Origin of the sequence: Oceanospirillum beijerinckii DSM 7166 (genome assembly GCF_000422425.1) — a bacterium.
Lineage (GTDB): Bacteria > Pseudomonadota > Gammaproteobacteria > Pseudomonadales > Halomonadaceae > Oceanospirillum > Oceanospirillum beijerinckii.
Window position 1 is genome coordinate 1 of the sequence record NZ_AULT01000034.1, and the last position, 57671, is coordinate 57671.

44 protein-coding genes and 8 tRNA genes (1 of these 52 running past the window's edge) are annotated in these 57671 nt (G+C 49.0%); 35 read left to right on the forward strand and 17 right to left on the reverse strand.

The window, feature by feature from the left end:
* Positions 1-529 precede the first annotated feature (529 nt).
* The gene (gene fdxA / locus H579_RS0111125) at positions 530-856 is read right to left on the reverse strand and encodes a ferredoxin FdxA (RefSeq protein ID WP_028300746.1); all 327 of its coding nucleotides are present in this window, start codon (positions 854-856) and stop codon (positions 530-532) included.
* A 101-nt stretch (positions 857-957) separates the two neighbouring features.
* Positions 958-3498, reverse strand: coding sequence for a DNA mismatch repair protein MutS (gene mutS / locus H579_RS0111130; protein ID WP_028300747.1), 2541 nt, complete (start codon positions 3496-3498; stop codon positions 958-960).
* 263 nt (positions 3499-3761) lie between these two features.
* Between mutS and H579_RS0111135 the strand changes: the two genes are divergently transcribed.
* The 3 genes from H579_RS0111135 to H579_RS0111145 are packed head-to-tail and all read left to right on the forward strand — an operon-like array spanning position 3762 to position 5766.
* Positions 3762-5045: a tyrosine-type recombinase/integrase gene (locus H579_RS0111135; RefSeq protein ID WP_028300748.1), complete on the forward strand. Its 1284-nt coding sequence runs from the start codon at positions 3762-3764 to the stop codon at positions 5043-5045.
* Between the two features lie 48 nt (positions 5046-5093).
* Positions 5094-5468 (forward strand): type II toxin-antitoxin system RelE/ParE family toxin, encoded by a 375-nt coding sequence (locus H579_RS0111140; protein ID WP_028300749.1) that lies wholly within the window; start codon positions 5094-5096, stop codon positions 5466-5468.
* Positions 5461-5766: a helix-turn-helix domain-containing protein gene (locus H579_RS0111145; RefSeq protein ID WP_028300750.1), complete on the forward strand. Its 306-nt coding sequence runs from the start codon at positions 5461-5463 to the stop codon at positions 5764-5766. The genes H579_RS0111140 and H579_RS0111145 overlap by 8 nt, the downstream gene beginning before the upstream one ends.
* Positions 5767-5865: 99 nt before the next feature.
* Here the strand turns inward: H579_RS0111145 and H579_RS0111150 are convergent, their stop codons facing one another.
* Positions 5866-6585 (reverse strand): haloacid dehalogenase type II, encoded by a 720-nt coding sequence (locus tag H579_RS0111150; RefSeq protein WP_036566110.1) that lies wholly within the window; start codon positions 6583-6585, stop codon positions 5866-5868.
* 114 nt (positions 6586-6699) lie between these two features.
* Between H579_RS0111150 and H579_RS29310 the strand changes: the two genes are divergently transcribed.
* Positions 6700-6876: a hypothetical protein gene (locus tag H579_RS29310; RefSeq protein WP_169449707.1), complete on the forward strand. Its 177-nt coding sequence runs from the start codon at positions 6700-6702 to the stop codon at positions 6874-6876.
* Between the two features lie 88 nt (positions 6877-6964).
* The gene (locus H579_RS0111165) at positions 6965-7666 is read left to right on the forward strand and encodes an FCD domain-containing protein (RefSeq protein WP_028300752.1); all 702 of its coding nucleotides are present in this window, start codon (positions 6965-6967) and stop codon (positions 7664-7666) included.
* An 83-nt stretch (positions 7667-7749) separates the two neighbouring features.
* Here H579_RS0111165 and H579_RS0111170 read toward each other — a convergent pair whose 3' ends face one another.
* From H579_RS0111170 to H579_RS0111185, 4 genes are all read right to left on the reverse strand, one after another.
* Positions 7750-8478 carry a sulfite exporter TauE/SafE family protein gene (locus tag H579_RS0111170; RefSeq protein ID WP_028300753.1) on the reverse strand — a complete coding sequence of 243 codons (729 nt, stop codon included), beginning with the start codon at positions 8476-8478 and terminating at the stop codon, positions 7750-7752.
* 498 nt (positions 8479-8976) lie between these two features.
* Entirely contained in the window at positions 8977-9720 is a 744-nt protein-coding gene (locus tag H579_RS0111175) for a DUF3726 domain-containing protein (protein WP_028300754.1), read from the reverse strand.
* Positions 9721-9746: 26 nt separating this feature from the next.
* A complete protein-coding gene (locus H579_RS0111180; protein ID WP_028300755.1) occupies positions 9747-11468 on the reverse strand; it encodes a hypothetical protein in 1722 nt (573 codons plus the stop codon).
* Positions 11469-11815: 347 nt separating this feature from the next.
* A complete protein-coding gene (locus tag H579_RS0111185) occupies positions 11816-12718 on the reverse strand; it encodes a LysR family transcriptional regulator (protein WP_028300756.1) in 903 nt (300 codons plus the stop codon).
* A 329-nt stretch (positions 12719-13047) separates the two neighbouring features.
* Here H579_RS0111185 and H579_RS0111190 point away from each other — a divergent pair, with 329 nt between their 5' ends.
* The 4 genes from H579_RS0111190 (at position 13048) to H579_RS0111205 (ending at position 17819) form a co-directional block, all read left to right on the forward strand.
* Positions 13048-14514: an aldehyde dehydrogenase family protein gene (locus tag H579_RS0111190; RefSeq protein WP_036566112.1), complete on the forward strand. Its 1467-nt coding sequence runs from the start codon at positions 13048-13050 to the stop codon at positions 14512-14514.
* Positions 14515-14529: 15 nt separating this feature from the next.
* Positions 14530-15549: a dipeptidase gene (locus tag H579_RS0111195; RefSeq protein WP_425411344.1), complete on the forward strand. Its 1020-nt coding sequence runs from the start codon at positions 14530-14532 to the stop codon at positions 15547-15549.
* Between the two features lie 220 nt (positions 15550-15769).
* Positions 15770-17344, forward strand: a complete 1575-nt coding sequence (locus H579_RS0111200; RefSeq protein WP_028300759.1) for a BCCT family transporter — start codon at positions 15770-15772, stop codon at positions 17342-17344.
* A gap of 97 nt (positions 17345-17441) precedes the next feature.
* Positions 17442-17819 (forward strand): RidA family protein, encoded by a 378-nt coding sequence (locus tag H579_RS0111205; protein ID WP_028300760.1) that lies wholly within the window; start codon positions 17442-17444, stop codon positions 17817-17819.
* A 205-nt stretch (positions 17820-18024) separates the two neighbouring features.
* Here the strand turns inward: H579_RS0111205 and H579_RS25330 are convergent, their stop codons facing one another.
* Positions 18025-19983, reverse strand: coding sequence for a DNA topoisomerase III (locus H579_RS25330; RefSeq protein WP_036566114.1), 1959 nt, complete (start codon positions 19981-19983; stop codon positions 18025-18027).
* Between the two features lie 365 nt (positions 19984-20348).
* Between H579_RS25330 and recA the strand changes: the two genes are divergently transcribed.
* From recA to H579_RS0111265, 11 genes are all read left to right on the forward strand, one after another.
* Positions 20349-21437, forward strand: a complete 1089-nt coding sequence (gene recA, locus H579_RS0111215; RefSeq protein WP_028300761.1) for a recombinase RecA — start codon at positions 20349-20351, stop codon at positions 21435-21437.
* A 196-nt stretch (positions 21438-21633) separates the two neighbouring features.
* A complete protein-coding gene (locus H579_RS0111220) occupies positions 21634-22167 on the forward strand; it encodes a regulatory protein RecX (protein ID WP_028300762.1) in 534 nt (177 codons plus the stop codon).
* Positions 22168-22446: 279 nt separating this feature from the next.
* The gene (gene alaS / locus H579_RS0111225) at positions 22447-25071 is read left to right on the forward strand and encodes an alanine--tRNA ligase (protein WP_028300763.1); all 2625 of its coding nucleotides are present in this window, start codon (positions 22447-22449) and stop codon (positions 25069-25071) included.
* 122 nt (positions 25072-25193) lie between these two features.
* Entirely contained in the window at positions 25194-26423 is a 1230-nt protein-coding gene (locus H579_RS0111230) for an aspartate kinase (protein ID WP_028300764.1), read from the forward strand.
* 255 nt (positions 26424-26678) lie between these two features.
* Entirely contained in the window at positions 26679-26870 is a 192-nt protein-coding gene (gene csrA / locus H579_RS0111235; protein ID WP_028300765.1) for a carbon storage regulator CsrA, read from the forward strand.
* A gap of 78 nt (positions 26871-26948) precedes the next feature.
* Positions 26949-27041, forward strand: a tRNA-Ser gene (locus tag H579_RS0111240).
* 9 nt (positions 27042-27050) lie between these two features.
* A tRNA-Arg gene (locus tag H579_RS0111245) sits at positions 27051-27127 on the forward strand.
* A 128-nt stretch (positions 27128-27255) separates the two neighbouring features.
* Positions 27256-27332, forward strand: a tRNA-Arg gene (locus H579_RS0111250).
* A 50-nt stretch (positions 27333-27382) separates the two neighbouring features.
* Positions 27383-27475, forward strand: a tRNA-Ser gene (locus tag H579_RS0111255).
* A 9-nt stretch (positions 27476-27484) separates the two neighbouring features.
* Positions 27485-27561, forward strand: a tRNA-Arg gene (locus tag H579_RS0111260).
* Positions 27562-27629: 68 nt separating this feature from the next.
* Positions 27630-27706 (forward strand) — tRNA-Arg (locus tag H579_RS0111265).
* A gap of 411 nt (positions 27707-28117) precedes the next feature.
* Here the strand turns inward: H579_RS0111265 and H579_RS25335 are convergent.
* Complete coding sequence (locus tag H579_RS25335) at positions 28118-29233, reverse strand: tRNA dihydrouridine synthase (protein WP_084624079.1); 1116 nt, start codon at positions 29231-29233, stop codon at positions 28118-28120.
* Positions 29234-29599: 366 nt separating this feature from the next.
* Between H579_RS25335 and H579_RS0111275 the strand changes: the two genes are divergently transcribed.
* Genes H579_RS0111275 through H579_RS0111285 form a run of 3 tightly spaced genes read left to right on the forward strand, consistent with a single transcriptional unit; the run spans position 29600 to position 33012 of the window.
* Positions 29600-29851 carry an OadG family protein gene (locus H579_RS0111275; protein ID WP_028300766.1) on the forward strand — a complete coding sequence of 84 codons (252 nt, stop codon included), beginning with the start codon at positions 29600-29602 and terminating at the stop codon, positions 29849-29851.
* A gap of 57 nt (positions 29852-29908) precedes the next feature.
* Positions 29909-31681 (forward strand): sodium-extruding oxaloacetate decarboxylase subunit alpha, encoded by a 1773-nt coding sequence (gene oadA, locus H579_RS0111280; protein WP_028300767.1) that lies wholly within the window; start codon positions 29909-29911, stop codon positions 31679-31681.
* A 29-nt stretch (positions 31682-31710) separates the two neighbouring features.
* Positions 31711-33012 carry a sodium ion-translocating decarboxylase subunit beta gene (locus H579_RS0111285; protein WP_028300768.1) on the forward strand — a complete coding sequence of 434 codons (1302 nt, stop codon included), beginning with the start codon at positions 31711-31713 and terminating at the stop codon, positions 33010-33012.
* Between the two features lie 146 nt (positions 33013-33158).
* Here the strand turns inward: H579_RS0111285 and H579_RS0111290 are convergent, their stop codons facing one another.
* The 5 genes from H579_RS0111290 to H579_RS0111310 form a co-directional block, all read right to left on the reverse strand.
* Positions 33159-33758 (reverse strand): hypothetical protein, encoded by a 600-nt coding sequence (locus H579_RS0111290; protein WP_028300769.1) that lies wholly within the window; start codon positions 33756-33758, stop codon positions 33159-33161.
* A gap of 427 nt (positions 33759-34185) precedes the next feature.
* Positions 34186-35409: a hypothetical protein gene (locus H579_RS0111295; protein WP_245583253.1), complete on the reverse strand. Its 1224-nt coding sequence runs from the start codon at positions 35407-35409 to the stop codon at positions 34186-34188.
* A gap of 15 nt (positions 35410-35424) precedes the next feature.
* Complete coding sequence (locus H579_RS0111300) at positions 35425-36228, reverse strand: outer membrane lipoprotein-sorting protein (RefSeq protein ID WP_028300771.1); 804 nt, start codon at positions 36226-36228, stop codon at positions 35425-35427.
* Positions 36203-38566: an efflux RND transporter permease subunit gene (locus H579_RS0111305; RefSeq protein ID WP_028300772.1), complete on the reverse strand. Its 2364-nt coding sequence runs from the start codon at positions 38564-38566 to the stop codon at positions 36203-36205. The genes H579_RS0111300 and H579_RS0111305 overlap by 26 nt, the downstream gene beginning before the upstream one ends.
* A 195-nt stretch (positions 38567-38761) precedes the next feature.
* Positions 38762-39514, reverse strand: a complete 753-nt coding sequence (locus H579_RS0111310; RefSeq protein WP_028300773.1) for a TetR/AcrR family transcriptional regulator — start codon at positions 39512-39514, stop codon at positions 38762-38764.
* A gap of 152 nt (positions 39515-39666) precedes the next feature.
* Here H579_RS0111310 and H579_RS0111315 point away from each other — a divergent pair, with 152 nt between their 5' ends.
* The 4 genes from H579_RS0111315 (at position 39667) to H579_RS0111330 (ending at position 42359) form a co-directional block, all read left to right on the forward strand.
* Positions 39667-40473: a carbon-nitrogen hydrolase family protein gene (locus H579_RS0111315; protein ID WP_028300774.1), complete on the forward strand. Its 807-nt coding sequence runs from the start codon at positions 39667-39669 to the stop codon at positions 40471-40473.
* A gap of 142 nt (positions 40474-40615) precedes the next feature.
* Positions 40616-42100, forward strand: a complete 1485-nt coding sequence (gene gltX, locus H579_RS0111320; RefSeq protein ID WP_028300775.1) for a glutamate--tRNA ligase — start codon at positions 40616-40618, stop codon at positions 42098-42100.
* Between the two features lie 95 nt (positions 42101-42195).
* Positions 42196-42271: transfer RNA gene (locus tag H579_RS0111325), tRNA-Ala, on the forward strand.
* Positions 42272-42283: 12 nt separating this feature from the next.
* Positions 42284-42359: transfer RNA gene (locus H579_RS0111330), tRNA-Glu, on the forward strand.
* A gap of 424 nt (positions 42360-42783) precedes the next feature.
* Here H579_RS0111330 and H579_RS0111340 read toward each other — a convergent pair.
* From H579_RS0111340 to gltA, 3 genes are all read right to left on the reverse strand, one after another.
* Positions 42784-44694 carry an HD domain-containing phosphohydrolase gene (locus tag H579_RS0111340; RefSeq protein ID WP_028300776.1) on the reverse strand — a complete coding sequence of 637 codons (1911 nt, stop codon included), beginning with the start codon at positions 44692-44694 and terminating at the stop codon, positions 42784-42786.
* 123 nt (positions 44695-44817) lie between these two features.
* Entirely contained in the window at positions 44818-45726 is a 909-nt protein-coding gene (locus tag H579_RS0111345) for an NAD(P)-dependent oxidoreductase (protein ID WP_157834607.1), read from the reverse strand.
* 34 nt (positions 45727-45760) lie between these two features.
* The gene (gene gltA, locus H579_RS0111350; RefSeq protein WP_028300778.1) at positions 45761-47047 is read right to left on the reverse strand and encodes a citrate synthase; all 1287 of its coding nucleotides are present in this window, start codon (positions 47045-47047) and stop codon (positions 45761-45763) included.
* A gap of 441 nt (positions 47048-47488) precedes the next feature.
* Here gltA and sdhC point away from each other — a divergent pair, with 441 nt between their 5' ends.
* The 8 genes from sdhC to sucC all read left to right on the forward strand — a co-directional run.
* The gene (sdhC, locus tag H579_RS0111355) at positions 47489-47866 is read left to right on the forward strand and encodes a succinate dehydrogenase, cytochrome b556 subunit (RefSeq protein ID WP_028300779.1); all 378 of its coding nucleotides are present in this window, start codon (positions 47489-47491) and stop codon (positions 47864-47866) included.
* Positions 47860-48207 carry a succinate dehydrogenase, hydrophobic membrane anchor protein gene (gene sdhD / locus H579_RS0111360; protein ID WP_028300780.1) on the forward strand — a complete coding sequence of 116 codons (348 nt, stop codon included), beginning with the start codon at positions 47860-47862 and terminating at the stop codon, positions 48205-48207. The genes sdhC and sdhD overlap by 7 nt, the downstream gene beginning before the upstream one ends.
* A 4-nt stretch (positions 48208-48211) precedes the next feature.
* A complete protein-coding gene (sdhA, locus tag H579_RS0111365; RefSeq protein ID WP_028300781.1) occupies positions 48212-49987 on the forward strand; it encodes a succinate dehydrogenase flavoprotein subunit in 1776 nt (591 codons plus the stop codon).
* A gap of 18 nt (positions 49988-50005) precedes the next feature.
* The gene (locus H579_RS0111370) at positions 50006-50710 is read left to right on the forward strand and encodes a succinate dehydrogenase iron-sulfur subunit (protein ID WP_028300782.1); all 705 of its coding nucleotides are present in this window, start codon (positions 50006-50008) and stop codon (positions 50708-50710) included.
* 236 nt (positions 50711-50946) lie between these two features.
* Entirely contained in the window at positions 50947-53790 is a 2844-nt protein-coding gene (locus tag H579_RS0111375; RefSeq protein ID WP_028300783.1) for a 2-oxoglutarate dehydrogenase E1 component, read from the forward strand.
* A gap of 94 nt (positions 53791-53884) precedes the next feature.
* Entirely contained in the window at positions 53885-55093 is a 1209-nt protein-coding gene (odhB, locus tag H579_RS0111380) for a 2-oxoglutarate dehydrogenase complex dihydrolipoyllysine-residue succinyltransferase (protein ID WP_028300784.1), read from the forward strand.
* Between the two features lie 43 nt (positions 55094-55136).
* Positions 55137-56576: a dihydrolipoyl dehydrogenase gene (gene lpdA / locus H579_RS0111385; protein WP_028300785.1), complete on the forward strand. Its 1440-nt coding sequence runs from the start codon at positions 55137-55139 to the stop codon at positions 56574-56576.
* A gap of 94 nt (positions 56577-56670) precedes the next feature.
* Positions 56671-57671, forward strand: partial view of an ADP-forming succinate--CoA ligase subunit beta gene (gene sucC / locus H579_RS0111390; protein ID WP_028300786.1) — the 5' portion only. The gene runs 163 nt beyond the window's last position; only the first 1001 of its 1164 coding nucleotides appear in the window; its start codon is at positions 56671-56673; its stop codon lies off the right edge, out of view.

Here is a 57671-nt window from a genome sequence, read left to right on the forward strand (position 1 = left end):
CCTTTTAACCAAGCTATCAGAGCTTTGTAATCTGTCGATACATTCTTGAAAACTTTGGTTTTAAACTTGCTTTTGTCGACATCACGCAGCCAGCAGCAGTCAAGTTTAGCTTTACTAATATCAATACCTATATAATGCATCTCTCATTTACCTTGTATATGCAGCATCACTGAAAACAGGTGCTTGGATACCATTCAATGTATGAGAACAATGAGAGTCTGGGCGTTTATCTACATTACAGCGTCAAACACTAAGGTCGGAACCAACATCACCGGACTCTACAGGTCATCAAGGTAGCTAACCCTGATTTCCGGAGAGATACAAGGTCGGAAAAGCTGCAAGGCGCCTTCCGACAATTATCCGGTATCGAAGTTCGTGTCGGATGGAGCTTCGCTTATCTAACCTACTACTCTAATACCAAGAAACTTATAGGGAATGGTATCGTTTATTGTCTTAACTATTTGCTATTAAAGGTTTTTTTAATCTTTTGTTAGAGTGTGTCGTATTATCAGCTTGGTATATAAACGTTCTAGCGACCTTCCAGATTCGGCAATTTATTCTCTACACCATCCCACTCTTTAGCATCCGGTAAAGGATCAATACGTTCACTGATGTTTGGCCATTTTTGAGAGAGTTCTTCGTTCAGCTCAAAAAAGTGTTCCATCTCACTGGGCAGTTCATCTTCCGAGAAAATCGCTTCTGCTGGGCATACCGGCTCACATAAACCGCAATCAATACATTCATCGGGGTTGATCACCAGGAAATTAGGGCCTTCGTAGAAACAATCTACAGGGCAAACTTCCACACAATCGGTGTATTTGCACTGAATGCAGTTATCGGTCACGACAAAAGCCATAATGCGCTCTCCTGATCTCTGTTTTTAGCTTAGGGTTAGGCCTGATTTTTGCCTCCGGTCTGGAACTAGCCCTGAGCTTAATTCCAGATCAGATCTTGAGATTAGCCTTTAGACAGCTGTTTTAGCTGATAAATCAGATCCAGTGCCTGGCGCGGTGTCAGATCATCAGGATTGATACTGGCCAGCTTTTCGATTGCAGGATCAGGCTTGGCGGCAAACAGATCGTTTTGCAGAGGAGCAACCACAGGAGCCGCATTCAAATTAGGCTGGCTTTCCTGCTGTTCCAGTAAAACCAGTTTCTCTTTAGCGTTATTCACTACATTGAGTGGAATACCTGCCAGCTTAGCCACCTGCAGACCATAACTCTGGCTGGCGGGGCCTTCCTGAACCTTATGCATAAAGATAATGTTGTCGTTATGCTCGGTAGCATTCAGGTGCAGGTTGATCACGCCATCCATCTGCTCGGGCAGGCTGGTCAGTTCAAAATAGTGGGTTGCAAACAGGGTATAAGCTTTGAGCTGTTGCGCCAGATGCGCTGCACAGGCCCAGGCCAATGACAGACCATCAAAGGTACTGGTTCCGCGACCAATCTCATCCATCAACACCAATGAGCAAGGGGTTGCATTGTGCAGAATATTGGCGGTTTCTGTCATCTCCACCATAAAGGTGGAGCGACCACTGGCCAGATCATCCGATGAGCCGATACGGGTAAAGATACGATCAATAGGCCCTAATGTCGCAGCAGCAGCGGGTACATAACTGCCAGTATGGGCCAGCAGCACAATCAGCGCGATCTGACGCATATAGGTCGATTTACCGCCCATATTCGGACCGGTAATAATCGCCATACGGGAGTCGTTATCAAAGTCCAGATCGTTAGGTACAAATGGTTGATCACTGACCTGCTCTACGACCGGGTGACGACCGGAATTAATATGCACACCGTTTTCACGGCTTAGGGTTGGGCGGCAGAAGTTCAGACTTTCAGCACGTTCGGCAAAGTTATTCAGCACATCCAGCTCAGACAGACAGATCGCCAGGTTTTGCAGTGCAGATAGGTTTTCATTCAGCTGCTCAATCAGTGCTTCATAGAGGGCTTTTTCACGGGCCAAAGCACGGGAGCGACTGCTCAACACCTTATCTTCAAACTCTTTCAGCTCAGGGGTGATAAAACGCTCGGCATTTTTCAGGGTTTGACGACGGATATAATCCGCTGGGGCCTGATCGGATTGAGCGCGACTGATCTCGATGTAATAACCGTGTACCCGGTTATAACCCACTTTCAGAGTAGATAAGCCAGTACGGGCTTTTTCCTGCTCTTCCAAACGGATCAGGTAATCACCGGCATGTTCACTCAACTGACGCAGCTCATCCAGTTCAGCATCGTAGCCATCGGCAATCACACCTCCATCACGAATCACTACCGGAGGATTTTCAATGACCGCCCGTTGCAGCAGATCGGATTCATGGGGGAAGGGCACAATAGCGCTGCGCAGATGATCCAGTGCAGGCTCATCAATACTATGCAGCAGATCAGACAGCGCAGGCATCTCATGCAGCGCATCGCGTAGACGGGCCAGATCACGGGGGCGGGCACTGCGCAGTGCCACACGGGCCAGAATACGTTCGATATCACCAATCGCTTTCAGATGATCATAGATAAACTGCCACTGGAAGCTCTCCTGAATCGCTTGTACACAGGACTGACGCAGGTGTAGTTGATCATGACAACGAATGGGGCGATTTAACCAGCGACGTAGCTGACGGCTACCCATAGCGGTGGCGGTATTATCCATCACCTCGGCCAGGGTATTTTCCGTACCACCAGACAGGTTGATATCGATCTCCAGATTACGACGGCTGGCGGCATCAATTTGAATACACTCTTCACGGGATTCCGCTTGCAGTGAACGCACATGAGGCAGACCAGTACGCTGAGTATCACGCACATATTCCAGTAGACAACCCGCTGCACTGATCGCAATTTCCAGATGTTGGCAACCAAAACCCGCCAGATCACGGGTTTCAAACTGACGACACAGCTGGGTGGTGGCACTATCCAGATCATATTGCCAAGGGGGCTGTAAACGTACGCCTTTACGCTGCCGGATCGCTGGCTCAAACTCCTCGCCTTCATCCAGCAGCAGTTCCGCGGGATCAAGACGTTGCAGTTCCGCTTGCAGAGCGCTTGGCTCATTGATTTCCTGCACGGTAAAGCGGCCACTGGTTACATCCAATACCGCCAGACCAAAGACACCATCTTTAACGGTCAACGCCGCCAGCAGGTTATCCCGACGCTCATCCAGCAAAGCCTCATCACTTACGGTTCCTGGCGTCAGAACCCGCATCACCTTACGCTCAACCGGTCCCTTACTGGTGGCCGGATCACCCACCTGTTCACAGATCGCCACAGAGTGACCACCGCGTACCAGACGAGCCAGATAGTTTTCCGCAGAGTGGAAAGGAATACCCGCCATCGGAATCGGATTACCCCCGGTTTTACCCCGGGTGGTCAGCGTAATATCCAACAGCTGAGCCGCTTTTTTAGCATCGTCAAAAAACAGCTCATAGAAGTCCCCCATCCGATAAAAGACAAGTTCATTGGGATGATCTTTCTTAATGCTGAAGTACTGTTGCATCATTGGTGTATGTTGTTCGGTTTTTGCCTTTGTTTTCACTGGGTTTTACCGTCTAATATGCTGTTTTTAAACCATTTTTTCTGAATTTCGCTCAATCAAGGTGTCATAACGTCCCACTAAGTTTCACTAAATCCCATATTTTGGTGTAGGTTTTAGTATGGGTTATGATGTTTGTGAAAACTGGCATTGATAAAACCTATACTTCTTGGTTGGCGTTAAGAAGAAGGCTTTGAGTTAATAAAACTGACAACAAATGAGGCACCAGTATGAGCGCTGCGCAGGATAACAAACCTCTGACTCCCTTAGCAATCAAGGCAATGAAGCCAGAAGACAAAGATTTGTCTGATACTGCTGATAACAGAGGGCTTAGGGTGACATGTGGCAAGACAGGTAAAAAAACCTTCTTCTATCGCTATAAAAGCCCGGTGACGAAAAAGCTGACCCAAATAAAGATTGGGGTTTTTCCTGATACAACGTTAGCTCAGGCTCGCACTGAACTGCATGAGCTGAAAAAAATGCGTGATGAAGGTAAATGTCCCAAGCTGGAAAAAGAGGCTTTGCTTGAAGAGCAGGCAAAAGAACAGGCAGAGCAAACGATATTTACTGTAAAGGATGTGATTGATCTCTATCTGACTCAGTACATAGAAGATAGGAGATTAGAGGACGGTTCAATCTCACCTGGGGCCAGAAAACCTAAAGGACAAGATGAAGTAAGGCGTACCCTATACAGTGATCCAGTCAAGATCTTAGGGGATAAGCCAGCAACTGAAGTATCCGCCCGTGAGATTACTGAGATGATTCAAAAGATAGCTCTGGATCGTGATGCACCTGTTCAAGCCGGAAATGCCCTAAGAGAGTTATCAACAGCTTTTGAGTTTGCCATGAGCAAACATATTTTCTCTGAACGGTTTGTTAACCCGGCTCTTCAAGCAAAGAGCAGCCTCAAATTCCTAAAGGTCAGGCTGACCTCGAAAAGAGGGGATACTTATTTAGAAGAAAATGAACTCCAGACCTTTTTGCATTGGCTTCCAGGGTCTGCATTTGGTTCTACCCATAAGGACATTTATCGCATGACTTTGTGGACGGGCTGCCGTACAGGTGAAATCTGTGCATCGTCGTGGAGCGACTTTGATCTTGAAAAAGGCATTCTACGTTTACAGGAAACCAAGACTGGAGTTAAGCGAAATGTTCAACTCCCAAGGCAGGCCATAGAGTTATTAAATACATTGAAGCTGAGTACAGGTGATTATCCTTTCCCATCTCAGAGAACAGGGAAGGCTCTGGACCAAAAGTACCTGAGTATGCGCTGTTGGCTTATGCGTAAAAGAGGACTAATGCTGGAGGAAATTCCTAATTGGACGCCTCATGATTTGAGAAGAACTGTGCGTACAGGGTTATCAAGAATTGGTTGTCCCAGTGAAGTGGCTGAAGCGATTTTAGGGCATGCAAAAAAAGGTATTGTAGGCACCTATGATCTCCATAGGTATGAGCCTGAATGCCGAGAGTGGTTGCAAAGATGGGCGGATTATATGGATGATCTGATTAAGTAAAGCTATCTATATCACTAAGTGGTACACTTTGGTAAGGATAACCGTACCATGAGAGTCTTTAAAAACAGCGTTTTCAATCGCTGGGCGGATAAAGAGAAAATCCAAGACAGTCAGCTGATTTCCGCAATTAGTGAAATTCAGAGCGGGCTGATTGATGCAGATCTTGGCGGAGGTATGTACAAAAAGCGTATCGCTGTGCAAGGACAGGGGAAAAGCTCTGGGTATCGTACCCTATTGGCCTACAAGTCGGGGAAGAGTGTCTTTTTCCTATATGGGTTTGCTAAGAACAGGCAAGACAATATCTCTAAGAGTGAATTGAGAGCCCTGAAGTTATTAGCAAAGCAGTTATTGGGCTATGGTGATCCGGCGCTTGATGACCTAATTGCAAAAAGAGTGTTATTTGAGGTGATTGAAAATGAGTGAATCTATTCTGGATATGGTGCATGAAACAGCCAGTGCCCTTCATGAAGCAGGTCATCTGCCAGACACGACCATGAAAGAGTTTGATGCTCTGTGCCTGCCGCCTGTACAAGAATACACGGCTGAACAGATCCAGCTTATTAGGCAGAAGGCGAAAGTGAGTCAGGCAGTGTTTGCAGCCTACTTAAATGTCAGTAAATCAACCGTGCAGAAGTGGGAGCAGGGTGATAAAAAGCCAAACGGTCCATCACTGAAGCTGCTGAACCTAGTCTCTGAGAAAGGGCTGGCTATCCTGTTGTGATACTTGGATCTGTAGCGCATCAGGTCTTTTAGACTGTATGCGCTAAGACTTGTACTTTGTCCTGCTTTAATCTTACTTTTATCTGACAGGACTTGAGCGTTATAACGTTTGCTCCAGTGCCTTTTTTAACTCTGTAAGGTTGTGAATCTGAGCCGTAGGCTCAATTCCCCAGGGATCAAATACGGCATCCGGTGATCGCTTTACCCAAGCGGCACGCATACCGGCAGAAATCGCTCCAATCACATCAAAAGAGTTGCTGGAGATCAGCCAGGCATTTTGTCCGCCGACGTGTGTTGCTTGTCCATCACCTTGGCTCTCAAGCTGAGCTTTGGCCTGGCGCAAAAAGTGGCTATAGACACCGGGATTAGGTTTAAAGGATTTCATATCGTCGACGCTGACGATGCCATCGAAGTAATCGTGAATGCCTGCATGTTGCAGCAGGGTTTCTACCGCATCGGCGCTGCCATTGGAGAAGCCAAACATGGCTATACCAGAATCTTTCAGGGCTTGCAGGGTAGGCTCCACATCATCAAAAGCCGGTAGTGTGCGGTAGGTATCCAGCAGTTGCTGTTTCTGCTGTGTGCTAAGATCCTGTTTTAACAATTGGCAGGCATATTCCAGGGCATCACGGGTGCAAATGGCGAAGTTGGCGTAGTTCTGCATCAGTCCACGGCGAAAGGTATACTCCAGCTGCTTATCACGCCAGGTTTGGGAGAAAAGAGTAGCTTGATCACCGACCATATTCTGCAACTGTTCAACTACGCCGTGTACATTGATCAGGGTGCCATAGATATCAAAAGCCAGGATGGGTTTGCTCATTAGAGGGATATCTCCTTGTCGCCTTGGTTTATCAGCGTTTTAAAAAAAACACTGCCAATAAAATAATCGATACAGGTTTGTATACGCCGACCTTTTTGTTTTGCTACATACATCATGTCGAGAGAAGCGTGCCAACGTCCAGACTTTGCTCTACTGGTCGGACCCGCTTTTAGTGTTATGGAGCTGGACTCTGTGGGTGAAAAAACTGATAGTTATCAGGCGATTTTAAATCCTCTCAGCTCATATGAGAACCGTATCTGTGTCAGCGAAATCAGCCGTATCAAAGCCTGAATCACCAAAACAAGTGCCACCAAAACAAGCATCATCAATATCAGCTAAAACCAATGACTCGATTTCCGGCCAATCCACAGCACAGTCGGTGGCTTATCAAGTCGAGCAGATGATTTTGGATGGCGCGCTGGCACCGGGAGATAAGATTCCTTCCGAGCGACAGTTGATGGCTCGTTTGCAGGTGTCCCGCTCTATTGTACGTGAGGCATTAAAAGCGCTGCAGGGGAGAGGCTTGATCGAAACCCGCCACGGTCAGGGCTCTTTTGTCCGCGATACTCTGGCTGAACCGGAAAATGATGGTCCGCTAATGCAGCTGTTTTTTGATCATACCCGTACACTGTATGACTTGTACGAGGTGCGGGAAACCTTGGAAGGACAGGCTGCTAGCTTAGCTGCTGAGAGAGGTACAGATCAGGATTTGTATTGGATCACTAAAGCTTTTAACGCCATGGTGGAGGAAGAGGATGCCAGCAAGATGGCCGAGCGGGATCATGCCTTTCACAAGGCGATTGTTGAAGCCTCACATAATGGTGTTCTGATGCACACCCTAAGCAGTCTGAAGGGCTTGGTGCTGTATTCGGTGGCGGCTTCGGTGACTAATCTTAGTCATCGAGACAGCTTTAAGCAGCAGATGGATAAACATCATCGCCAGATCTATCAGGCGATTATCAAACGTCAGCCGCAAAAGGCTCAGAAGGCAGCCATGGCCCATGTGCGTCATGTCAGAGACAGCTTAAAAGCGATTGAACGGCAAGGAGAAGTGATTATCCGTGCAGAGCTTTCACAGTAAGCTCTTCATTAATTAAAGTTCCCACTCATTAAAGTTCTTGCGGTTAAAACTCGATATGGGCTCTTTCAACATAAGCTTCATTATCAGATTCCCAATAGCCCTTTTAATCCATCCAGCAAGACACTGCAGGCGGCCAGAACACTGAGTGTAATAATCAGTTTTTTTACCGTTGCTTCCTGAAAGCGTCCCGCCAAAAATTCCGCCAGTAGATACCCCAATGCCACACCGGGTATTAACGGTAGTGTGAGGTAGACGGTTTGCAGGGTAAACCAGCCGTTTACTGCCAGCATAATGATAGATACTGGAGTGCTGAGCAGAAAAAACAGCGCCAGATCATTGCGTGTTGTAATGCGATCTTTGTGTTGATACACCAGGGCCATGGGCGGTCCACCCACTGAGGTTGCGGTGCCCAGTACACCGGAGAAAAATCCGGCGGTGGTTAGCGATAGCGGTGTGGTTTGCAGCTGGATATGTCGGGTGCTTATCCAGATTGCCAGCAGTAAGGCGCTGCCCAGCACGATACTTAAAAGATGCTGTGGCATGGCCGTTAGCAACATAGCTCCGACCCAAGCTCCGGGAATACGGGCCAGGGTTGCTGGTAGAGTACGGGTCCAGTTGACCTGCTGGCGGTTTTTAACAATCACCATGGCCGACAAAATAAAGCCCAGCATAAGAATCGGACCGGGCACATAATCCGGTGAGATCAGATAAAGCAAAGGCGCGGATAGCAGGCCAAAGCCCAGCCCCATCCAGGCTTGTACGCCGATGCCTAGTGTCACGGCAGCAATGGCTAATAGATTAATCTGGTCCATAGGATATAGGCTCCGCTTGTTAAAATATCTGAGAGTTCTTCTGGCTCATTTTGCTTTGTGATGCTTGGCCTTATCGCGCCTGTTTTATGGCTCTTGCCCTATGGAGCTGGATTGGCAAGTAAAAAAGCCCTCAATCTGTAACAACAGATGAGGGCAAGGGATTCACTTTACACTTTACATCGAGGTGGCTTGTTTTACTTAAGACTCCTGTCTGGAAACAAGCCGCGCTTGTCAAGATAGCGACATGGGCGTTATTGATTCAGGTTGGTGCTTGTACCATTCCTGATAAGTTTCTTGATATCAACGCAGGTTGTATAAGCGAAGCGTCATCCGACATTGACTACAATATCTGATGATCGTCGGAAGGCGCCTTGCGGCTTTTCCGACCTACAACAACTTATCTGGTTTGGTATTATCAATGCACTCCCAGGGTGCATCCAATGTGCTTGCAGGCCGGAGTGGTTTTCTCCAGCCTAATAATCGTTTAGGTGGTGGCGATTAACCCGCACCCTGGCGAGATTGTTCGCTGTTTTCTACCAGCACACCGGTACCGATACTATTGATCTCAGCCCACAGATCTTCATCAATTTCGATGCCATAATCGATGCTGTGCTCTTTGTTCTGCTCAACCTGTTGTGCACTTACATACTTGACGTGGTGGTTGCCCGGAGATTGCTGCAAAGAGGTGGTCAGATCCACGCGGGAGCTACAGATAATGGTTAGTGCCTGTTTGTCATCAGCACCGGCTTTCAGATTAGTGGCCGCTTCTGCGTAGCTTGGGTAACGCTCACCGGCCTTAATCGCGGCGGTATGTTCAGTCACCGACTGACTGCCGTTACGCCAGTAAGCGGCGACACTGATACCGCGACGACCACAGTCGGTCAGGGCTTTCAGGATAAACTTACGGTTGTGGCAGTTATGTACTGTGACTGTGGCGATACCGCTTTCCAGCGCTTTCGCGTGTGCCAGATCCACAGACGCTGCGATACAGTTCAGAGCACTGCGACCATTACTGTCGATAATGGCTGAGGTGCTGTCTTCATAAACAACCTTGCTCAGCGGCTTATCGCGATCGGCTGTGATATAAGGTAGGGCACGCTTCAGCTCTTCCAAGCCATCCAGACCGTGTTTTTCCAGCCACAGAATCATATTGGCGGCATCTTCATAGTTGCCGACAAAGTAACCGCTGGCTTCGTAACAGCGACGCAGGGCAGCTTTTAGTTCGTTCATTGAAATTTTCATGGTTAACGCTCCTCTATGCTGCCTGATTAGTGGTTGTTTTCAGTAGTCGGTGCCAGTGGCATAAACCAGTCATCATTGAATGGTTTGCCGATATCTTCTAACAGAGGTGCACCCTGGAACATGGTATTACGCACCCACAGTTTGGATTTTGGATCAAATTTGCTCACGCCGAAGAAGGCCAGTTTGGCGCGCAGCAGGTGCATAGGCAGAATGTCACGATCAAGCAGGTTGGCCTGAATATCACCGTAGATGCAGCGGTTCATGCTCTGAATACGACGCACAATGCCTCGCAGTTTAGGGCGTGCCACCATAAAGCGCGCTGTGGTGTGCTCCGGGTGCAGTTGGACATATTCACTCAACTGGTCGTAACACTTGCGTACTGCATAACCGACACCCAGTGCCATCTGCTTCTCTTTACCCTGGTCACAGGCAGAGTGACCCAGGCGCGGTTCCATCTTCTCTTCTGAACGGTACCAGAATATTTCACGGGAGCCTTCGGCACCAAAATCGATATCCAGCGCCCAGCGGTAGCGATCTTCGATCACGGATTTCAGCGCCTGAACCGGCATCAGAGGGTCCAGATCCAGAAACTCTTCAGCGGCTTGGTAATCATCCAGATCTTCGACCAGCTCTGGATACAGCTCCAACATAATAGATACCAGCATCTCCTGACCCTGTACCGAGCTGTTGTTTTCGCTCCACTGGATCAGCTCATTCCAGTCACTGAAGTTTTCTTCGATCTGCTGCTGTAAAGCTTTCAGGTCGTTCAGTACCAGTTGATTATTGTCAGTCTGCCACGCATCTTCGGTGACGGTTTGCTCAGTGTGCAGGCTGCAACGCTCAATCAGTTCCTGGAAGCGAGTTCGGATACGCAGGTCAATTTGTCCCAGAGTGCGTACACGAGCCAGTGCCAGTTCACGCATCTCAACCCATTGATTGATCAGGTGTGGGTGATTCACCAGATAAGGCGCCATACCCAGACCGGTAGAGTTACCGATACCGAAGTAGCGTTTGATCTCGTCCTGCATCGGCTGATAGGAATCCTGGGACTTGTGTTTAGCAATATGTTCAGCCTGAGTCAGGCTGAAGTTACGCAGCATCAGACAGACAAACATCTCAGCGGCAAAAGGGCGGGCAAAATCGGGATAGCGGGTTTGTACTTTTTCCCAGTCCGCCATACCCAGCTTACCGCTGCCGTATACCGCTGTAGTGCGGTACAGGTAGCCGACTTCAGCGATTTTGCTAACATCCGGCTGCTCGCCGTTGGCCAGTTGATCCACCACATAGTTAAAGTTACGGGCGCTACGATTCGCGCGGGATAGGACAAAGACACGGGCGTCAACTCGACCGGCTTCCTGCTTAGGTACGTTTTGACGCAGCTTTTCCAGGTAGATATCGTCTACTTCACCGTCAACCAGGGCCATTGTCAGGTCCCATTTGGTCGCGATAACGCGGTCGTTACGCTCTTCGTCAGACAGATAATCAGAGAAGATGACAAAGTTAAATAAGCCGTGCGGTGCTTGAACCTGATAAATCACGGTGCCGTAACCTTGCTCATCCAGATCAAAGCGACGGGTTTCGATCTGCCAGCGTTCGCGCATGATGCGACGAACCAGGGCGCGCATAAAGCTTAAACGGCTCTGGTGCAGCGCACCTAAACGTTCCAGATTCATCACCTGGTCAGCTGGTCGTAAGGCCAGCGCGTTGCCCCCTCTCAGAGAAGCATGAATGGCGGCTAGGGTTGTCATTATTATTGTCCTCTTCTTATGTCTGCCTGCATTGTTTTAATCAGGATTCGCAACAGGATTTTTATCAGTAATGTTAGCTTGTAAAGCGTCGTCAGTTGATGAGCCAATCTTGAGTCAAATCTGCCTACGCCGACAAATCAGAAGGTTATATCGGGTGATAAGTAAACTTTATCAAAACCTCGTCTGTAATTATTTTTACTAAGGTAAGGATGGGCAAAACCCTTGAAAAATGGGGGCTTTTATTCAGTTTAGTGGTTTAGAGATGAGGGAGGGCTGAAAACAAAGCGCTGGAAAAGAGCGACAATATATTGATAGAGAGCAATAAATGCTCTCCTCTGCCTGTGTGATTAGTCTTGATGGTCTTGGCTCTGCTGCTTAATAAACTCCACCAAAGCCTCGGCCGGTGGTGATAGAGATTTGTTATTCATCTGCACAATACCGATATGGCGAATCACCTTGGGACTACTTAACGGTACAAAGGTCAGCTTCTGGCTATCTTTTGGTACCGCATACCAGGGCAGGGTGGTGATACCAAAGCCTGCTTCCAACATCGCAATCAGCGAAATCATATTCGAGATATAGAACTGAGACTGACCTAACAGTGGGCTGGCTTCCGTGTCTTCCAAAATACGCGACGTACCATTACCGATTAAACGATATTGCGTTAGCTCTTCCCAATGGATCTCATCGAACTCTGCAATAGGGTGATTGATGGGGCACACCACACCAATCTGATCATCCCAGATCGGAGTAAAGCTTTTATCACTGTGTTCCTCTTCATGGAACAGGCTGGCGATACCAAAATCCACTTCCTGGCTTTCGACCATCTTTATTACCGCATCCGAGTTGCCATCAAAAAAGCTGATATGTAGATCGGGTGAGTCAGCAACAAACTGCAGCAACAGCTCTGGCAGAATACGGGTGGCAATAGAAGGCACAGAGGCGATACGCAGATGACCGGTTTTATGTTCGGCCAGCAGGGTCATATCTTCGGCGACACGATCATGATGGGCGATCAGCTCTTTGGCCTTAGGTAAAAAGTAGCGACCAAAAGGGGTCAGCTCTGTTTTTGCTGTTTTGGCATTGCGCTTTTCAAACAGGCCTTCACCCAGTTTGTTTTCCAGATCCCGAATCGATAGTGAGATCGCCGGTTGCGTGCGGTGGGCCTTTTCTGCGGCAGCATGGAAACCTTTCAGCTCTGCTACCCAGACAAAATGACGGAGTTGGGTGATTTTCAGTTCTGGCAACATCGCTTTTTTCCTCGGTTCTCTCTGATCACAAGCCCGTTAAAGTCCTATCAATGCATCGTCAAAAGCGCGGTAAAACCCTATTCAAGTGCTATTTAAGCCCGGTCAAAGCTCTATTTTTGTTCTTTCAACACTCTGTCGATGCATCTCAAGGCCCGATAAATAAAGGCCTTCGCAGCGCTTGATGCTTGATTATCCTCACCTTTTTTATGGTTTGCTTTTAAAGCGATTTTCTTTGGTAAGGAAAACTTATCAACGAATATTATTTATTAATTTTTATTATTAGATGCCTGGGCCTAAGATGCAAACAACGATTTAAGAGAGGTAGCGTTATGACAACAAATACAAACACTGGGTCTGATCAGGTTTTCCGTAACTATATTGGTGGTGAGTGGGTAGAAGGCAATAAAGGTAGTGTTGCCAACATCAGCCCTGCAGATACCAGCGATGTGATTGGTCATTACGCTCAGGCAGATAAAGCGCAAACTGAAGCCGCTATCGTCGCTGCTGAACAAGGTCAGATTGAATGGGCCAAAAGTGGTCTGGAACAGCGTTACTCTGTTCTGATGGCCATCGGTGATGAACTGATCGCCCGTAAAGATGAGCTGGGTGAGATTCTGGCCCGTGAAGAAGGTAAAACCCTGGCGGAAGGTATCGGTGAAACGTATCGCTCCGGTCAGTTCTTCCACTACTACGCGGCAGAAGTACTGCGTCAGATGGGTGAAACCGCTGAATCAGTACGTCCTGGTATCGAAATTGAAACCCGCCGTGAGCCAGTCGGTGTTGTAGGTATCATCACCCCCTGGAACTTCCCGACAGCCACAGGTGCCTGGAAAATTGCTCCGGCACTGGCGTTTGGTAATGCTGTGGTTTGGAAACCTGCGAATCAGGTACCGGCTTCTGCATGGGCGCTGACTGAAATTATCTCGCGTCAAAACCTGCCAGCAGGCACGCTGAACCTGGTGATGGGTCCGGGTGCTGAAGTGGGTGATGTGATGATCAACTCCCGCGGCATCAATGCACTGACCTTCACCGGCTCTCTGGAAACCGGCCGTAAAGTAGCCGCTGCTACTGCGGTAAATCTGGTGAAATGCCAGCTGGAGATGGGTTCTAAGAACGCTCTGGTGGTACTGGACGATGCGGATCTGGATAACGCCGTTGAGTGTGCGGTTAATGGTGCCTTTGGTGGTACTGGTCAGAAATGTACGGCATCTTCCCGTCTGATTGTGACCGAAGGTATTCACGATCGTTTTGTTGAAGCGGTTGTTGAGCGCATGAAGAAGCTGGTGGTTGGTCACCCGCTGAAAGAAGGTGTTCATATTGGTGCTGTGGCTGACGCCCGTCAGATGGAACAGAACCTGGCCTACCTGGAGCTGGCTAAGAAAGAAGGCGGCAAGCTGGTATATGGCGGTGAAGTACTGAACGAAGATACCGAAGGCTACTACATGCAGCCTGCACTGTTCACCGAAACCACGAATCAGATGACTATCAACCGTGAAGAAGCTTTTGCTCCGATCGCCTGTGTGATCAAGGTGAAAGATTACGACGAAGCACTGGCGACTCTGAATGACACTAACTTCGGTCTGACCGGTGGTATCTGTACGGAATCTCTGAAGTACGCCTCTGACTTTAAGCGTAATGCGAAGACCGGTTGTGTCATGGTGAACCTGCCAACGGCGGGTACTGACTACCACGTGCCATTCGGTGGCCGTAAAGATTCCAGCTTCGGTCCACGTGAACAAGGCACCTACGCCAAGGAATTCTACACCGTTGTAAAAACGACTTACATCCGCCCATAACCGGGAGCAGGTCTTATGACTACACAGCAGAATTCAAACAATAATGCGCTGCATAACGATCTGATAGTGATTGATGGTCTGCAGTATTCCAACTGGAATCGCACGATCTTTGAACAACTGCGCGAGGGTGGTGTGACCATGGTGCATGTCACCATCGTCTACCACGAACAGATTCGTGAAACCCTGCTGCGTATCTCGGAGTGGAACCGCCACTTTGAGCAACACAGTGATCTGATTATGCCGGTCAGAAGTGCGGCGGATATCCGTCGCGCTAAAGAACTGGGCAAGGTGGGTATCATGTTTGGTGCCCAGAACTGTTCGCCGATTGAAGATGATATCGGCATGATCGAGGTGATGCGCGAGCTGAACCTGATGATTATGCAGCTGACTTATAACAACCAGAGCCTGCTGGCATGCGGTTGTTACGAAGCTGAGGACAGTGGTGTTACTCGCTTTGGTCGCCAGGCGATCAAAGAGATGAACCGGGTCGGTATGGTGGTGGATATGAGCCACAGCGGTGAGCGCAGTACACTGGATGCCATTGAGATTTCTGAGCGTCCTATTGTGATCTCTCATGCCAACCCGACCAGTTTCCACGCCGCCAAGCGCAATAAGTCCGATACGGTACTGAAGGCGCTGGGCGAGTCCGGTGGCTTACTGGGCTTCAGCCTGTATCCGTTCCACCTGAAAAATGGCCCGGATTGCACACTGGATGAGTTTTGCGACATGGTGGCCAGCACCGCTGATCTGATGGGGATTGATCGTATCGGTATTGGTACCGATCTATGCCAGGATCAACCACTGTCTGTATTGGAGTGGATGCGTAACGGTCGCTGGTCAAAAGAGATGGATTATGGTGAAGGTTCTAAGTCCAATGCGGACTGGCCACGTCCATTGTCCTGGTTCCGGGACAGCCGTGATTTCCCGAATATCACTAATGGCCTGCTGGCGCGGGGCTTCAGTCCTGAAGAAGTGGCCAAAGTGATGGGCCTGAACTGGCTGAACTTCCTTGATGATGCTCTGAAACCAGAATAAACCCACAGTTATTTTCTGATCACACTGCTTCAAATTCCATTTGATCAGGCCGTGATTTGAGACCCGCTGTGTCCGGTTTACGGGTAAGTTGTGCCCGTAAACCGGAAAACAGGCCGAAAAACAGAGGTTTTTACCCTGAAATCTTTGTTTTTCAGTCTATGAAAATCTGGCTTAAGAGCCCTGATAGCGTACAAAAATAAAAGACATCAGGAGACTTATAATGAATGATACAACCCTGGCCTCTGCACAAGCAGACGAGGCGGTTATGAATAAAGGCAAATTCTTTGACGGCGTTGATATCCCCGTCTTTCTGATCAGCGGTGGCGTGCTGGTACTGTTTGCTGCGTTTGCGCTTTACGACATCAAGATGGTATCCGGCTGGGTGAATACCGGCTTTGCCACCTCCACCAAATTCTTCGGTGCCTATTGGCAGGTGCTGTTGCTGCTGACCTTTATTATCGGCCTGTTCCTGGCGATTGGTCGTACCGGTTCTGTGGTACTGGGTGGCCTGAAAGCCCCTGAGATGAGTACTTTTAAATGGATCTCTGTGATCATGTGTACTCTGCTGGCCGGTGGTGGTGTGTTCTGGGCTGCAGCTGAGCCTATGGCGCACTTCACTTCTCCTCCGCCTCTGTTTGTAGGTCTTGGGGGCGGCGAAACTGGTACGGTACAAGCGGCTTATAACGCACTGGCACAGAGCTTTATGCACTGGGGTTTCCTGGCGTGGGCGATTCTGGGCAGCCTGACCGGTGTAGTCTTTATGTACCTGCACTATGAAAAAGGTCTGCCACTGAAACCTCGAACATTGCTATACCCAGTGTTCGGCGATAAGGTAATGAAAGGCCCTCTGGGTGCCATCGTTGATGCCTCCTGTGTACTGGCAGTAGTGGCAGGTACGGTGGGTCCTATCGGTTTCCTGGGGCTGCAGGTGAGCTTCGGACTGGAAAAACTGTTTGGTATTCCTGATGTATATGCCACTCAGGTGACCATCTTGGTGGGCCTGATTGCCATCTATACCCTGTCTGCAGTGAGCGGTGTGACAAAAGGTATTCAATTACTGAGTAGTGCTAACGTAATTCTGGCTGTGGCACTGATGGCTTTTATCCTGCTGTTTGGCCCAACGGCATTTATCTTTGATAGCTACCTGCATTCGTTTGGTATCTACCTGGATCAGTTTATCCCTATGGCAACCTTCCGTGCTAACCCCGGTTGGTTGGACTGGTGGACCGTATTCTTCTGGGGCTGGTTCCTGGGTTATGGCCCGCTGATGGCGATGTTTGTGGCACGTATCTCCCGTGGCCGTACCATCCGTGAAATGATCCTGCTGATCTCTGTAGTAGCACCTGTAATCACTTGTTTCTGGTTCACCATTGTCGGTGGAAGTGGTCTGGCGTTTGAACTGGCGAATCCTGGCGTGATTTCAGAACCTTTCACAGGTTTTAATCTGCCTGCGGCACTGCTGGCGATTACCGAACAGCTGCCAATGGGCTTTTTGATCTCTGTACTGTTCCTGGTACTGACTACAATTTTCGTAGCGACGACGGGTGACTCCATGACCTACGCGGTTTCTATGGTAATGACAGGCACAGACAGTCCTCAAGCAGGTATCCGTGTGTTCTGGGGTGTGATGATGGGGCTGGTTGCGGCGCTGCTGATCTCTATCGGCTCCGGTGGTATCTCTGCCCTGCAGTCCTTTATTGTGATTACCGCTGTACCCGTATCTCTGGTACTGCTGCCATCACTGTGGAATGCCCCTCAGATCGCTAGGAAAATGGCGGATGAACAAGGTCTGTAGTGTTTAGGTTATTCTGCCTCACACATTGATCTCTTTATCTTTGACAGGCTGCAAGGGCAGCCTGTTATCCCTCCGATGATTTTAAAAAGTGATAACTATGAAACAAGCAGTTAAAACTGAACTTTTTGCCTCTAAAGCACCGCTGGAGTGGGCTGTAATTGCTAATGGCCAGTTGTCGACGGCGCAGATTCCCATTGATCAGAATGGGCAGGTGGTTGACGGCGGCATTGAAGCTCAGGCGCGTCAAACCATGGATAACCTGAAACATACCATTGAGGCTGCAGACCTGACGATGGATCACGTCACTCAGGTGCTGATCTATGTCACGGATCGTGATCAAATGCCTGTGTTTAATAAGGTCTATGCTGAGTATTTCCAAGCGCCTTACCCAAACCGTGCCGCGATGATAGTAGCCGGTTTGGCCCGTGAAGAGATGCTGTGTGAAGTGGTTGCCTATGCCACTGTGCCACAGTAACCCTGTATTCGAATAAACCGTCCCTCATCGGTTTATGGGTTACGCAAAGTTCAAACTTCGCCATTTGAAGTGAATTTGGTTTGAAATCTGTTGCTGGAGCACTCCACCACAGATCTTACAAACAGGGTAAGCGAGCCCGCGTGTCGGCTCGCTTTTTTGTCAGTGTAACTATTGATCATTGATATCTGTTGTTGCTTTATTAGCTTTAGTTTTTTCTGCTATTTGAAGTACCGCGATTTCTACTTGCTGAGGAATAACTGCCACGTTTGCCTGAACTGCGCCTTTTCTTCTTAAACGCATCTTTATTTTCCAGCCCGGCTAAACCAGACATCTGAGCCGTTTTTGCTTGCTCTATCATGCTGTTGAGTTGCTGTTGCATGGGCAGCATAAAGTCATCGTATTTCAGCGCCTTCTGGCTGATATTCTCCAGCATGGATTCCCAGTGGGCGGTCATATCCGGCAGAGTGGCGGACTCGGGCAGGTTATTGATCAGGGCCTGACCGGTTGGGGTAGAGAGAATCAGCTTGTTCTGACGCTGTAAAAAGCCACGTTTAAATAGCAGCTCGATAATGCCCGCACGGGTGGCTTCTGTGCCCAGGCCATCGGTGTCTTTCAGAATCTTCTTAATGCTTTTATCTTTTACATAGCGGGCGATGCCTGTCATGGCAGACAGTAAAGTCGCATCGGTAAAGTGCTTGGGTGGCTGGGTTTGTTTCTCCAGCAGTTCGCCGTGACTACAGTGCAACACATCGCCTTTTTTTAGAGCCGGTAGATGTTGTTCATCCGGTTCCTGCTCAAACGGTTTTTTCCAACCCAGATCGATATTCTGCCGAGCTTTGGCGATAAACAAACCGCCGGCAATATCAAAGCTGATCTGTTGAGTGTTATAACGATATGCGGGATAAAACTGTGCCAGATACTGGCGGGCGATCAGTTCGTAGAGTTTTCGTTCGTCATTGGCTAAGCGGCCACTATCCATGCTTTTGGTTGTCGGGATAATAGCGTGGTGTGCATCCACTTTGCTGTCATTCCAGGCCTTGCTGACCAGTTTCTGATCCGCTTCTGTTGCACCCTGGCGCAAATTATCCGCCGTGTTTTGGATGGCACTGATCACCGCAGGGGCATCTTTCAGCTGATCTTTAGGCAGATGACGACTGTCGGATCTGGGGTAGGTGATCAGGTTGTGTCTTTCATACAGCGCCTGACACAGATCCAGTACCTGTTGTGCCGAGAAACCGAAACGCTTGTTCGCGGCGATCTGCAGTTGTGACAGGTTAAAGGGCAGCGGTGGTGACTCTCTTTTGCTTTGCTGCTCAACGTCGACCACGGTGGCCGCTTGTTCAAAAATACGCTGTACCACATGTTCGGCCAGCTTTTTATTCAGTACCCGGCTTTCTTCATCCATATGAGGTGCGCAGGCATCACTGGGTTGCCATTCTGCAGTAAAGCTATGGTTATTTTTCCCGGATGCATCGGTGTGCAGGTGGGCGAGTACTTCGTAGAAGTTTTTCGGCTGGAAGTTTTTGATCTCTTCGTCGCGGCGCACCACCAGGCCCAAGACTGGGGTCTGTACCCGGCCTACCGAGAGCACGCCTTTATAACCCGCTTGCTGTCCTTTAAGGGTATAAGCACGGGTGAGGTTAATCCCATAGAGCCAGTCCGCACGACTGCGGGCCAGTGCCGAAGTAGCCAGTGGAATAAAATCCCGATTGCTACGCTCGTTATTGAGGGCTTTTTTGACCGCGCCTGGGTTTAAGTCACTGATCAGTACCCGACGGGTATTGTTGCGTTTAGTGGCAGATGTTTTAAGGTAGCTGATCACCTCATCGACCAGTAGTTGTCCTTCACGGTCCGGGTCACCGGCATTAACCAGAATACTGGCTTGTTTTACCAGCTTGCGCAGTACCGTCAGCTGTTTGCGGGTTTGGCTTTTGGGCTCTAACTGCCACTGGTCGGGAATAATGGGCAGTTTATCCAGCTGCCACTTTTTCAGGGCTGGATCATAGACTTCAGGATCGGCTTGCTCTAACAGGTGGCCAATACACCAACTAACACAATCACCCTGTCCGGTTTCGATATAACCCTCATGCTTTTTATGAGGTTTGGGCAATACCGCTGCGATAGCGCGGCCCAGACTGGGTTTTTCTGCAATATAGAGTTTCATACGATCTTGTGGTCCATATACAGCTGATATTTTCAATATACAGTGGCTTATCCCGCACACTGTATGACGACAGCGTTTATACAGTACTTTTTGTTGTAAAAAAGCAGGCAGGAAATAGCGAAAAATTTCCCCTTAGCCATGTATAATGCGCGCCATCTATACCGGTGCGACCAGTGTGTTTAGGTGATGGCCAGGGTGTTTGCGGGCATTTTAAGCTTATTTTCAACCCTGCTTTCAACCTAAATCGGCATATTTCAAAACACAGGATTCAGCCCGTTACAATCTTCTTAATGTCACTACTGTACACGACTACTGTTTTCATATACAGTGTTCTGTAGTTTAGGATTTCAAATTAAAGGTGTGTCATGTCAGATCAAGAAAATCGTCAGAAAGCGTTAGGCGCGGCCCTGTCTCAGATTGAGCGCCAGTTTGGTAAGGGTGCGGTTATGCGCATGGGCGAGCAGCCTCGTGAAGCTATTCCTGCGGTATCCACCGGTTCTCTGGGTCTGGACGTTGCACTGGGCATTGGCGGTCTGCCATATGGCCGTATTGTTGAAATCTTTGGTCCTGAATCTTCCGGTAAAACCACGCTGACGCTGCAAGTGATTGCTGAAGCTCAGAGGCAGGGCAAAACCTGTGCTTTCGTTGATGCGGAGCACGCGCTTGATCCGATTTATGCCGAGAAGCTGGGTGTAAATCTGGACGAGATGCTGGTATCTCAGCCTGACACCGGTGAGCAGGCGCTGGAAATCACCGATATGCTGGTGCGTTCCAATGCGGTTGACGTCGTGATTGTTGACTCCGTGGCGGCTCTGACACCGCGTGCTGAGATCGAAGGTGAGATGGGGGATTCCCATATGGGTCTGCAGGCACGTCTGATGTCTCAGGCGCTGCGTAAAATCACCGGTAACATCAAAAACGCCAACTGTCTGGTGATCTTTATTAACCAGATTCGTATGAAGATCGGCGTGATGTTCGGTAACCCTGAAACTACAACGGGTGGTAACGCGTTGAAGTTCTACGCTTCTGTACGTCTGGATATCCGTCGTACCGGTTCCGTGAAGCAGGGTGACGAGGTTGTGGGTAACGAGACCCGCGTTAAGGTGGTGAAGAACAAGGTATCGCCTCCGTTCAAACAAGCCGAATTCCAGATTATGTACGGTAAGGGTATCTATCATGCCGGTGAAGTGATCGATCTGGGTGTACAGCATAAGCTGGTTGATAAAGCCGGTGCCTGGTACAGTTATAACGGCAATAAGATCGGTCAGGGTAAAGCCAACGCCGCTCAATACCTGATGGATAACCCGGAAATATTAAGTGAGATTGATGGTAAGTTACGTGAAATGCTGCTGACCCCTATTCCTGCTAAGGCAGAGTCCGGTGCAAAAGCGACAGAAGAAGATAAAAAAGCGGCTAAAGAATCCAAAGAACCTAAAGAAGACAAGCTGCTATAGGCTTATGAAATAGCACTTTGTGCGTTACCCGCTCTACTCAGCCTTAAAACCAGTCAAAGCGATTTGACTGGTTTTTTGCCGTTTGGGGTAAGGGGTAACGGTTGAGATAGTCAGAGCGAATAATAAAGTCTGTCTGATTCAAGCCCGGATCGGATATTGGTAATAGCGCAAGGGTGAAACGGGGTGGAAAACAAAGATGGCGGCAAAAAAACTCACCACAGAATCTGAAATTTTCCAGGCGGCAATTGATCTGTTATCCCGCCGGGACTATGCGGCTGGTGAGCTTAAGCAAAAGCTGTTGGTTAAAACCGGTCCTGCTGAGGCGGAATCCTCGGAAGGTGATGGGTTTGACGAGCCGGTTGAGCCTCAAGTTTCACCGCGAGAATTAGTAGAGCGGGTGATTATCCGTGTGCAGGAAGCAGGCTATCAAAGCGATGAGCGTTATATCGAAATGCTGGTGCGTGCCCGTAAAGAACGGGGTTATGGCCCGCAGTTTATCGCCCAGTATCTGCAGCAGTACAAACTGGATAGTCTGCTGGTTGAGGAGTATATCGACAGCCGTGATCCCGAGTGGAAAGAATACGCTCTCAGACAGCTGGAGAAAAAATACCGCCAGCCCAGTGATGATTTTAAGGAGCGGCAGAAGCAGCAACGTCATCTGTATCAACGGGGTTTTAACAGCGATCAGATCCGGTGGGCGATGAGTCGTTTTGATGAAGATACTGTTTGAATAGATGGTTCTCTTTTAACCCTCTCTTTTTTATCTATCGAGAACGTTTCTCAATAATCTGCTGGGTCTGGTTGTCTATTAACGTCTAACGTTACTGATCTGACGAGAAAAATCGGTTCTCAATCAAAGTAATACTACCCTTCCTGTCTGCAGGTCTTATAATATTTGCCTTTTACTCCTGGGGCTGAGTACAGCATCAGGCCGCTCTCTGGCTCTTTTCTGGGCAGAAGTGATGCCTGTCTCCAGGCTTAGATCGTGTATTCCCTACGGACCTGTTGTATGAAAAGTGCAGATATTCGCCAAGCCTTTTTAAAGTTCTTTGAATCGAAAGGCCACAAAATTGAAGCCAGTAGTTCACTGGTACCCGCTGATGATCCTACTCTGCTGTTTACCAACGCAGGTATGAACCAGTTTAAAGATTGTTTCCTGGGTATGGAAAAGCGGGATTACACCCGTGCCACGACCTCGCAGAAGTGTGTGCGTGCCGGTGGTAAACACAACGACCTGGAAAATGTGGGTTATACCGCCCGTCACCATACCTTCTTTGAAATGCTGGGTAACTTCAGCTTTGGTGATTATTTCAAACAGGATGCGATTAACTTCGCATGGGAATTCCTGACCTCTAAAGAGTATATGGGCCTGCCAACCGAAAAGCTGTACGTGACCGTATATGCGTCGGATGATGAAGCCTATGACATCTGGACCAAAGAAGTGGGTGTTCCTGAAAATCACATGATTCGTATCGGTGATAACAAGGGTGCACCATACGCATCGGATAACTTCTGGGCGATGGGTGATACCGGTCCTTGTGGTCCTTGTACTGAGATTTTTTACGATCACGGCCCTGACATTGAAGGTGGCCTGCCAGGTACGCCGGAAGAAGATGGCGACCGCTATATCGAAATCTGGAACGTGGTATTTATGCAGTTCAACCGTACTGCTGATGGTGAGATGCAGCCTCTGCCTGCGCCGTCTGTGGATACGGGTATGGGCCTGGAGCGTATCAGTGCAGTAATGCAGGGCGTTCACGGTAACTACGATATCGATCTGTTCCAGAACCTACTGAAAGCAGTAGCGGATGCGGTAGGTTGTGTCAACGATGGCAATCCATCACTGAAAGTGATCGCGGATCACATTCGTTCTTGTAGCTTCCTGATTGCCGACGGCGTAATTCCTTCCAACGAAGGCCGTGGTTACGTACTGCGTCGTATTATCCGCCGTGCTTGCCGTCATGGTAACAAGCTGGGTGCCACCGGTCTGTTCTTCCACAAGCTGGTATCCGCACTGGCTGACGAGATGGGTGAGGCTTTCCCTGAGCTGCGTGCTCAGCAGGAAACGATTGTACGTCTGCTGAAGTCTGAAGAAGAGCAGTTTGCTAAGACTCTGGAGCAGGGTCTGAAGATTCTGGAACAGGATCTGGCTGATCTGGACGGTAAAGTTATTCCGGGTGACGTGGTCTTTAAACTGTACGACACCTACGGTTTCCCAATGGATCTGACTGCAGATATCGCCCGTGAGCGTGATCTGGAAGTGGACGAAGCCGGTTTTGAAGTAGCGATGGAAGCCCAGCGTGAGCGTGCTCGTTCCAGCAGCAGCTTTGGCATGGACTACAATGCGCTGATTAAAGTGGATTCTGAAACGGTATTTACCGGCTACGATGGTACCGAAGGTACAGGCTCTGTTGTGGCTCTGTTCCGTGACGGTAAAGAAGTCGAGACACTGAGTGCCGGTGAAGAGGGTGTGATCGTACTGGATCAGACGCCTTTCTACGGTGAGTCCGGTGGTCAGGTAGGTGACTGCGGTATCCTGACTAAAGATGGCGCGCGTTTTGATGTACGTGATACGCAAAAAGCCAGCGGTGCTTTCCTTCATCATGGTCTGGTTGCAGAGGGTTCTGTCAGCAAAGGCGATAGTGTGAATGCAGCGGTTGAAGCCGATCTGCGTCTGCGTACTGCTCATAACCACTCGGCGACTCACCTGATACATGAAGCTCTGCGTCTGGTGCTGGGCGATCACGTGCTGCAGAAAGGCTCTCTGTGTGACAGCCAGCGTCTGCGTTTTGACTTCAGCCACTTTGAAGCGGTCACGCCGGAGCAGCTGAAGCAGGTTGAAGAGATTGTTAACGCTCAGATCCAGGCGAACCTGGAAGTAACCACTGAGCTGATGGATCTGGATGCCGCAAAAGCTAAAGGTGCCATGGCACTGTTTGGCGAGAAGTACACTGGTGAAGTCCGTGTGCTGAGCATGGGTGAGTTCTCCGTTGAGCTGTGTGGTGGTACTCACGCCAAGCGTACCGGTGATATCGGTCTGGTGCGTATTGTATCGGAAGGCGGTATCGCATCTGGTGTGCGTCGTGTCGAAGCGGTATCCGGTGCTGAAGCGATTGCTTACACCCAGAGCCGTGAAGCCCAGCTGAGCGAAGCGGCGGGTCTGCTGAAGTCTAAACCGGAGCAACTGGTTGAGCGTCTGACGGCGAGTCTGGATCGCAGTCGTGCACTGGAGAAAGAGCTGGAGCAACTGAAGGCTAAACTGGCCAGTGCGGCGGGCTCTGATCTGGCCTCTCAGGCGGTTGAGATTGCTGGTGCTAAGGTACTGGCGGTGAACGTTGAAGGCGCAGATGGCAAGTCTCTGCGTGATATGATGGATCAGCTGAAAAACAAGCTGGGCAGCTGTGCTCTGGTGCTGGCTGCTGTGAATGGCGACAAGGTTGCTCTGATCGCGGGTGTCAGTAAAGACCTGACTGGCAAAGTGAAAGCGGGTGAGCTGGTTAATCACGTTGCGACACAAATTGGCGGTAAAGGTGGTGGTCGCCCGGATATGGCGCAAGCGGGCGGTAATAACCCTGCGGCATTGCCAGGCGCACTGGAATCCGTTCAGGCCTGGGTTGAGGAAAAGCTGGCTTAATGTCAGACTTCTGAGAGCAGGACTAAGATCTGTTAGCTAAATAATACTTTGTTAACAGTATCCTACAGGGGCCCGGCTATATGCCGGGCTTTTTGACCAACCCGAAAAGGGAAAACGTAACGATGGCTCTTTACGTTCAGAAGTTTGGTGGTACCTCCGTAGGCTCCATCGAACGTATCAAAGCTGTTGCCGAAAAGGTAAAAGGTTACCGTAACGAAGGGCACGACGTAGTGGTTGTGGTCTCAGCTATGAGCGGTGAAACCAATCGTCTGATCGGACTGGCACATGAGATTCACGAGGAACCGACACCCCGTGAGATGGATATGCTGGTGTCCACCGGTGAGCAGGTGACTATTGCTCTGCTGTCGATGGCGCTGAACCATATGGATTGTCCGGCGGTGTCTTACACCGGTTCTCAGGTGAGTATTGTGACCGATAGCTCACATACCAAAGCCCGGATTAAGAAGATTGATAACGACAAAATCCACAAGGATCTGAGTGAAGGTCGTGTGGTTGTGGTGGCAGGCTTCCAGGGGGTGGATGAGCACGGCAATATTACCACGCTGGGTCGTGGTGGTTCCGACACCACAGGTGTAGCGCTGGCGGCAGCACTGAAAGCAGACGAGTGTCAGATCTTTACCGACGTTGACGGTGTATATACGACCGATCCGCGTGTCTGCTCAAAAGCAAAACGTCTGGAAACCGTGACTGTTGAAGAGATGCTGGAGCTGGCCAGCCTGGGCTCCAAGGTTCTGCAGATTCGTTCTGTAGAATTTGCTGGCAAATATAATGTCCCACTTCGCGTGCTGTCCAGTTTTGAGGATGGCCCGGGTACTCTGATTGTTGCTGAGGAAGTCGATGCAATGGAAGAACCGCTGATCTCTGGTATCGCCTTTACGGCGAACGAAGCTAAACTGACTGTATTGAATGCACCGGATATGCCGGGTGTGGCTTCCAGAATTCTGGGCCCTGTGGGTGATGCCAACATTGAAGTGGACATGATTGTTCAGAACGTGGCACCCGATGGCAAAACCACCGACTTTACCTTTACTGTAGCCCGTGGTGATTACAAAAAAGCCCAAGCGGTTCTGGAAGGTGTTGTGTCAGAGCTGGGTGCCGGTGAAATCGCTGGTGATAACGAAATCTGTAAAGTATCTCTGGTCGGTGTGGGTATGCGCTCCCATGCAGGTGTAGCCAGTAAGATGTTTAAAGTGCTGTCAGATGAAGGTATCAATATCCGTATGGTTTCTACCTCAGAGATTAAAATTTCTGTTGTGATTGATGAGAAATTTATGGAGCTGGCTGTACGTGCTCTGCATACCGCATTCGGGTTGGATAAAGAAGAAGATTAAAATCTGCTTTTGAAGTTTTAAACAGGGTCTACTTTAATAAAGAAGACCCTGTTTTTTTTTATCTGGAGCATATATTCTGTAAGAAACTTTTCGGCAGAATAGTTTTTGATGAAGGGTTTATTACAGGAAATAGTTGAGTGAAACGGTATTTGCCGCATAATATGCGCTCAATTTAAAAGATGGCCTCTACATCCATCTGATCTGCTGTATGCTCCACAAGAGCATCAGTCCCCGAGGAGATAAGGAGATTCAACCATGTTGATTTTAACCCGCCGTGTTGGTGAAACCCTGATGATTGGTGACGAGGTTACTGTAACTGTACTGGGCGTTAAAGGTAATCAGGTACGTATCGGTGTAAATGCACCAAAAGAAGTAGCGGTTCACCGTGAAGAGATCTATCAGCGCATTCAGCGTGAGAAAGAGGGTTCTGACCAGAGCGATTCCTAAGTTACGAAAAAATAACTAAAAAAATATAAAAAAAGATAGACAAGCCGAAAAACTGTGGTATAGTTTGCGCCGTGTTTCGGAGAGGTGGCCGAGAGGCTGAAGGCGCTCCCCTGCTAAGGGAGTATAGAGTTTGTAGCTCTATCGAGGGTTCGAATCCCTCCTTCTCCGCCACATCATCACCCGCTCGTAGCTCAGCTGGATAGAGTACCTGGCTACGAACCAGGCGGTCGGAGGTTCGAATCCTCCCGAGCGGGCCATTTTAAAACATTAGTATTTAGAATGAAGATGTGGTTTTGGTGTCTGTAACTAGAGATAGTTATAAGCTATTTTTAGATAGCTAGGCATTGCACTGTACGAATAACTTCGTAGAATTTTAAAGTTTTGCCCGCTCGTAGCTCAGCTGGATAGAGTACCTGGCTACGAACCAGGCGGTCGGAGGTTCGAATCCTCCCGAGCGGGCCATTCTTAAAAAACCAGAGTGAACGACTCTGGTTTTTTTCTTGTTTTGTTGTGGAGAGGTGGCCGAGAGGCTGAAGGCGCTCCCCTGCTAAGGGAGTATAGAGTTTGTAGCTCTATCGAGGGTTCGAATCCCTCCTTCTCCGCCACATCATCACCCGCTCGTAGCTCAGCTGGATAGAGTACCTGGCTACGAACCAGGCGGTCGGAGGTTCGAATCCTCCCGAGCGGGCCATTTTTTGATGTGAAGAATCAGCTCTGGTTTATCAGGGCAAAGGACTTTTAAGTCCAGGCAAGTTTTGCCCGCTCGTAGCTCAGCTGGATAGAGTACCTGGCTACGAACCAGGCGGTCGGAGGTTCGAATCCTCCCGAGCGGGCCATCTATTCTCTTCTTGGATTATCGACTTATCTAAGAACAAGAGATCAAAAAAACCGAAGCAAAGGCTTCGGTTTTTTTATTTCTGCTTCTCTATTTATTGTTCAGGTACTGCTATATCTTCTTATCTAATCAGTAGACTTTTCTTTATATTGTTTTAAAAGAGGCCTGTTTGTTTTATCCACAGGCCTTTCGAGCAAATAGAGCGGTAAGGGGTTGTTGATAACTCTTTATGGTTATGCCAGTCCAGATAAGTTGTTGTAGGTCGGAAAAGCCGCAAGGCGCCTTCCGACAATTATCCGGTATCGGAGTCAATGTAGGATGGCGCTTCGCTTATCCGGCCTACCCTGATATCAAGAAACTTATCGTGAATGGTATTATCTATCGTTCTGAGCAAGCCGCGCTCTGCATCTGGTTACAGATTGTAGCTATTTAATCTTTGATTAAAGTCTTCCGGTAATCTGTCAGCAAATAACCTTTCCTGTTGCGCTGAAGCCGCGATCAGTTCCAGCATAGGCTCGGCTTTAATACAGGTTTTGGCTTGCTCAAACAGTACCTCCATACGCGGATCTTGCTTTTTCATCATCGTCAGCCACTGTTTGCCTCTCGATATCAGGTATTTCTCGGGGCAGTGGCTCTGTATTTGCCATAAATAGTGCAAAATGACAGCAGCTAGATCAGCGGGGGTAGGTCGCTCATGAATATCATGTCGAATCCGATAGGCCAGGTAAGGATCTGCGATTAGACCGCGACCAATCATGACGTCTTTACAGTTGCTGACTTCGCGGCAGTTGTGATAATCCTCAATACTCCATATATCGCCATTTGCAATTAGCGGGATATGGGCCTTCTCTTTTAGCTTGGCAATCCAATGCCAGTGTGCAGGTGGCTTATAGCCTTCTACCTTGGTTCGGGCGTGTACCGTTAATTCTGTTGCGCCGCCATCCTGAATCGCTGCCAGATTTTCAAAGGCCAGGTTTTTATCTTCATAGCCCAGACGCATTTTTGCTGTCAGACGGGCACCGCTCCCCTCAAGTGCTTTTGCCGTAGATGATACTATTTGATGAATTTCCTCGGGGTCTTGGAGGAGTACAGCTCCTCCTTTGTGACGATTGACGGTTTTGGCTGGGCAGCCAAAATTAAGGTCCACGACCTCAGCGCCTAGCATGGCGGCTTTGGAAGCATGGCGGGCCAGTAATTCGACATTATTGCCTAACAGCTGTAAATGAACGGGCACCTGACTGACGGTTCGGCAATCATGTAGCAGTTCCGGGCAGGTCTTTTTAAAAGCTTTGGCCGGTTGTATCTGGTTTGTAATGCGCAGGAATTCGGTGACACAGAAACTCAGTCCGCCGATTTCACTCAGCAGCTGGCGGACGTGGTAATCCACAACCCCCTCCATAGGTGCCAGTGCGATGCGATCTTCTGCTGTGATGCCTGCTGCTTTTTGGGGCAGGGCATGATTTGGGTTGATCGCTGGGTTGCTACTGTTTTGCTCAGTAGATGAAAGGGGGATTAACGGCTTGGGCATGATGAGTCGCTGTTGATCAAAGGTCTAAGGGAAGACAGATATTGATAAAGGTCAAGCTCTGTTTCGACGTGGCAATGATATAACGTTTGTACGATAAAGGAATCTTTCAGTGTGAAAGAAGTGACTTTTAGCTGTTGTTTGTGTTCGGTTTTTAGCGAAATTGACCCTTGAGTCCTGTTAATTGTCTACAGTTTCCGGGATTTTATTGCTTGGCACAAAAAATCAAGGTAAATTAGCTGCGCCCTTGTGTCTGTGTATTGGGCGAGAGCACAGATTTCAGGGGCACGCTGCAAGAGGCAAAAAAAATAGGTGGCAGACTCCTAGTCAAAGTCTGACCCATCCAAGAACTAAACGAGGAATGGCTTAATGCAACCTTCTGAGCTGATTTCCGAAGGCATCAGCCTGATGCTGTTCGGTATGGGGTTTGTTTTTGTATTCCTGACGTTGCTGGTTTACGCAACGGGCGCTATGTCCAATATAGTGACTCGTTTTGTTAAACAGGCTCCGGCAGAAACAACGAACAAACCGGCTCCTGCAAGCGCACCTGCTGCTGGCAATAATGATGAGCTGATCGCGGTAATGACCGCCGCAGTTCATAAATTTCGAGCGGGCAAATAAGAGCAGACGCTTTTTTAGCCAATAAAAACTCATAATTAATGGAAAAGGCCAATACCCATGACCGAGTCCAAAAAACCACTAGGCATTACTGATGTCGTCCTGCGTGACGCTCATCAGCCCCTGTTTGCGACCCGCCTGCGTCTTGATGACATGCTTCCTATTGCTGAGAAGCTGGATCAAGTCGGTTTCTGGTCATTAGAATCCTGGGGAGGAGCAACGTTTGACTCCTGTATTCGCTACCTGGGCGAAGATCCGTGGGACCGCATTCGCGAACTGAAAAAAGCGATGCCTAATACCCGTCATCAAATGCTGCTGCGTGGCCAGAACCTGCTGGGCTACCGTCATTATGCTGACGATGTGGTTGATAAGTTTGTTGAGCGTGCTGCGACTAACGGTGTGGATGTGTTCCGTGTTTTTGATGCGATGAACGATCCGCGTAACCTGCAGCGTGCACTCGAAGCCGTTAAGAAAGTAGGTAAACACGCGCAAGGTACGCTGTCTTACACTACAAGTCCGGTTCATAACCAGGAAGCCTGGGTTAGCCTGGCTAAGCAGATCGAAGATATGGGTGCAGACTCTATCGCGATCAAAGATATGGCGGGTATTATGACGCCATACGATGCTTATGAACTGGTATCTCGCCTGAAAGCGGAAACAGATCTGGAAGTTCAGCTGCATGCGCATGCGACTTCTGGTCTGTCCGATATGACCATCCTGAAAGCGGTAGAAGCCGGTATTGACCGTGTTGATACAGCGATCTCTTCCATGTCCATGACCTATGGTCACACAGCGACTGAATCCGTTGTTGCTGCCCTGCAAGGCACTGACCGCGACACCGGTATCGATCTGCTGCTGCTGGAAGAAATTGCGGCTTACTTCCGTAAAGTGCGTAAGAAATACGCGAAGTTTGAAGGTGCCCTGCGTGGTACTGACTCCCGTATTCTTGTGGCACAGGTACCTGGCGGCATGCTGACCAATATGGAAAGCCAGCTGCGTGAACAGGGTGCCGGAGACAAGTTCGATGAGGTTCTGGCTGAGATCCCGCGTGTGCGTGAAGATCTGGGTCATATTCCTCTGGTAACGCCAACCTCTCAGATTGTCGGTACTCAGGCAGTACTGAACGTACTGACCGGTGAGCGTTATAAGAGCATCTCCAAAGAAACTCAGGGTATCCTGAAAGGTGAATACGGTGCAGCGCCTTCTGCTTACAATGCAGAGCTGCAGGCTAAAGTACTGAATGGTGCTGAGCCAATCACCTGTCGTCCGGCAGATCTGCTGGAAGCCGAAGTGGATAAACTGACTGCTGAGCTGAACGATCTGGCAAAAGAGAAGGGTTTCAACCTGGCTTCTGAGTCCATTGACGACGTTCTGACTTATGCCCTGTTCCCGCAAATCGGTTTGAAATTCCTGGAAAACCGTGGCAACCCTGATGCATTCGAACCTGTTCCAACCGAAGAAGAAGGTACTAAAGCTGTGAGCAAGAATACTGGTCCTGAAGTTTACACTATCACCGTTAACGGCCAGAACTACGTAGTTCAGGTAACTGAAGGCGGCGATATTTCTAATGTTCAACCTGCCGCAGCTCCAGCGGCGGCGCCAGCAGCTGCACCAGCTGGTACGGGTGAGCCTGTAACTGCGCCTCTGGCAGGTAACATCTTTAAGGTTATGGTTAACCCAGGCCAGGCTGTACAGGAAGGTGACGTAGTAATCATCCTAGAAGCGATGAAGATGGAAACTGAAGTTCGTGCAGCACGTTCCGGTACTGTAGGTACTGTAAACGTACGTGAAGGCGATGCGGTTGCCGTGGGCGACACTCTGCTGACTCTGTAAGTCCTGCTTTTGAAACGAGGTTGATTTAAATGGAACAACTTTTGAGCTTATGGCAGGGCTCGGGTCTTTACAACATGGGCTTTGGGCAGTTGACGATGATTCTCATCTGTCTGGGGCTGCTGTATCTGGCAATCGTAAAGAACTTCGAACCACTGCTACTGGTTCCAATCGGTTTTGGTGGTCTGCTGGCCAACATTCCTGAAGCCGGTTTAGCCCTGTCTGCTGCGGAGCAAGCTATTTATATGGCTAACCCGGATGTACTGGCGTCTATGGCGCAGGTGCTGGGTGCTGAAGCTGCGGATAAAGAAACACTGTTGCATCTGGTACACGAAGCACAGCCTAGCACTTACGCTGCTGCTCAGCTGGCGGCGCAGGATGCAGGTTACTCCAATGGTATGCTGTATAGTTTCTACTCTGTAGCGATCGCCAGTGGTATTGCACCTCTGGTTATCTTTATGGGTGTAGGTGCGATGACTGACTTTGGTCCTCTGCTGGCTAACCCTAAGACTCTGTTCCTGGGTGCAGCAGCGCAGTTCGGTATCTTTGCTACCGTACTGGGCGCAGTTGGTCTGTCTGCCTTGGGCATTATGGATTTCTCCGTACAGCAAGCGGCAGCTATCGGTATCATCGGTGGTGCAGACGGCCCTACGTCTATTTACGTAGCGAGTCTGCTGGCCCCTGAACTGCTGGGTGCAATCGCGGTAGCGTCTTACTCTTACATGGCTCTGGTGCCTCTGATTCAGCCACCTATTATGCGTGCGCTGACGACTCCAGAAGAGCGTAAGATTGAGATGGTTCAGCTGCGTACCGTATCTAAAGCAGAGAAGATCATCTTCCCTCTGGTACTGCTGGTACTGGTAGCTCTATTGCTGCCTGACGCGGCACCTCTGCTGGGTATGTTCTGCTTCGGTAACCTGATGAAAGAGTGTGGCGTAGTTGAGCGTCTGAGCGATACTGCACAGAATGCTCTGATCAACATCACCACTATCTTCCTGGGCCTGTCAGTAGGTTCCAAGCTGATGGCGGACAAGTTCCTGGCATTAGAAACCCTGGGTATTCTGGCACTGGGTATCGTAGCCTTCGGTATCGGTACTGCGTGTGGTGTTCTGATGGCTAAGCTGATGAACCGTGTGACTGAAACTCCAGTCAACCCTCTGATTGGTTCTGCAGGTGTATCCGCTGTACCTATGGCGGCACGTGTATCCAACAAGCTGGGCCTGGAATACAACCCACACAACTTCCTGCTCATGCACGCTATGGGCCCGAACGTTGCAGGTGTAATCGGTTCTGCGGTAGCAGCCGGTGTGATGATCAAATACCTGGGCGGCTAACAGCCTGATCTCTGGTTTGATCTGCGCTTTTCATAAGCGCGATACGAAAACCCCATGGCAGTGCCATGGGGTTTTTCATTGTTTACTCGGCGAAAGCAGTAACCCCATATGCTTGAAAGAAAGCAGAGGCACCCTAGTTGATATGATTATGCCTGTATGTTCTGTAGCAAGCCGGTAGGCACGACCAACTGATCTAGGTTTCCTGATCTGGTGTAGCCATTGTTGGGGATATTATCTGTTGGTCTAGGTAGGGCTTCTGAGCCAAGCTTCATTACTTGCTGAACTTTTGAGCTACTGTCATTAAATTGTATTTTTTCACGATCTTGCCCAGTCGCAATACTGATAATGTAACCGCTGGAATGAGTGAGATAAACACTGTTCCCCGTTGAATGTACCTGAAAATCTGGAGCGCTACCCACAATTCGATAAGTATCGCTCAACACAAGACCGTTTTTTGCTTCCGGTAGTTTGATCTCAGTTTGCTGCGGTTGAGCCTGATCTTCTTGTTGTTCTCTCGCTGCTTGAGCTGCCTCTCTATTTTCTCGCGTTTGAACTTTTTGTATTTGTGCTCGATTGGTCTGTTCAATAGAGTTTAGAACACTTGGAGTATTTCCAGTATGCACACTGGAGGAGGGCTGCGCTTTCGGGGAGGCAACGGATTGGGCTGCAATACTGCTATAAACAGGAACGGTACTACTAGTAACAGTAAAATTAGTAGCAGTAAAATTGGTGACTGCGGCTACCATAGCTTCTCTCCTCTCAATAAACGATATTAGAGGCCTTTGCTGAGAGATACGTTACGCTAAAGAGCGGATGTGCCGAGTTGATAATGGTCAGACCTTATCAGGTTACGGCTTACTATCTCTTAAACATAGATGAAAAAAAGCACTGTTGCCAAATAGACCACAGAGATAATTGGAAGTTCGCTAAGGTAACAAGGGTGGGGACTGCAGCTTGCTTTGAGGAAGGGGGCTAACCCAGGAAGGTTTAGAGTCCTCTTTTGGGTTAGCTATAATACCAAACCAGATAAGTTGTTGTAGGTCGGAAAAGCCGCAGGGCGCCTTCCGACAATAATCAGAGCCAGTGTCGGATGGCGCTTCGCTTATCCAACCTACTCTGATATTAAGAAACTTATCGGGAATGGTATAAGTTTGCTGTTAACTCGCTGGCATATCAGAAATATCGGCTAATTGTAACTTGAAGGTAGTCATCATTGCGCAGGCTGTGCATTGGATCACGGCTGTCTGAAGCATCAATAATGCGCGCTTCACCACTTAGCTTCCACCAGTTGTTCAGGCGGCGACTGGCTTCAATACTGAAGATATGGCCATCATAATCCATATCTCTTCCCAAACCTGCAAGAATCTCGGTGCCTTCCTCATCATTAAGCGCAAAGCGCAGACCACCAAAAAGGTCGTTTTGCATTGTCGATGAGGCATCTTTGCCCCGCTCATCCCAACCATACTCAACGATTAAACCTAAATCTGTATCGGTATCCATGATGCCATACAGGGTATACTCAAAGCCGGTATGAAGAGCGGCAAAGCTTTCACTCTTGCTGTCCCTATGAATCATCTCCAGTTTAAATAACCAATCCAACCAGATAGCCTGGGCCGTCGCTCCAACTTGAGTCATCTGCTCATAATAGGGCACAAGTACCGGTGTGCCATTCTCAAGGCTGGCCTGTAGCAAAGGTTCACGATTGGTGCCGTGGAAGGCGGAGAGTGTCAGATCCAGCCAATCGTAACTTTGGCTCCAGCGAATCGCCAGATCCGTATGCAACTGTTTTGCACTGCTTTCATACTGGGCATCATCGCTGATATTCAAGGGCAGGCTAGGGCGGCCATCAGTACTGGCGAAGGTACGTTCCCTGAAGCCAGGTAGCAGGTAGAAGTCCCAGATACCCGAATCCATTGCGATGGAAAGGTTGATCATGGGTTGACCCAGTTTTTCCTCGCCACTGATGTTTTCCACCAGATCGGTTTGATTGATCACATCGACCAGGTGTTGGAATTCGGTCACGCCCCAGAACTCTTTGCGCAGACCTGAGCGTACCTCCCAATTGTCTTGAGTGTATATCCAGTAGGCTTCGCGAATATCACCATGGGTGCGCTCATCATCGTTCTGATCAATACGTAGCATGGGCTTAAATTGCAGCAGATGCTGCTGATCTTCACTAAACCAAACCCATTGGGGTTCGATCAGTACGGAGGCGTTAGTATCTTCCTGATTATTTCGGCTGGCATCCTCGGTAAAGACCCGGGCTTCCAGGTCGATCTTACCGCTGAACTCCAGTTCTGCCTGAGCAGAACCGGCCAGAGCACTCATCAGTGCTCCGGCCAACCAATAAGCAGGCTTGGATCTCTGCATTTTTGCTGCAGTGATGGCTTGCTTCATGGTAAGTGCTCCTGATTAACGGGCGCGTTTTAACGCGTTTTTGTTAAAGTCACGTTCATCCAGACCCTGCTTAAAGCGGTAGTCTTTCCACGCCAGTACGGTGCTTTTGCCATTTTGATGGTTCTGCATTTCCATCTTATCAGCGCGCCAGTATTGACCGACATACTGTTGATAACCGGTAAAGTTCAGGGTTTTCAGTCGTTCGTTTTTACGGTCGTAGAAATCCAGTTTCTGCATACGGTATTCCGTGGTATCAACCCAGCTGATGCGACGGGTATAGCCGGAGGTCTTTTCTACCGGATAGCTTTCTACGACATAGCAGGTTAGTTTGCCGCAGGCTTCTTCGGTCAGATACTTGTAGGTGTATTTATCGATCTCAAAGGAACCCATATCCTCATAGGAGAACTCGGAGCCCATAAAAGGACCGGATTTGTTGCGTGACGAGATACGCTTTACACGACCGAGTGCAGGCAGGTACAGCCATTGATCATCCGGCTTATTAATATGGGAGAAGCTCAGGAAAGCGGTTCCCTTAACATCTCTGGGTTCATCAAAGATGGTCAGGCTTTTATCGCCATCATTCTCCTGCTCCAGGGATTTCATACGAATCTCCCGAATACTCTCCTGGCCCTGAGCGTTGCGCAGAATCATCTGCATCTCGGCCTGCATATCCTGCCAACCGGTGTCACGACGTTCGTACTCTTCCATGATACTACGGCCTTTATCCTCAACGCTTTGTGCTAAAGCCAGAGGGCTTAGCGTGACACAGAGGCTTAATCCTGTCAGTGCCAGTTTATGCGGCAGGTTGTTCAGAGCCATGGGCTACTCCTTTATCATTATCTGAATCTTGTTGAGAGATTTTCGAATCTTGTACGCTATTGTTTGTATCCAGCTTCATCAGTAGAGGCGGCAGGAACAGGAAGTCTACAATCAGTGCGATCAAAATGGTGATAGCCGTCATTAAGCCCATTTCGGCATTCACTTTGAATGTGGATTGGGCCAGTATCATAAAGCCGCACACCAGAACAAAGGTCGTCACCCACAGTGCACGACCTACACTGCCGAAGGCGTATTGAACGGCGCCATGACTATCTGCACCTTTATTACGACGAGCGTGCAGGTATTTGCTTAAGAAGTGCACTGTATCATCGACGACGATACCCAATGTCATACTGGCAACAATGGATAGGCCTAAACCAATTTGGCCAACGGATAATCCCCAGATGCCAAAGGCTACTGTTGCAGGTAGGATATTTGGTAACAGGCTCAGCAGACCAAAACGCACCGAACGCAGTGCAAACCCCAGTACCAGTGATATCAGCAGTAATGCGATAACCGTACCTGAGATCATGCTGATAATATTGCGTTGGCCTATGTGAGCAAACATCAATGTTGGACTGGCCAGTGTTGCCGTGTATTGAGGCGCGTTTTGGCTAAACCACTCGATAATCCGCTGCTCAATGGCCAGTTGCTCATTCGTGGTCTGGTTCTTCAGTGTGACCACAACCCGGGTAGAGGATTTATCAACATTAAGCTGATTGTTCAGATCCAGGCCGTAAGGCAAAGACATCTCATATAGCAGCAGATACTGAGCAGCCAACTCCTGGTTATCTGGCAGTTTGTACCACGAAGGATCATCACCGTGCATATTTTTATTCAAGCGTTTGATGATATCGGTAATGGTATTCACATGGTCCGTTTCCGGTTGTTCACGCATCCAGTTACTGAAATCTTCGACTACCTGGAGAAAGGCGGGATTATTGATGCCACTTGTCACTCCGCTATCAATCGACAGTTCGATCGTTGTCAAACCGGACAGATTATCCTGCATAAAATCGGTGGCCTGACGGAATTCGACGCTTTCATCAAAGTATTTTACAAAGTCGTCGTTGAGCTCATTTTTAGGCACAAAGATGCTGATGGCAATCAGAACCACTGTCATAGCCGGTAAGAGTACGCGGCGGTTTTTAATCACAAAGGCACTTAAGCCTAGCATCATATCTTTATCACCTTCCTCTTTTTGCTTCACTCGCAGAGGAAGTAGCATCAACAGAGCAGGGAAGATGGTGACAGAGAAAGCAAAGGCCAGCATGACCCCCATCGCCACCATATTACCCAGATCGCGGAATGGCGGTGAGTCTGAGAAGTTCATGGCAAGGAAGCCAATGGCAGTGGTAGCACTGGTCAGGAAGATAGGCTTCAGGTTGATACGCAGGCTGTCCAGCATGGCCTGCTTTTTCTTCACGCCATGACGCATCTCGTAGAACATAGTGGTAAGAATATGAATGCAGTCCGCGACAGCCAGGGTCAGGATAATGGTGGGCGCTGAGGCGGAAGGGCCTGTCAGATAAAAGCCCATCCAGCCTGCCAGCCCCATGGTCGCTACGATACTGGAGATGACCACTACAACTGTTGCAAAGGTGCCGGTAATGGTGCGTAGCATCAGGCCGATGGTGACGACTACCACCAGAAACATCGCAGGTACCAGTGTCGCATTATCTTCAAGCGTCGCTTCTGCAAAGCTGGTGTTCATCATCGCGACGCCAGATAGCATAATATCCAGGCCTGGATATTCCTGCTCAACCTGAGCACGAATCTCACGCACTTTATTGGCAACGGCTGGTATTTCCTCTACAGGGTTGATGCCCGGTAGCTGCAGTGTGACATTGACCACGGCCACATGCCCTTTCGATGAGATCAAACGTTTTTCGATCAGAGGATCTCCAATAGCAATGGCTTTGGCTTCATCCAGCTGGTTCTGATCCAGTGAGCGAGGTTCGTAGACCAGATCTTCAACAATCAGGTCATCCTCTTCCGCATGGCTGTACTGGTAATTGGTGATCGAATCCACTCGTGTGGAGTAAGGTACCTGCCAGGAGGCTTCAGTGATCTTCTGAATCGCTTCCAGGTGTTCCTGGGAGAAGATGGTTTTATTATCGGGTGCTATAACAAACGCGACGTTATCGCTTTTTGTATAGACCTTCTGCATGGCTTCAAAGGCTTGTAATTGAGGGTTTTCCGGTCCGAAAAACACCCGATAATCACTTTTAAAGACCAGTTTTTGTGCCCCTGCTGCTGCCGTGACTATCAGAGCTATTCCGATAAGTAAGGCGATCAGAGGGCGCTTTAACACAAAGTTAAAAAGCCGCTCAGACATGATTCAATCCTCTTGTGTCTGAATATTGAGAAAAGGGAAATTACTTCAATCTTCCGTAATCAGTTGATTTATTGATGGTCGTTTTGCTATTTCTTTATGGCTGTCGCCGTAACCTGCTCTTTTAAATGACGAATCGTCATATTAGAAGAATATAAAAGGCAACCTGAGTTGCCTTGTTCTAATATGGCACCTGAACTAGATGCACAAGGTGCGACCCCGCTGTTCGAGGGCTGCCACTTCCGGTGCAAATACGTCTGACAGAATGCGTTTCAGTGATGCTTTGGTGTCATGCTCAGTACTTAACGGTTTGAAACCATAGCCATCCATCATAATGTTGACGGTATTAAAAAACTCCTGATCCAGTAATAAACCGCTGGAGACAGGACAAGACTCAATCATACTGTTTAACAGCGCTATACTGCCAAATGCTGAGGTCCAAAGGCCAAAGGTCACCTGCTGCAAGTTCATATGATGTGGCAGTTTAAACTCGCCAGATACCAGCGCATCCTCGACCACTCGGATGGCAATTGCCATCATATCGGTATCGGCATCAAACAGTTTTTCCAGTCGGGTATGACTGGCCTTGGCCTGCAGATCTGAGGTGCGAACATAGAGTACAGCCATTGCTTGTGCCGGAGACAGTAAGGCATAGAGAAAGTAGGCGGTATTCATCGCCAGTAGGCGCTCTCTGTTACTGCCATTAAACTTAGCAGCCCGGAAGAACATCTTCTTTAATTCTCCAAGCTTTAAAATACACAGCCCCACCAGTAGGTCTTCTTTACTGGAAAAATGGTTATAAACAGTGCCTTTTGAATAAGGAACACGAGCGACAACCTTGTCGATAGTCAGTGCGCTGTAGCCGATCTCTTCCATCAACTCTGCTGTCGTTTGCAGAATATGATTTTCGCGCTCTTCAATAGTGGCTGGGCTGGCGATCCTGGGTGTCATGATGTCTCCAATGAAACCTGTTATAGCGGAAGATTAGTTTTTAAGTGACGATGCGTCAATTACTTTTATGACGATTCGTCATTAAACTTTTAATCAGTTGACCTGATATACTGGAATTTCTCTGATTGATCAAATGGTTAGGAGGAACTGTCATGTTGTCAGACTTTAAGGTGGCTGCGGTACAAATGGTCTCGGGTGAGGATGTGGCACTGAATCTTGCGCAGGTAGAAAAAAGTGTTGCTCAGGCTGCGACGGAAGGCGCGCAGTTAGTAGCGCTGCCAGAATATTTCCCAGTGATGCATCACGATGGTGGTTTTAAGTTATCCATTGCTGAAGTATTTGGTGATGGTGAGATTCAGAGTAAGTTGTCTGAGTTGGCGGTTAAACACAATATCTGGCTGGTGGCAGGCTCAATGCCGCTTAAGAGCAAGCAGGAAGATAAGGTCACCAATACCTGCCTGGTGTTTGATCCTGAAGGCCAGTGCGCTGCGCGTTACGATCAGATTCACCTGTTTGATTTTCAGCGTGGCGACGAAGTGTATAAAGAGTCTGATAGTCACGAGGCGGGCCATCAACCGATCTGTTTTGATACGCCATGGGGGCGAGTGGGTTTAGCGATCTGTTATGACCTGAGATTCCCAGAGCTATTCCGCGCGCTGGATAATGTGGATCTTTTGGTGATTCCTTCTGCTTTTACCGTGCCAACGGGTAAAGCCCATTGGCAATTATTATTGCAGTCCCGCGCGGTAGAGAATCAGTGTTATGTCTTGGCTCCTGCACAAGGCGGTCAGCATGAAAATGGTCGTGCTACCTGGGGACACAGTATGATTATTGATCCTTGGGGGGAGATTATGGCGCAGATTGAGACGGGTAATGGTGTGATCAGTGCAGAGTTGTCGCGTAAGCATTTTGAGGAAGTACGCCAACAGCTACCCGCCTGGCTGCATCGTAGGCTATAACTCGTGAGCATCGCAGGCTATAACTTAGCTGCTTTGCAGGCTAGAAATGAATCTAGGCTATTACTGTCTTTGCTGGGTTATGTATAATCTTGCACTGATTTTTTAAGTGATCCTTCTACTTTTACAGGACTGAACGTAAGTCATGACTGTTCGTACTCGAATTGCACCGTCTCCAACCGGTGATCCGCACGTTGGTACCGCCTATATTGCACTGTTTAACCTGGCTTTTGCCCGTAAACATGGCGGTAAATTTATTCTGCGTATTGAAGATACCGACCAGACCCGTAGTACGGACGAATCAGAACAGATGATTCTGAACTCCCTACGTTGGTTAGGTCTGGACTGGGATGAGGGTCCAGACGTAGGCGGTGACTTTGGTCCTTATCGCCAGAGTGAGCGTAAGCATATGTATGCGGATTACGCTTTCCAGCTGGAAAAAGAGGGCAAAGCGTTCCGTTGTTACCGTACCAGTGAAGAGCTGGATGAGCTGCGTGAAGCCCGTAAAGCTGAGGGTAAGCATACTGCGCTGAAACAAAGTGATCTGGCGCTGCCTGCGGAAGAAGTGGCAGCCCGTGAAGCGGCCGGTGCTCCTTATGTGATCCGCATGTGTGTGCCGGAAGAGGGTGTCTGTCAGGTTGAGGACATGCTGCGTGGTACGATTGAGATCGACTGGGGGCAGATTGACTGCCAGATTTTGCTGAAGGCAGACGGTATGCCGACGTATCACCTGGCTAATGTGGTGGATGATCATCTGATGCAGATCACTCATGTGCTGCGTGGTGAGGAATGGATCAACTCTGCGCCTAAGCACAAGCTGCTGTACGAATACTTCGGCTGGGATATGCCGGTGTTGTGCCACTTCCCACTGCTGCGTAACCCGGATAAGTCCAAGTTGTCCAAACGCAAGAACCCCACGTCGATCAACTACTACCGTCGTATGGGTTTCCTGCCGGAAGCGGTAATCAACTATCTGGGGCGTATGGGTTGGTCCATGCCAGATGAGAGCGAGAAGTTTTCTCTGGATCAGATGATCGAGAACTTTGATATTCAGCGTGTTTCCCTGGGTGGTCCGGTATTTGATGTAGAGAAACTGTCCTGGCTGAATGGTCTGTATATTCGTGAGGATCTGGGTGATCATCAGTTTATGCAGGAAGTAATGAAATGGGCATTTAATCCAGAGTATGTGAGTCAGATCATTCCTCAGATCAAAGGCCGTGTGGAAACCTTTAGCGACATCGCGCCGCTGGCGGGGTTCTTCTTCTCCGGTATGCTGCCAATTAATGAAGAGAGCTTCTCTCATATTAAGCTGGAGAAAGATCAGCTGGTTAAGCTGCTGCAGTTCACTTTGTGGCAGATGGAAGCACAGCGTAGCTGGAGCAAAGATAATATCTTTGCCGATATTAAGATGCTGTCTGGTCATTTTGAGCTGAAGATCAAGGATTTCTTACAGCCTATTTTTGTGGCCATTGCCGGTTCTGCAACCTCTTCTTCAGTGCTGGATTCCATGGCGATTATCGGCCCTGATCTGACTCGTGCCCGTCTGCGCCATGCAGTCAATGTGCTGGGTGGTGTATCGAAGAAACAAACCAAGAAGCTGGAAAAAGAGTTTGCTCAGCTGAATGGCTAAGCAATTGATTTTGTGCAATTAAGTATAAAAATTAATTGTGAAAAAGTGATTGACACCTGCGGAGCAAATCCATAAAATTTGCTCCGTACTTGAGAGGGGCCTTAGCTCAGCTGGGAGAGCGCAACACTGGCAGTGTTGAGGTCAGCGGTTCGATCCCGCTAGGCTCCACCATCTCAAGCATGCGTCCCATTCGTCTAGTGGCCTAGGACACCGCCCTTTCACGGCGGTAACAGGGGTTCGAACCCCCTATGGGACGCCATTTATTTTGCTAAAAAGCAAATAATTAGCCGCTTAAAAGCGGTTTTTTTATGCCTGAAATTCCTCATTTCTATTCTGTTGGCTTGCCTTCTTTGTTGTCTGTCTGTATTGACGGGTGCTCCTTTATATAATTTCCGCTAAATTTTTGATATCAGATCAGGTTGGATAAATGAAGCGCCATCTGGCATTTTCTTCGGTGTAGGATGATTGCAGGAAAGCGTCTTGCGGCTTTTCCGATCTACAATAACTTATCTGGTTTGGTATTTATCTGGTTTGGTATTAGTTGCTGGTTTTCGCTGCATTTACTCAGAGGCGTGGTGCTGGCTTATTATTATGGCTTGGTTGTTAAATTGGGTGGGTCATATTAGTGCTTTTGCTCTTATTTGAGGCGAGAGAATTTGAAAAAGGATGGAAGAGGGTGGGGTTTAGTCCATCATTAGCAGGCGATTAACAAAGTATCGGGATGGGTCTTCTGGTCGCACGATACTGCCAATCTCTCTTTCAACGCTTGGGTCGCTCAGATCAAAATCATCAGGTGGAATCAGCTGCTTTTTGTCTGCATCGTAGATGACCCGTACAAGAGCGGGTTTGGCGGTCTCTGGGTTGAGAGTGAGCACAAAGCATAGCTTGTTGCTGGATAGTCTGACAAAGGAGCCGACAGGAAGTAGGCCTATGCATTTAATGAAGCGTTGAACCAGTGTTCGGTCAAACTGTTTGTCGCTGTTCATTAGTGTCTTAAAAGCGAGTGCGGGCAGCATGCCTTTAGCATAATTTCTATCTGTGGTCATAGCGTCATAGGCATCAACAATCGCTGCCATTCTTGCCAGGCCGGATAGTTTGTCTGACTTAAGTTGACGTGGGTAGCCACTGCCATCGAGGCGCTCGGTATTGCCTAAGGTAACGCCAAGAACTTCTTTGGGTAGGCTATCTGAAGCTGCTGTCAGTGCTTTGTGAGTGCTGACTACATGGCGTTGTAATTTATTGGGCTCGATTGGAGTTAGTTTGTCCGGCTTCAAGAGAATGGCGCTAGGCAGCGTAGCCTTACCAATATCATGCAGCAAGCCTGAGTAAATAATATCGGCCAGATTGCCTTGATAGCCAATGCTGCGGGCAAAGTGAGCGAGTAGGATGCCAAAGCTTACACTGTGCTGGGCCAGATAATCCTGAGGATCTCTTAGTGTGGTGAGGGCCAGGAGGACATAAGGGTTTGTTTCAAGTGCTGCAGCCAGTTTCTCCGAGATCTCGTAAGCGGGCTCTAGCTTTAATTTTTGTTTCTGCTTTATTAATGCCATCAGTCCTTTCACGCTTGCAATGGCATTAGTGTGGTATATGCGGAACTCTTTGAATAGTTCCTGTAGTTTGGCTTTCTCTTTTTGCTGTTTTAGCTCAGAGATACCGGACCTGATGGCTTGTTCGGCTTCTGTGAGCTCTTTTTCCTGCTCTTTCTCAGCGGTTTCTTTCTTGCGGTTTTCTTTTTTGCGAGATGTTGGTTTCTCGCTATCGCCGTCTGTGAAAGGAGTGGTGCTATCGTCGTCATCCGCAGGCTTTTCTTCATAAAGCGGAGATATATAGCGTGAGCTGCCATCATTCGAGCGTCGTGCGACTTCTCGTTGGATCTCTGCTACGGCATAAGAGATTTTGCGCTCTTCCATGGGGTCGAGAGCAGCGAACAGGCTGCCAAGGTAGGAGCAATCCTGTTTTTCATCATAGCCTACGTGCCGAATCTGGATGCTGCTGTTGATCGTTAGTTGGTTGGGGAAGGTGATCAAGCAATTTTCAATAATAGCTTGGTTGGCCAGGATTTCCTGGTAATCACCTTCCAGGCATATTTGGCAGCCTTGAGCGGAGATGTCTTTTAGTACACCAATTGCTGGCTCTTCCAGTTGGGGAGAGGTTAATACTGCTTCAACGTCAACGCCGCGACGGATTTGCGCGCGATAAAACTGTCGGCGCTGGAAGTAATCCAGTTCGTCAGGAAAGGGTATCTTGTAGATAGCCTGGCCGTCTTGTACGCCTTTGCCTACAGCGCGAATCTTTGTTGATGAGATACGGCAGCCGTCATAAAAAGCTTCAAAGGAGAAGGTGCTGCTTTTAGCCATTAGGCGGTCACCCCAGTTTGGGGTGACCTGGTCGATAATGAAGAAGCGGCCTTTCAGGTCAACCTTAAGGATTATGGTTGAGTAGCTGCCTTCGACCGTGCTGAACTGCAGTTTGACAGGAATATGGTGTTCTCTAAGGCGGTTTAATAGCCCGTAGATGCTTTCAGGTTTGGTCAAGAGCTGCCCTTGTGGTTGCTGCTGAGTCTCCTGTTGTCTGTTGGGCGTATCGGTTGCCAAGGTGCCAAATCCTCTGTCCTAAGTGTTAGTTAGTTATCTATTATAGAGATAGAAAACATCTTATAAAATCAAAAAGATAAATTGTAAACTGCAAATTCGTCGTGGCAAACCCTGAAAAAACATTTAATCGGTTGCTTTCAGACGCTTTAGTAGGCTGGAGGTGTCCCAGCGGCCGCCGCCAATGGCTTGGACTTCAGCGTAAAACTGATCGACCAGTGCGGTGACAGGTAATTTTGCCTTAATTTTTCGTCCTTGTGTTAGACAAATATCAAGGTCTTTGCGCATCCAGTCAACAGCAAAACCGTGTTCGTATTGGTCTTTGATCATAGTATTGTGACGATTCATCATTTGCCAGGAGCCGGCAGCGCCTTTGGATATCACGTCAATAACTTTATGTTGATCCAGACCTGCTTTTTCTGCAAAGTACAATCCTTCGGATAATCCTTGAACCAGGCCTGCAATACAGATCTGGTTGACCATTTTGGTGAGCTGGCCTGCGCCAATGGGTCCCATTAATGTCACTGCCTGGGCAAAGCTTTCCATAATGGGTTTCGCTTGTTCGAAAACTTCCTCATCGCCACCGCACATAACTGTTAACAGGCCGTTTTCGGCACCTTGTTGACCGCCGGAAACCGGGGCATCAATAAAGTGGATCGCTTTTTCCTGGCAGGCGATACCGATCTCTTCGGCTAGTTCGGCAGAGGCAGTGGTGTGATCGATCAGAATGCTGCCAGCTTTCATGGTCGAAATTACGCCATTATCAGCGCTGGTTACGCTGCGGACGTCGCTATCGTTGCCTACGCAGCAGAAGACGATATCAGCATCTTGGGCGGCCAGTGCGGGGGTGGGGGCGCTATTGCCCGGGTAGTCTTTTAGCCATTGCTCGGCTTTTTCTGGGGAGCGGTTATAAACCGTAACCTGATAGCCTTTGTTTGCCAGGTGGCCGGCCATTGGGTAGCCCATGACGCCTAGGCCAATAAATGCCACTTTAATTGTCATTATTATAGCTCCTGTAATAAAAAAGGGCTGCATAGCAGCCCTTTGGTAGAATGTCGTGAAGACCCGTTTATTTGCTTGGGTAGTCGCGCGTATCTGGGCCGGTGTACAGCTGGCGTGGGCGGCCGATACGGCTGTCGCCGTCGATCATCTCTTTCCAGTGTGAGATCCAGCCAACAGTACGGGATAGTGCAAAAATCACTGTGAACATGTTAGTTGGAATGCCAATAGCTTTCAGGATAATACCAGAATAAAAGTCTACGTTTGGATACAGTTTGCGCTGGATGAAGTATTCATCTTCCAGGGCGATCTCTTCCAGGCGCTTGGCAATGTGTAGCTGAGGGTCGTTTTCCAGGCCCAGCTCTTTCAGTACTTCATCGCAGGTTTCTTTCATTACCTTGGCGCGAGGATCAAAGTTGCGGTATACGCGGTGACCGAAGCCCATCAGGCGGAAAGGATCGTCTTTGTCTTTTGCTTTGGCAATAAAGCGTTGGATGTTTTCTTCGGAGTCTTCGCCGATTTCATCCAGCATTGTCAGAACCGCTTCGTTTGCACCGCCGTGTGATGGGCCCCACAATGCAGCAATACCTGCCGCGATACATGCAAACGGGTTGGCGCCAGTGGAGCCGGTCAGGCGTACGGTGGATGTAGAGGCGTTTTGCTCATGATCCGCATGCAGCATAAAGATGCGATCCATTGCCTTGGAAAGTACTGGGTTTGGCTTGTAGTCTTCGCAGGGTGTGCTGAACATCATGTGCAGGAAGTTTTCTGCATAGTTCAGGTCATTGCGAGGGTAGACAAAAGGTTGGCCTACGGAGTACTTGTGACACATTGCAGCCATGGTTGGCATCTTGGCAATCAGGCGGAATGCAGAGACTTCGCGGTCACGTGGATTGTTGATGTCCAGTGAGTCGTGGTAAAAAGCAGACAGAGCGCCGACTACGCCACACAGGATAGCCATAGGGTGAGCATCGCGACGGAATCCTTTAAAGAATTGGGTCAGTTGCTCATGTACCATGGTGTGGTAGGTGATAGTGGTTTCAAACTGTTTTTTCTGTTCCGCGCTTGGCAGTTCGCCATTTAGCAGCAGGTAGCACAGTTCGATGTAATCTGACTGTTTGGCCAGCTGGTCAATGGGGTAGCCGCGGTGTAGCAGAACGCCTTTTGCACCATCAATATAGGTGATGGCGGATTCGCAGGCTGCGGTGGAGACAAAGCCAGGGTCGTAAGTGAACAGTCCTTTGGAGGTCAAGCCGCGTACGTCGATAACGTCAGGGCCAATGCTGCCAGAGTAAATCGGCAGGTCAATTGGTTCTTCCAGCCCCGGTACCGTCAGGATCGCTTTCTTGTCAGCCATTGATGGCCTCCTTTTCTAATTGTTAATTCATACTTGCCATGCCCTAAATCGCGGACCGGTCAAATATAGAGTGATAAACAGGATTGTCAATTACCTAAAAAGGTAGCAGCAAATGGATTTAGGCTTGCTAAAATCTGTTTAAGTACGGAGAAATCCGTTACTTCGTAGCTTGCAGGCGGGTTGCTGTTACTTTTTGAAGCAAAAAAATGTTACCTTTTTGGGCCTATACTTTTTGCTTTATTGTAATCGGAATTCCGAGTCACTATAATTCCTGCCGCACGATTGGCGGTGGTGCTACCTTGTATCGCTTTGTATCAGAAAGTCGTTTTTTGACCTCTTTCTGATGTATTGAGGGCATTTGCAAGTGCTTCTATATATAAGGCAGCAGCCACCTGAAACCATAAGCCCTTAAGGTAAGGGCATAGAGAGTGTGTAAGAGCCGTGAATAGCAAAAGACCTGTAAACTTAGATCTAGCAACTATTAAGCTCCCTCTCCCTGCATATACTTCTATTGTTCACCGTATTACAGGTGTCATTCTGTTTATCGGACTGGCGTTCCTGTTCTCTGCTTTTGACTCCTCTCTGGAATCAGAGGCGAGCTTTAATGCGGTGAAAGAAACTCTGCAGGAGAGTGCATTCGCGAAGTTTGTACTCTGGGGACTATTATCTGCACTGGCCTACCATCTGGTAGCTGGTATCAAGCACCTGATTATGGATCTTGGTATTGGTGAAACACTGGAAGGTGGACTTCAAGGTGCCAAGCTGACGCTGGCAATTTCAGCATTTCTGATTCTTCTGGCAGGAGTTTGGGTATGGTAACTAACGTAACCAATTTTGGCCGTAGTGGCCTGTCTGACTGGTTGTTACAGCGTTTCAGTGCGGTTGTTCTGGGTCTGTACAGTGTTTTTATCGTTGGTTACATGGTAACCAGCTTTGATGGTAGCTACGCTGAATGGTCCGCTTTCTTTGAAGGCACCTTCGTACGTGTATTTACTTTCCTGAGCATTCTTTCGATTGCTGCCCATGCCTGGATCGGTCTGTGGACTATTTCCACTGACTATATCAAACCAACGGGTATCCGTTTTGTATTCCAGACAGTTTGTAATTTAGCCCTGTTTACCTATGTGGTATGGGGTGTTCAAGTTCTGTGGGGAGCGTAAACGAATGACTGCAAACCTTCGTACACTGAATTTTGACGCCATCATCGTTGGTGGCGGTGGTGCAGGCATGCGTGCTGCACTGCAATTGTCTCAGTCTGGTAAAAAAACCGCACTGATCACTAAAGTATTCCCAACCCGTTCTCACACGGTATCGGCTCAGGGTGGTATCACCTGTGCGATCGCAAGTGCTGATCCGAACGATGACTGGCGTTGGCACATGTACGATACCGTTAAAGGTTCCGACTACATCGGTGACCAGGACGCTATCGAGTACATGTGTAGTGTAGGCCCTCAAACAGTTTTCGAACTGGAGCATATGGGTCTGCCTTTCTCCCGTTTTGACAATGGTCGTATCTACCAGCGTCCTTTCGGTGGTCAGTCTAAGAACTTTGGTGAAGGTGGTCAGGCTGCGCGTACTTGTGCTGCTGCGGACCGTACTGGTCACGCTCTGCTGCACACGCTGTACCAGGCTAACCTGAAAAACAACACTGTATTCCTGAATGAATGGTATGCAGTGGATCTGGTGCGCAATAAGAACGGTGACGTATGTGGTGTTATCGCTCTGTGTATCGAGACTGGTGAAACGGTATTTGTTAAAGCCGCTGCAACAGTACTGGCTACTGGTGGTGCGGGCCGTATCTATGCTTCCACGACTAACGCTCTGATCAACACCGGTGACGGTGTCGGTATGGCGCTGCGTGCAGGTATCCCAGCCCAGGACATGGAAATGTGGCAGTTCCACCCAACCGGTATTGCCGGTGCGGGCGTACTGGTGACAGAAGGTTGTCGTGGTGAAGGTGGCTATCTGGTCAACAAAGACGGCGAGCGCTTCATGGAGCGTTATGCACCTAACGCAAAAGACCTGGCCGGTCGTGACGTTGTGGCGCGTTCCATGGTTATGGAAATTCTGGAAGGCCGTGGCTGTGGTGAGAAAGGCGATCACGTATACCTGAAGCTGGATCACCTGGGTGAAGAGGTACTGAACAAGCGTCTGCCGGGTATCTGTGAGCTGTCTAAGACTTTTGCTCACGCGGATCCTGTAAAAGAGCCAGTACCCGTTGTTCCAACCTGTCACTATATGATGGGTGGTGTACCGACTAATGTTAACGGTCAGGCTCTGCAGCCAGATGAGAACGGCGAAGATCAGCTGGTTCATGGTCTGTACGCGGTAGGTGAAGTGGCCTGTGTATCTGTACACGGTGCTAACCGTCTGGGTGGTAACTCCCTGCTGGATCTGGTGGTATTTGGTCGTGCGGCTGGTATTCATATCGAGAAAGCACTGAGCGAAGGCATGGTTTACGCTGATGCTGACGAAGCAGATATCGAGCGTGCAATGGCGCGTCTGAATCGCTGGAACGAGTCTACCGACGGTGAAAGCGTTGCGGATCTGCGTGCTGAACTGCAAACCTGTATGCAAAACTACTTCGGTGTATTCCGTACAGAAGAGTACATGCAGAAAGGTATTAAAGAACTGGCAGACCTGCGTACTCGTATTGCTAATGCTAAGCTGGATGACAAGTCCCAGACATTCAATACTGCGCGTATCGAAGCACTTGAGCTGGATAACCTGCTGGAAGTAGCAGAAGCGACCGCAATTGTTGCTGAATACCGTAAAGAAAGTCGTGGTGCTCACGCTCGTGATGACTATCGTGATCGTGACGATGAGAACTGGCTGAAGCACTCACTGTACTTCCCTGGTGAAAAACGTGTAGGTAAGCGTGACGTGAATTTTGCGCCTAAGACTGTACCTGCGTTCCAACCAAAAGTACGTACCTACTAATTTACGGGAGTAAGCCAAATGCTGGTCGTTAGTGTATATCGCTACAATCCGGAAAAAGATTCTGCTCCGTTTATGCAGGAATTTCGTGTAGACACCAAGGGTGCTGACCTAATGGTGCTGGACGTACTGCATCTGGTAAAAGAGCAGGATAACACTTTTGCTTACCGTCGTTCCTGTCGTGAGGGCGTTTGTGGCTCTGACGGTATGAACATGAACGGTAAAAACGGTCTGGCTTGTATCACACCTCTGTCTGAGGTTGTGACGGAAGGCAAACTGGTGATCCGTCCGCTGCCAGGTCTGCCGGTTATCCGTGACCTGGTTGTAGACATGTCTCTGTTCTACAAGCAATATGAGCGTATCAAGCCATACCTGCTGAATGATACTCCAGCGCCTGCAATCGAGCGTTTACAGGCACCGGAAGATCGTGACAAGCTGGATGGTCTGTACGAGTGTATTCTGTGTGCTTGTTGTTCAACGTCTTGTCCGTCTTTCTGGTGGAATCCAGATAAGTTTGTAGGCCCATCCGGTCTACTGCAGGCTTATCGCTTCCTGGTTGACAGCCGTGACACTCAAACTCGTGAGCGACTGGCTGAGCTGGACGATCCGTTCAGTGTATTCCGTTGCCGCGGTATTATGAACTGCGTAAGTGTATGTCCAAAAGGTTTGAACCCAACCAAAGCAATTGGCCATATTCGTGACATGCTGGTGCGTAACGCAACCTAGTGTTAACCGCAGATCATTAATACAATAATAAAGTAACTGGGTTTACCTTAAGGTAAACCTCTGTGGTCGCCAGGCCGGCACTCACAAGGTGCTGGCCTGGCAATGTAAAAAATACGACTTGGGGAACGGGGTTAACCACCCTGATTTGCAGAGGGTAAGGCACGCTACCTTTTTTTGACCGGAATAAGACTCTCTGGTCACTGCAGATGACAGTTCCTCGTGCAGGGTGACTAAGAATGCAAGAAGGCATAATGGAGTTGATGTGGAGCTCTTCCCACGTCTACGGGGGCAATGTGTCCTACGTTGAAGGGCTTTATGAGCAATACTTGCTTGATCCGAACGCAATTCCTGAAGAGTGGAGGAACTACTTCGACAAGCTTCCCAGAACCGAAGGCACAGGTTCTACCGATATCCCCCTCACACCCATCCGTGAACATTTTGATCTGCTCGCAAAAAATAAGCATAAAATGGCCCCTGCTGGCGCCAGCTCTGTTAGTACCGACCATGAAAAGAAACAGGTTCGTGTACTGCAGCTGATCAATGCTTATCGCTTCCGTGGCCATCAGAAAGCGAATATTGACCCACTGGGTCTGATGCAGCGTGAACCTGTTGCGGATTTGGAGCTGGCTTATCACCAACTGACAGCAGCCGATCTGGATACGACTTTCCAGACGGGTTCTCTGTTTATTGGCAAAGATGAAGCCCCGCTGCGTGAAATTATTGAAGCGTTGGAAAAGACTTACTGCACGACCACCGGCGCTGAGTTCATGCACATCGTGAACACAGAAGAGAAACGTTGGCTACAACAGCGTTTTGAAAGCGTGCGATCTGCACCTGCATTCGGTGTAGAGGCTAAGAAACACATCCTTGAGCGTTTGACCGCCGCTGAGGGTATGGAAAACTACCTTGCATCCCGCTATCCAGGTACCAAGCGTTTTGGTCTGGAAGGTGGTGAATCCTTTATACCTATGGTTGACGAGCTGATTCAGCGCTCGGGTTCTTTTGGTGTGAAGGAAGTGGTTATCGGCATGGCTCACCGTGGCCGTCTGAATCTGCTGGTAAACATTCTGGGTAAAAATCCTGCAGAGCTGTTTGATGAGTTTGAAGGTAAGAAGCTCATGCATGACGGCTCTGGTGACGTGAAATACCATCAGGGCTTCTCATCCAACGCGATGACCACTGGCGGTGAGGTTCACCTTGCACTGGCTTTTAACCCGTCTCACCTGGAAATTGTTTCTCCGGTAGTTGAAGGTTCCGTTCGTGCCCGTCAGGATCGTCGTGACGATTTTGAGGGTGATATGGTTATGCCTATCGTAGTGCATGGTGACTCTGCATTTGCAGGTCAGGGTGTGGTGATGGAGACATTCCAGATGTCCCAGACCCGTGCTTATAAGACCGGCGGTACTATCCATATCGTGATTAACAATCAGGTTGGTTTCACCACCAGTAAGCCGGAAGATACCCGTTCTACGGAATACTGCACTGATGTGGCTAAGATGGTTCAGGCGCCGATTATTCACGTCAATGGCGATGATCCTGAAGCGGTGATTCATGCCGCTCAGGTGGCAGCGGACTATCGTCAGCAGTTTAAGCGCGATGTGGTGATTGATCTGGTATGTTACCGTCGTCGTGGTCACAACGAAGCGGATGAGCCATCCGGTACACAGCCGCTGATGTACCAACAGATCGCTAAGCAGCCAACCACTCGTAACATCTATGCTAAGCGCCTGGTCGCAGAGGGTGTACTGACTGAAGCAGAAGATAAAGATCTGATGGAAGATTATCGTTCTGCATTGGTTGATGGTCGTCATGTAGCTAAAAGTCTGGTTAAAGAACCTAACAAAGAGCTGTTTGTTGACTGGACGCCTTACCTGGGTCATGAGTGGACATCCGAGTATGATACCTCTCTTGAGTTAACCCATCTGCAGAGTCTGGCAACTAAGCTATGCGATATTCCTGATGGTGTTAAACTGCAGCGTCAAGTTGGCAAAATTTATGAAGATCGCCGTAAAATGGCGGCTGGTGCGATGCCTGTTAACTGGGGCTTCGCAGAAATTCTGGCATACGCGACTATCCTTGATGAGAAACATCCGATCCGTATCACCGGTCAGGATGTGGGTCGTGGTACCTTCTCCCACCGTCACGCTGTAATCCACAGCCAGACGGATGCCAGTGTTTATGTTCCTTTACAAAACCTGTCTGATGATCAGCCAACAATGACCATCCATGATTCCTACCTGTCGGAAGAAGCGGTATTGGCATTTGAGTATGGTTATGCGACCACGACACCAAGCTCTCTGGTGATCTGGGAAGCACAGTTTGGTGATTTCGCCAATGGTGCACAGGTTGTAATTGATCAATTTATTACCAGTGGTGAGCACAAGTGGGGCCGTCTGTGTGGTCTGACTATGCTGCTGCCACACGGTTATGAGGGCCAGGGGCCTGAACACTCCTCGGCTCGTCTGGAGCGTTACCTGCAGCTGTGTGCTGAGCACAATATCCAGGTCGTTGTACCAACGACTCCTGCTCAGGTTTATCACATGCTGCGTCGTCAGGCGGTTCGCCCGCTGCGTAAACCTCTGGTGGTGATGTCGCCTAAGAGTTTGCTGCGTCATAAGGATGCAACCTCCACGCTGGAAGAGCTGGCTAACGGCACTTTCCAAACCATCATTGATGAAGTGGATAGCTCTATCGACAAGTCTCAGGTGAAACGCCTGGTACTGACCACCGGTAAGGTTTACTACGACCTGGTGAACTACCGTAAAGAAAACGAGCGTAACGACACGGCTGTTATCCGTATTGAGCAACTGTATCCGTTCCCTGAGGCAACTCTGGACGAGATCGTGGCTCAGTACCCCGCGCTGGAATCTGTGGCCTGGTGTCAGGATGAACCACTGAACCAAGGTGCCTGGTATAGCAGTCAGCACCACATGCGTCAGGTTATGAACCGCTACCGTCACGGTTTGGGTTATGAACTGAAGTTTGCGGGTCGTGAGGCTTCTGCCGCTCCAGCCTGTGGTTACACCTCAGTACACGCCGAGCAGCAGGCTCAGCTGGTATCTGATGCGTTTAACCTGTAATTGATCAATTAGTCGCCTCTGATGCAAAAGGCACCAGAGGCACAACCGTTTTTGTTTGTGCAAGCAAAAAGAAAAGAATAGTAAAGGACCGAACATGGCAACTGAAATTAAAGCACCCGTCTTCCCTGAGTCCGTAGCAGACGGCACCATCGTAAACTGGGCAAAACAACCTGGCGAAGCTGTGGCACGTGACGAGCTGCTGGTTGAGATCGAAACCGATAAAGTTGTTCTGGAAGTTGTTGCACCTGCGGATGGTGTGATCAAAGAGATCATTCAGGACGTAGATGCTACGGTACTGAGCGACGAACTGATCGCTATCTTTGAAGAAGGTGCTGCTCCTGCCGCTGCGACGCCTGCTCAGGCTGCGGAAGAGAGCGCTGCAGAGGAAGAGACCGTACAGGTTGGCGATAAGATTCTGAGTCCTGCAGCACGTAAGCTGGCTCAGGAGAACAACCTGGATGTGGCTAAGCTGAACGGCACCGGTAAAGGTGGTCGTGTGACAAAAGAAGACGTACTGAAGGCGGTTGAAGCCGGTACGGCTAAAGCGGCTCCTGCACCAGCTGCAGCTGCAGTCCCTCAGGTTAATGTTGAAGCGGGTGCGCGTGTTGAGAAACGCGTACCTATGAGCCGCATGCGTCAAACGATTGCCAAACGTTTGGTAGAAGCTCAGCAGACTGCAGCGATGCTGACCACTTATAACGAAGTGGACATGAAGCCTGTTATGGAGCTGCGTAAGAAGTATAAAGACATGTTTGAGAAGAAGCACAACGGCGTACGTCTGGGCTTTATGTCTTTCTTCGTAAAAGCAGCAGCGGAAGCACTGAAGCGTTTCCCAGATGTGAATGCATCTATCGATGGTACTGATATCGTTTATCACGGTTACTACGATATCGGTGTAGCGGTATCCACTGAGCGTGGTCTGGTTGTGCCAATTCTGCGTGATACTGACACCATGAGCCTGGCTGATGTAGAATCTACTATTGGTGATTTCGCTAAGCGTGGTCGTGAAGGCAAACTGGGCATTGATGATATGACCGGTGGTACGTTCACAATCACAAACGGTGGTGTATTTGGTTCCCTGATGTCTACCCCAATCCTGAACCCACCACAAACGGCTATTCTGGGTATGCACAAGATCCAGGAGCGTCCAATGGCGGTTAACGGCCAGGTTGAGATCCGTCCTATGATGTATCTGGCCCTGTCCTACGATCACCGTATGATCGATGGTAAAGATGCTGTACAGTTCCTGGTTACCATCAAGGAGCTGCTTGAAGATCCGGCGCGTATCCTGCTGGAAGTTTAAGAACAGCGTTTATCACTCATGACACAAAAGACAGGAAAAAAGAATGTCTGATAAATATGATGTAGTTGTCATCGGTGCAGGTCCTGGCGGGTATGTGGCAGCAATCCGCGCTGCACAACTGGGCCTGAAGACTGCATGTGTAGAGAAAGGGCAGAATAAAGAAGGTAAACCAACTTACGGCGGTACATGTCTGAACGTAGGTTGTATTCCTTCGAAAGCACTGCTGGAAGCCTCTCACAAGTATGCTGAAACTCAGCATGACTTTGCAGAACTGGGTATTGAAGTTTCTGACGTTCAAATGAACGTTAAGAAAATGATCGCCCACAAAGATTCCATCGTAAGCAAATTGACTCAAGGCGTTGGTGGTCTGTTGAAGGCTAACGGCGTTACTGCTCTGCATGGTTCCGGTAAGGTTCTGAGTGGCAAGAAAGTTGAAGTAACCGCTCAGGATGGTTCTGTTCAGGTTGTTGAAGCAGAAAACATCATTATCGCTTCTGGTTCTGTACCAGTAGAGATTCCACCAGCGCCTCTGACCGAAGGTCTGATCGTTGATTCCACTGGCGCACTGGAATTTGAAGAAGTTCCAGGTCGTCTGGGTGTCATCGGTGGCGGTGTAATCGGTCTGGAGCTGGGTTCTGTATGGAGCCGACTGGGTTCCGAAGTAACCGTTCTGGAAGCACAGGATACCTTCCTGGCGTCTACCGATCAGGAAATCGCTAAAGCAGCGAAGAAAGTACTGAGCAAGCAAGGTCTGAACATTCAGATCGGTGCACGCGTAACCGGTACAGAAGTGAAAGGCAACGAAGTTGTTGTAACCTATACTGATGCTAAAGGTGAGCAACAGCAGACTTTCGACAAGCTGATCGTTTGCGTAGGTCGTCGTCCATATACTGAGGCTCTATTGTCTAATGACTGTGGTGTGACTCTGGATGAGCGTGGTTTCATCTACGTAGATGACCACTGCCGCACGTCTGTACCAGGTGTCTACGCCATCGGTGACGTAGTACGTGGTCCTATGCTGGCGCACAAAGCTTCTGAAGAAGGTATGACGGTTGCTGATCTGATCGCAGGTCATAAAGCAGAAATGAACTACGATGTCATTCCTGGTGTGATCTACACCTTCCCTGAAATCGCTTCTGTGGGTAAAACCGAAGAAGAAGTGAAAGCAGAAGGTGTTGAATACGAAACTGGTACTTTCCCATTCCAGGCAATCGGTCGTGCAATGACCAATGGTTGTACTGACGGTATGGTCAAGATCATTACTGAGAAAGCATCCGATCGTATTCTGGGTATGCATATTATGGGTCAGAATGCTGGTGAGATGATTCACCAGGGTGTGATCGCTATGGAGTTCGGCTCCAGCGCTGAAGACCTGGCTCTGATGTGTTTCGCGCACCCAACACTGTCTGAAGCTGTACACGAAGCAGCTCTGGCGGTTGACGGTCATGCGATCCATATGCCAAACCGCAAGAAACGTAAGTAAGAATTAAGATTACGGGTAACCGTAGCAGGGGGCGGCATCCTACCCCAAGGGGTGTCGCCGATAGTGTTAGTGCACAATAAAATGGCTTAGCAGTATGAATCTTCATGAATATCAGGGCAAACAGCTTTTTGCCGAATACGGACTGCCTGTTTCCAAGGGTTTTGCTGTAGATACCCCTGAGGACGCCGCACAAGCGTGTGAAAAAATCGGTGGTGACAAGTGGGTAGTTAAAGCACAGGTTCACGCAGGTGGTCGCGGTAAAGCGGGCGGTGTGAAACTGGTTGATACTCCAGCAGAAGCAGCAGAGTTCGCGCAAAACTGGCTGGGTAAGAACCTGGTAACTTATCAGACTGACGAAAACGGTCAGCCTGTTTCTAAAATCCTGGTTGAGAGCTGCACTGACATCGCAGACGAGCTGTATCTGGGTGCGGTAGTTGACCGTGCTACTCGTCGTGTTGTTTTCATGGCATCCACCGAAGGTGGTGTTGAGATTGAGACAGTTGCTGAAGAAACTCCAGAGAAGATTCTGAAAGCAATCATCGATCCAATGACCGGTCCTCAGCCTTACCAAGGCCGTGAGCTGGGCTTCAAACTGGGTCTGAACAAAGAGCAGGTTGGTCAGTTCACCAAGATCTTCATGGGTCTGGCAAAACTGTTCCTGGAAAAAGATCTGGCTCTGATCGAAATCAACCCTCTGGTTATTAAAGAAGACGGTGATCTGCACTGTCTGGATGCCAAGCTGGGTGTTGATGGTAACTCTGTATACCGTCACAAAGATCTGCAAGAGATGAATGATCCATCTCAGGAAGACGCTCGTGAAGCTGAAGCAGCTGAATGGGATCTGAACTACGTAGCACTGGATGGCAATATCGGTTGTATGGTGAACGGTGCAGGCCTGGCTATGGGTACTATGGACATCGTTGCTCTGCACGGTGGCTTCCCAGCTAACTTCCTGGACGTAGGTGGTGGCGCAACCAAAGAACGTGTTGCACACGCATTCAAACTGATTCTGTCTGACGACAAAGTTAAGGCAGTACTGGTCAACATCTTCGGTGGTATCGTTCGTTGTGACATGATCGCAGAAGGTATTATCGG

What these genes read in the sequence shown, in the direction of transcription:
- fdxA (WP_028300746.1), bottom strand. Translation starts at nt 856, where the DNA reads ATGGCTTTTGTCGTGACCGATAACTGCATTCAGTGCAAATACACCGAT.
- mutS (WP_028300747.1), bottom strand. Translation starts at nt 3,498, where the DNA reads ATGATGCAACAGTACTTCAGCATTAAGAAAGATCATCCCAATGAACTT.
- H579_RS0111135 (WP_028300748.1), top strand. Translation starts at nt 3,762, where the DNA reads ATGAGCGCTGCGCAGGATAACAAACCTCTGACTCCCTTAGCAATCAAG.
- H579_RS0111140 (WP_028300749.1), top strand. Translation starts at nt 5,094, where the DNA reads ATGAGAGTCTTTAAAAACAGCGTTTTCAATCGCTGGGCGGATAAAGAG.
- H579_RS0111145 (WP_028300750.1), top strand. Translation starts at nt 5,461, where the DNA reads ATGAGTGAATCTATTCTGGATATGGTGCATGAAACAGCCAGTGCCCTT.
- H579_RS0111150 (WP_036566110.1), bottom strand. Translation starts at nt 6,585, where the DNA reads ATGAGCAAACCCATCCTGGCTTTTGATATCTATGGCACCCTGATCAAT.
- H579_RS29310 (WP_169449707.1), top strand. Translation starts at nt 6,700, where the DNA reads ATGTCGAGAGAAGCGTGCCAACGTCCAGACTTTGCTCTACTGGTCGGA.
- H579_RS0111170 (WP_028300753.1), bottom strand. Translation starts at nt 8,478, where the DNA reads ATGGACCAGATTAATCTATTAGCCATTGCTGCCGTGACACTAGGCATC.
- H579_RS0111175 (WP_028300754.1), bottom strand. Translation starts at nt 9,720, where the DNA reads ATGAAAATTTCAATGAACGAACTAAAAGCTGCCCTGCGTCGCTGTTAC.
- H579_RS0111180 (WP_028300755.1), bottom strand. Translation starts at nt 11,468, where the DNA reads ATGACAACCCTAGCCGCCATTCATGCTTCTCTGAGAGGGGGCAACGCG.
- H579_RS0111185 (WP_028300756.1), bottom strand. Translation starts at nt 12,718, where the DNA reads ATGTTGCCAGAACTGAAAATCACCCAACTCCGTCATTTTGTCTGGGTA.
- H579_RS0111190 (WP_036566112.1), top strand. Translation starts at nt 13,048, where the DNA reads ATGACAACAAATACAAACACTGGGTCTGATCAGGTTTTCCGTAACTAT.
- H579_RS0111195 (WP_425411344.1), top strand. Translation starts at nt 14,530, where the DNA reads ATGACTACACAGCAGAATTCAAACAATAATGCGCTGCATAACGATCTG.
- H579_RS0111200 (WP_028300759.1), top strand. Translation starts at nt 15,770, where the DNA reads ATGAATGATACAACCCTGGCCTCTGCACAAGCAGACGAGGCGGTTATG.
- H579_RS0111205 (WP_028300760.1), top strand. Translation starts at nt 17,442, where the DNA reads ATGAAACAAGCAGTTAAAACTGAACTTTTTGCCTCTAAAGCACCGCTG.
- H579_RS25330 (WP_036566114.1), bottom strand. Translation starts at nt 19,983, where the DNA reads ATGAAACTCTATATTGCAGAAAAACCCAGTCTGGGCCGCGCTATCGCA.
- recA (WP_028300761.1), top strand. Translation starts at nt 20,349, where the DNA reads ATGTCAGATCAAGAAAATCGTCAGAAAGCGTTAGGCGCGGCCCTGTCT.
- H579_RS0111220 (WP_028300762.1), top strand. Translation starts at nt 21,634, where the DNA reads ATGGCGGCAAAAAAACTCACCACAGAATCTGAAATTTTCCAGGCGGCA.
- alaS (WP_028300763.1), top strand. Translation starts at nt 22,447, where the DNA reads ATGAAAAGTGCAGATATTCGCCAAGCCTTTTTAAAGTTCTTTGAATCG.
- H579_RS0111230 (WP_028300764.1), top strand. Translation starts at nt 25,194, where the DNA reads ATGGCTCTTTACGTTCAGAAGTTTGGTGGTACCTCCGTAGGCTCCATC.
- csrA (WP_028300765.1), top strand. Translation starts at nt 26,679, where the DNA reads ATGTTGATTTTAACCCGCCGTGTTGGTGAAACCCTGATGATTGGTGAC.
- H579_RS25335 (WP_084624079.1), bottom strand. Translation starts at nt 29,233, where the DNA reads ATGCCCAAGCCGTTAATCCCCCTTTCATCTACTGAGCAAAACAGTAGC.
- H579_RS0111275 (WP_028300766.1), top strand. Translation starts at nt 29,600, where the DNA reads ATGCAACCTTCTGAGCTGATTTCCGAAGGCATCAGCCTGATGCTGTTC.
- oadA (WP_028300767.1), top strand. Translation starts at nt 29,909, where the DNA reads ATGACCGAGTCCAAAAAACCACTAGGCATTACTGATGTCGTCCTGCGT.
- H579_RS0111285 (WP_028300768.1), top strand. Translation starts at nt 31,711, where the DNA reads ATGGAACAACTTTTGAGCTTATGGCAGGGCTCGGGTCTTTACAACATG.
- H579_RS0111290 (WP_028300769.1), bottom strand. Translation starts at nt 33,758, where the DNA reads ATGGTAGCCGCAGTCACCAATTTTACTGCTACTAATTTTACTGTTACT.
- H579_RS0111295 (WP_245583253.1), bottom strand. Translation starts at nt 35,409, where the DNA reads ATGAAGCAAGCCATCACTGCAGCAAAAATGCAGAGATCCAAGCCTGCT.
- H579_RS0111300 (WP_028300771.1), bottom strand. Translation starts at nt 36,228, where the DNA reads ATGGCTCTGAACAACCTGCCGCATAAACTGGCACTGACAGGATTAAGC.
- H579_RS0111305 (WP_028300772.1), bottom strand. Translation starts at nt 38,566, where the DNA reads ATGTCTGAGCGGCTTTTTAACTTTGTGTTAAAGCGCCCTCTGATCGCC.
- H579_RS0111310 (WP_028300773.1), bottom strand. Translation starts at nt 39,514, where the DNA reads ATGACACCCAGGATCGCCAGCCCAGCCACTATTGAAGAGCGCGAAAAT.
- H579_RS0111315 (WP_028300774.1), top strand. Translation starts at nt 39,667, where the DNA reads ATGTTGTCAGACTTTAAGGTGGCTGCGGTACAAATGGTCTCGGGTGAG.
- gltX (WP_028300775.1), top strand. Translation starts at nt 40,616, where the DNA reads ATGACTGTTCGTACTCGAATTGCACCGTCTCCAACCGGTGATCCGCAC.
- H579_RS0111345 (WP_157834607.1), bottom strand. Translation starts at nt 45,726, where the DNA reads ATGCAGCCCTTTTTTATTACAGGAGCTATAATAATGACAATTAAAGTG.
- gltA (WP_028300778.1), bottom strand. Translation starts at nt 47,047, where the DNA reads ATGGCTGACAAGAAAGCGATCCTGACGGTACCGGGGCTGGAAGAACCA.
- sdhD (WP_028300780.1), top strand. Translation starts at nt 47,860, where the DNA reads ATGGTAACTAACGTAACCAATTTTGGCCGTAGTGGCCTGTCTGACTGG.
- sdhA (WP_028300781.1), top strand. Translation starts at nt 48,212, where the DNA reads ATGACTGCAAACCTTCGTACACTGAATTTTGACGCCATCATCGTTGGT.
- H579_RS0111370 (WP_028300782.1), top strand. Translation starts at nt 50,006, where the DNA reads ATGCTGGTCGTTAGTGTATATCGCTACAATCCGGAAAAAGATTCTGCT.
- H579_RS0111375 (WP_028300783.1), top strand. Translation starts at nt 50,947, where the DNA reads ATGCAAGAAGGCATAATGGAGTTGATGTGGAGCTCTTCCCACGTCTAC.
- odhB (WP_028300784.1), top strand. Translation starts at nt 53,885, where the DNA reads ATGGCAACTGAAATTAAAGCACCCGTCTTCCCTGAGTCCGTAGCAGAC.
- lpdA (WP_028300785.1), top strand. Translation starts at nt 55,137, where the DNA reads ATGTCTGATAAATATGATGTAGTTGTCATCGGTGCAGGTCCTGGCGGG.